Source organism: Synechococcus sp. O70.2 (assembly GCF_047462135.1).
In the GTDB taxonomy this organism is placed as follows: Bacteria; Cyanobacteriota; Cyanobacteriia; order Thermostichales; family Thermostichaceae; genus Thermostichus.
Map to the genome: position 1 here is coordinate 170085 of NZ_JANSIS010000002.1, position 55282 is coordinate 225366.

Annotated in this window: 58 protein-coding genes and 1 pseudogene (2 of these 59 only partly in view); 30 read left to right on the forward strand and 29 right to left on the reverse strand. The window is 61.1% G+C overall.

Annotated features, from left to right (window positions below):
• The 3 genes from NW812_RS03340 to purB form a co-directional block, all read right to left on the reverse strand.
• Positions 1–744: the 5' portion of an FAD-binding oxidoreductase gene (locus NW812_RS03340; RefSeq protein WP_414394049.1), read on the reverse strand. Its footprint begins 624 nt before the window's first position; 744 of the gene's 1368 nt are visible here — the first part of the coding sequence; the start codon lies at positions 742–744; its stop codon lies beyond the left edge, outside the window.
• A gap of 86 nt (positions 745–830) precedes the next feature.
• Complete coding sequence (locus tag NW812_RS03345; RefSeq protein WP_414394051.1) at positions 831–1811, reverse strand: aspartate carbamoyltransferase catalytic subunit; 981 nt, start codon at positions 1809–1811, stop codon at positions 831–833.
• A 9-nt stretch (positions 1812–1820) separates the two neighbouring features.
• Positions 1821–3116 carry an adenylosuccinate lyase gene (purB, locus tag NW812_RS03350; RefSeq protein WP_414394053.1) on the reverse strand — a complete coding sequence of 432 codons (1296 nt, stop codon included), beginning with the start codon at positions 3114–3116 and terminating at the stop codon, positions 1821–1823.
• Positions 3117–3264: 148 nt separating this feature from the next.
• Between purB and NW812_RS03355 the strand changes: the two genes are divergently transcribed.
• Positions 3265–3846: a Uma2 family endonuclease gene (locus NW812_RS03355; protein ID WP_414394055.1), complete on the forward strand. Its 582-nt coding sequence runs from the start codon at positions 3265–3267 to the stop codon at positions 3844–3846.
• Between the two features lie 81 nt (positions 3847–3927).
• Positions 3928–4407, forward strand: a complete 480-nt coding sequence (locus tag NW812_RS03360) for a tetratricopeptide repeat protein (RefSeq protein WP_414394057.1) — start codon at positions 3928–3930, stop codon at positions 4405–4407.
• 14 nt (positions 4408–4421) lie between these two features.
• Here the strand turns inward: NW812_RS03360 and lipB are convergent, their stop codons facing one another.
• A complete protein-coding gene (gene lipB, locus NW812_RS03365; RefSeq protein WP_414394059.1) occupies positions 4422–5138 on the reverse strand; it encodes a lipoyl(octanoyl) transferase LipB in 717 nt (238 codons plus the stop codon).
• 79 nt (positions 5139–5217) lie between these two features.
• Positions 5218–5550 (reverse strand): thioredoxin, encoded by a 333-nt coding sequence (gene trxA, locus NW812_RS03370; RefSeq protein WP_414394061.1) that lies wholly within the window; start codon positions 5548–5550, stop codon positions 5218–5220.
• A gap of 189 nt (positions 5551–5739) precedes the next feature.
• On the opposite strand from trxA, the gene NW812_RS03375 reads away from it, so the two are divergent.
• Positions 5740–6996 carry a hypothetical protein gene (locus NW812_RS03375; RefSeq protein ID WP_414394063.1) on the forward strand — a complete coding sequence of 419 codons (1257 nt, stop codon included), beginning with the start codon at positions 5740–5742 and terminating at the stop codon, positions 6994–6996.
• Here NW812_RS03375 and NW812_RS03380 read toward each other — a convergent pair.
• The 5 genes and pseudogenes from NW812_RS03380 to NW812_RS03400 all read right to left on the reverse strand — a co-directional run bounded on the left by NW812_RS03380 (position 6971) and on the right by NW812_RS03400 (position 10607).
• Complete coding sequence (locus tag NW812_RS03380) at positions 6971–8752, reverse strand: SulP family inorganic anion transporter (protein ID WP_414394065.1); 1782 nt, start codon at positions 8750–8752, stop codon at positions 6971–6973. The genes NW812_RS03375 and NW812_RS03380 overlap by 26 nt on opposite strands.
• Positions 8749–9330, reverse strand: a complete 582-nt coding sequence (locus NW812_RS03385) for a rhodanese-like domain-containing protein (protein ID WP_414394067.1) — start codon at positions 9328–9330, stop codon at positions 8749–8751. Before NW812_RS03385 ends, NW812_RS03380 begins: the two co-directional genes overlap by 4 nt.
• Before the next feature lie 19 nt (positions 9331–9349).
• The gene (locus NW812_RS03390) at positions 9350–9520 is read right to left on the reverse strand and encodes a DUF29 family protein (protein ID WP_414394069.1); all 171 of its coding nucleotides are present in this window, start codon (positions 9518–9520) and stop codon (positions 9350–9352) included.
• A 142-nt stretch (positions 9521–9662) separates the two neighbouring features.
• A pseudogene (locus NW812_RS03395) lies at positions 9663–9818 on the reverse strand (DUF29 family protein); the annotation flags it as partial.
• A gap of 72 nt (positions 9819–9890) precedes the next feature.
• Positions 9891–10607, reverse strand: coding sequence for an MBL fold metallo-hydrolase (locus NW812_RS03400; protein WP_414394071.1), 717 nt, complete (start codon positions 10605–10607; stop codon positions 9891–9893).
• A gap of 108 nt (positions 10608–10715) precedes the next feature.
• Between NW812_RS03400 and NW812_RS03405 the strand changes: the two genes are divergently transcribed.
• Positions 10716–11123 (forward strand): ArsR/SmtB family transcription factor, encoded by a 408-nt coding sequence (locus NW812_RS03405; protein WP_414394072.1) that lies wholly within the window; start codon positions 10716–10718, stop codon positions 11121–11123.
• A 47-nt stretch (positions 11124–11170) separates the two neighbouring features.
• On the opposite strand, the gene ilvD is transcribed toward NW812_RS03405, so the two are convergent.
• Positions 11171–12868, reverse strand: a complete 1698-nt coding sequence (gene ilvD / locus NW812_RS03410; protein ID WP_414394382.1) for a dihydroxy-acid dehydratase — start codon at positions 12866–12868, stop codon at positions 11171–11173.
• A gap of 673 nt (positions 12869–13541) precedes the next feature.
• On the opposite strand from ilvD, the gene fbp reads away from it, so the two are divergent.
• The 3 genes from fbp (at position 13542) to NW812_RS03425 (ending at position 17146) form a co-directional block, all read left to right on the forward strand.
• Positions 13542–14540, forward strand: a complete 999-nt coding sequence (fbp, locus tag NW812_RS03415; protein ID WP_414394385.1) for a class 1 fructose-bisphosphatase — start codon at positions 13542–13544, stop codon at positions 14538–14540.
• Positions 14541–14577: 37 nt separating this feature from the next.
• Positions 14578–16119, forward strand: coding sequence for a glucose-6-phosphate dehydrogenase (zwf, locus tag NW812_RS03420; protein WP_414394074.1), 1542 nt, complete (start codon positions 14578–14580; stop codon positions 16117–16119).
• Between the two features lie 100 nt (positions 16120–16219).
• The gene (locus NW812_RS03425; protein ID WP_414394076.1) at positions 16220–17146 is read left to right on the forward strand and encodes a tetratricopeptide repeat protein; all 927 of its coding nucleotides are present in this window, start codon (positions 16220–16222) and stop codon (positions 17144–17146) included.
• On the opposite strand, the gene dxs is transcribed toward NW812_RS03425, so the two are convergent.
• The gene (dxs, locus tag NW812_RS03430; RefSeq protein WP_414394078.1) at positions 17115–19076 is read right to left on the reverse strand and encodes a 1-deoxy-D-xylulose-5-phosphate synthase; all 1962 of its coding nucleotides are present in this window, start codon (positions 19074–19076) and stop codon (positions 17115–17117) included. The two genes, NW812_RS03425 and dxs, sit on opposite strands and share 32 nt — an antisense overlap.
• Before the next feature lie 146 nt (positions 19077–19222).
• On the opposite strand from dxs, the gene cysK reads away from it, so the two are divergent.
• A complete protein-coding gene (cysK, locus tag NW812_RS03435) occupies positions 19223–20200 on the forward strand; it encodes a cysteine synthase A (RefSeq protein ID WP_414394080.1) in 978 nt (325 codons plus the stop codon).
• Here cysK and ileS read toward each other — a convergent pair whose 3' ends face one another.
• Complete coding sequence (ileS, locus tag NW812_RS03440; protein ID WP_414394388.1) at positions 20201–22966, reverse strand: isoleucine--tRNA ligase; 2766 nt, start codon at positions 22964–22966, stop codon at positions 20201–20203.
• Positions 22967–23168: 202 nt separating this feature from the next.
• On the reverse strand, positions 23169–24008 hold the full coding sequence (locus NW812_RS03445; protein ID WP_414394082.1) for a hypothetical protein: 840 nt from the start codon (positions 24006–24008) through the stop codon (positions 23169–23171).
• A gap of 137 nt (positions 24009–24145) precedes the next feature.
• On the opposite strand from NW812_RS03445, the gene NW812_RS03450 reads away from it, so the two are divergent.
• Both NW812_RS03450 and NW812_RS03455 read left to right on the forward strand, forming a co-directional pair.
• On the forward strand, positions 24146–24520 hold the full coding sequence (locus tag NW812_RS03450; RefSeq protein WP_414394083.1) for a rhodanese-like domain-containing protein: 375 nt from the start codon (positions 24146–24148) through the stop codon (positions 24518–24520).
• Between the two features lie 101 nt (positions 24521–24621).
• On the forward strand, positions 24622–26424 hold the full coding sequence (locus tag NW812_RS03455) for an aminopeptidase P family protein (RefSeq protein ID WP_414394085.1): 1803 nt from the start codon (positions 24622–24624) through the stop codon (positions 26422–26424).
• A gap of 88 nt (positions 26425–26512) precedes the next feature.
• On the opposite strand, the gene NW812_RS03460 is transcribed toward NW812_RS03455, so the two are convergent.
• Positions 26513–27070 (reverse strand): Crp/Fnr family transcriptional regulator, encoded by a 558-nt coding sequence (locus NW812_RS03460; protein ID WP_414394087.1) that lies wholly within the window; start codon positions 27068–27070, stop codon positions 26513–26515.
• Positions 27067–27240 carry a hypothetical protein gene (locus NW812_RS03465; protein ID WP_414394089.1) on the reverse strand — a complete coding sequence of 58 codons (174 nt, stop codon included), beginning with the start codon at positions 27238–27240 and terminating at the stop codon, positions 27067–27069. The genes NW812_RS03460 and NW812_RS03465 overlap by 4 nt, the downstream gene beginning before the upstream one ends.
• A gap of 169 nt (positions 27241–27409) precedes the next feature.
• Between NW812_RS03465 and NW812_RS03470 the strand changes: the two genes are divergently transcribed.
• The 6 genes from NW812_RS03470 to NW812_RS03495 all read left to right on the forward strand — a co-directional run bounded on the left by NW812_RS03470 (position 27410) and on the right by NW812_RS03495 (position 31306).
• The gene (locus NW812_RS03470) at positions 27410–28072 is read left to right on the forward strand and encodes a sigma-70 family RNA polymerase sigma factor (RefSeq protein WP_414394390.1); all 663 of its coding nucleotides are present in this window, start codon (positions 27410–27412) and stop codon (positions 28070–28072) included.
• Complete coding sequence (locus NW812_RS03475) at positions 28069–28647, forward strand: anti-sigma factor family protein (protein WP_414394090.1); 579 nt, start codon at positions 28069–28071, stop codon at positions 28645–28647. The genes NW812_RS03470 and NW812_RS03475 overlap by 4 nt, the downstream gene beginning before the upstream one ends.
• Positions 28648–28686: 39 nt before the next feature.
• Positions 28687–29238 carry a hypothetical protein gene (locus tag NW812_RS03480; RefSeq protein WP_414394092.1) on the forward strand — a complete coding sequence of 184 codons (552 nt, stop codon included), beginning with the start codon at positions 28687–28689 and terminating at the stop codon, positions 29236–29238.
• 51 nt (positions 29239–29289) lie between these two features.
• Positions 29290–29604 (forward strand): DUF3181 family protein, encoded by a 315-nt coding sequence (locus NW812_RS03485; protein ID WP_414394094.1) that lies wholly within the window; start codon positions 29290–29292, stop codon positions 29602–29604.
• A gap of 14 nt (positions 29605–29618) precedes the next feature.
• On the forward strand, positions 29619–30659 hold the full coding sequence (locus tag NW812_RS03490; protein ID WP_414394096.1) for an S-layer homology domain-containing protein: 1041 nt from the start codon (positions 29619–29621) through the stop codon (positions 30657–30659).
• Positions 30660–30736: 77 nt separating this feature from the next.
• Positions 30737–31306 (forward strand): photosystem I assembly protein Ycf4, encoded by a 570-nt coding sequence (locus NW812_RS03495; RefSeq protein WP_414394097.1) that lies wholly within the window; start codon positions 30737–30739, stop codon positions 31304–31306.
• An 83-nt stretch (positions 31307–31389) separates the two neighbouring features.
• Here NW812_RS03495 and NW812_RS03500 read toward each other — a convergent pair whose 3' ends face one another.
• The 7 genes from NW812_RS03500 to NW812_RS03530 form a co-directional block, all read right to left on the reverse strand.
• Positions 31390–32955, reverse strand: coding sequence for an NAD(P)H-quinone oxidoreductase subunit N (locus tag NW812_RS03500; RefSeq protein WP_414394098.1), 1566 nt, complete (start codon positions 32953–32955; stop codon positions 31390–31392).
• Between the two features lie 119 nt (positions 32956–33074).
• A complete protein-coding gene (gvpJ, locus tag NW812_RS03505) occupies positions 33075–34376 on the reverse strand; it encodes a gas vesicle protein GvpJ (protein WP_414394100.1) in 1302 nt (433 codons plus the stop codon).
• Between the two features lie 240 nt (positions 34377–34616).
• The gene (locus NW812_RS03510) at positions 34617–34802 is read right to left on the reverse strand and encodes a peptidylprolyl isomerase (protein WP_414394392.1); all 186 of its coding nucleotides are present in this window, start codon (positions 34800–34802) and stop codon (positions 34617–34619) included.
• Between the two features lie 89 nt (positions 34803–34891).
• Positions 34892–35368 carry a phosphate-starvation-inducible PsiE family protein gene (locus NW812_RS03515; RefSeq protein ID WP_414394394.1) on the reverse strand — a complete coding sequence of 159 codons (477 nt, stop codon included), beginning with the start codon at positions 35366–35368 and terminating at the stop codon, positions 34892–34894.
• Between the two features lie 48 nt (positions 35369–35416).
• Complete coding sequence (locus tag NW812_RS03520; RefSeq protein WP_414394396.1) at positions 35417–35563, reverse strand: DUF2256 domain-containing protein; 147 nt, start codon at positions 35561–35563, stop codon at positions 35417–35419.
• A gap of 67 nt (positions 35564–35630) precedes the next feature.
• The gene (locus NW812_RS03525) at positions 35631–37268 is read right to left on the reverse strand and encodes a CTP synthase (protein WP_414394102.1); all 1638 of its coding nucleotides are present in this window, start codon (positions 37266–37268) and stop codon (positions 35631–35633) included.
• A gap of 50 nt (positions 37269–37318) precedes the next feature.
• The gene (locus tag NW812_RS03530; protein WP_414394104.1) at positions 37319–37819 is read right to left on the reverse strand and encodes a hypothetical protein; all 501 of its coding nucleotides are present in this window, start codon (positions 37817–37819) and stop codon (positions 37319–37321) included.
• Positions 37820–38017: 198 nt separating this feature from the next.
• Here NW812_RS03530 and NW812_RS03535 point away from each other — a divergent pair, with 198 nt between their 5' ends.
• Both NW812_RS03535 and NW812_RS03540 read left to right on the forward strand, forming a co-directional pair.
• The gene (locus NW812_RS03535; protein ID WP_414394106.1) at positions 38018–39025 is read left to right on the forward strand and encodes an aldo/keto reductase; all 1008 of its coding nucleotides are present in this window, start codon (positions 38018–38020) and stop codon (positions 39023–39025) included.
• 32 nt (positions 39026–39057) lie between these two features.
• A complete protein-coding gene (locus NW812_RS03540; RefSeq protein ID WP_414394108.1) occupies positions 39058–39807 on the forward strand; it encodes an HAD family hydrolase in 750 nt (249 codons plus the stop codon).
• Positions 39808–39815: 8 nt separating this feature from the next.
• Here the strand turns inward: NW812_RS03540 and queA are convergent, their stop codons facing one another.
• Positions 39816–41003, reverse strand: coding sequence for a tRNA preQ1(34) S-adenosylmethionine ribosyltransferase-isomerase QueA (gene queA, locus NW812_RS03545; RefSeq protein ID WP_414394110.1), 1188 nt, complete (start codon positions 41001–41003; stop codon positions 39816–39818).
• Between the two features lie 78 nt (positions 41004–41081).
• Between queA and NW812_RS03550 the strand changes: the two genes are divergently transcribed.
• Positions 41082–41759 (forward strand): Mo-dependent nitrogenase C-terminal domain-containing protein, encoded by a 678-nt coding sequence (locus NW812_RS03550; protein ID WP_414394112.1) that lies wholly within the window; start codon positions 41082–41084, stop codon positions 41757–41759.
• A 53-nt stretch (positions 41760–41812) separates the two neighbouring features.
• Here the strand turns inward: NW812_RS03550 and NW812_RS03555 are convergent, their stop codons facing one another.
• Positions 41813–43231 carry a folate/biopterin family MFS transporter gene (locus NW812_RS03555; protein ID WP_414394114.1) on the reverse strand — a complete coding sequence of 473 codons (1419 nt, stop codon included), beginning with the start codon at positions 43229–43231 and terminating at the stop codon, positions 41813–41815.
• 228 nt (positions 43232–43459) lie between these two features.
• Here NW812_RS03555 and rph point away from each other — a divergent pair, with 228 nt between their 5' ends.
• The 7 genes from rph to NW812_RS03590 all read left to right on the forward strand — a co-directional run bounded on the left by rph (position 43460) and on the right by NW812_RS03590 (position 49059).
• The gene (gene rph, locus NW812_RS03560; protein ID WP_414394116.1) at positions 43460–44188 is read left to right on the forward strand and encodes a ribonuclease PH; all 729 of its coding nucleotides are present in this window, start codon (positions 43460–43462) and stop codon (positions 44186–44188) included.
• 199 nt (positions 44189–44387) lie between these two features.
• The gene (locus NW812_RS03565) at positions 44388–44960 is read left to right on the forward strand and encodes a hypothetical protein (protein ID WP_414394118.1); all 573 of its coding nucleotides are present in this window, start codon (positions 44388–44390) and stop codon (positions 44958–44960) included.
• Positions 44961–45138: 178 nt separating this feature from the next.
• Positions 45139–45558: a response regulator gene (locus NW812_RS03570; RefSeq protein WP_414394120.1), complete on the forward strand. Its 420-nt coding sequence runs from the start codon at positions 45139–45141 to the stop codon at positions 45556–45558.
• 24 nt (positions 45559–45582) lie between these two features.
• Positions 45583–46221, forward strand: a complete 639-nt coding sequence (locus tag NW812_RS03575) for a riboflavin synthase (protein WP_414394122.1) — start codon at positions 45583–45585, stop codon at positions 46219–46221.
• A 39-nt stretch (positions 46222–46260) separates the two neighbouring features.
• A complete protein-coding gene (locus NW812_RS03580; RefSeq protein ID WP_414394124.1) occupies positions 46261–46830 on the forward strand; it encodes a shikimate kinase in 570 nt (189 codons plus the stop codon).
• 55 nt (positions 46831–46885) lie between these two features.
• Positions 46886–48415, forward strand: coding sequence for a glycogen synthase GlgA (gene glgA, locus NW812_RS03585; RefSeq protein WP_414394126.1), 1530 nt, complete (start codon positions 46886–46888; stop codon positions 48413–48415).
• A 44-nt stretch (positions 48416–48459) separates the two neighbouring features.
• Positions 48460–49059, forward strand: a complete 600-nt coding sequence (locus tag NW812_RS03590; protein WP_414394128.1) for a hypothetical protein — start codon at positions 48460–48462, stop codon at positions 49057–49059.
• Here NW812_RS03590 and rsmD read toward each other — a convergent pair.
• From rsmD to NW812_RS03610, 4 genes are all read right to left on the reverse strand, one after another.
• Positions 49056–49607, reverse strand: a complete 552-nt coding sequence (gene rsmD / locus NW812_RS03595) for a 16S rRNA (guanine(966)-N(2))-methyltransferase RsmD (RefSeq protein ID WP_414394130.1) — start codon at positions 49605–49607, stop codon at positions 49056–49058. The genes NW812_RS03590 and rsmD overlap by 4 nt on opposite strands.
• Before the next feature lie 4 nt (positions 49608–49611).
• A complete protein-coding gene (locus NW812_RS03600; protein WP_414394132.1) occupies positions 49612–50502 on the reverse strand; it encodes a Sll0314/Alr1548 family TPR repeat-containing protein in 891 nt (296 codons plus the stop codon).
• 36 nt (positions 50503–50538) lie between these two features.
• Positions 50539–51237, reverse strand: coding sequence for a HEAT repeat domain-containing protein (locus tag NW812_RS03605; RefSeq protein ID WP_414394134.1), 699 nt, complete (start codon positions 51235–51237; stop codon positions 50539–50541).
• 338 nt (positions 51238–51575) lie between these two features.
• Complete coding sequence (locus NW812_RS03610) at positions 51576–52355, reverse strand: RNA methyltransferase (protein ID WP_414394135.1); 780 nt, start codon at positions 52353–52355, stop codon at positions 51576–51578.
• 53 nt (positions 52356–52408) lie between these two features.
• On the opposite strand from NW812_RS03610, the gene NW812_RS03615 reads away from it, so the two are divergent.
• From NW812_RS03615 to NW812_RS03630, 4 genes are all read left to right on the forward strand, one after another.
• Positions 52409–52966 (forward strand): hypothetical protein, encoded by a 558-nt coding sequence (locus NW812_RS03615; RefSeq protein ID WP_414394137.1) that lies wholly within the window; start codon positions 52409–52411, stop codon positions 52964–52966.
• Positions 52963–53868 (forward strand): UDP-3-O-acyl-N-acetylglucosamine deacetylase, encoded by a 906-nt coding sequence (lpxC, locus tag NW812_RS03620; protein ID WP_414394139.1) that lies wholly within the window; start codon positions 52963–52965, stop codon positions 53866–53868. The genes NW812_RS03615 and lpxC overlap by 4 nt, the downstream gene beginning before the upstream one ends.
• A gap of 86 nt (positions 53869–53954) precedes the next feature.
• Positions 53955–54455, forward strand: a complete 501-nt coding sequence (gene fabZ / locus NW812_RS03625) for a 3-hydroxyacyl-ACP dehydratase FabZ (protein ID WP_414394140.1) — start codon at positions 53955–53957, stop codon at positions 54453–54455.
• Between the two features lie 38 nt (positions 54456–54493).
• Positions 54494–55282, forward strand: the start of a protein-coding gene (locus NW812_RS03630; protein ID WP_414394142.1) for a CocE/NonD family hydrolase. It continues 840 nt past the right edge of the window; the window shows 789 of its 1629 coding nt (coding positions 1–789); its start codon is at positions 54494–54496; the stop codon falls past the right edge of the window.

The window sequence follows — 55282 nt, forward strand, 5'->3', positions numbered from 1 at the left end:
GGCAGCGGCTAGAGCCTGGCCAAACCGGGCGCAGGGCATAAACCCCCCCTCAGGAGGGAAGGCTACAATCAGCTCTGCCCACGGGTAAGCCGGCGCCAGGGGGATCTCCACCTCGGTGATGATCCCGGTGAGGCCCCAGGCGTGGCTGACTTTGAACACGTCGTCTCCCCGCAGCTCCAGGATCCGCGGCTCTTCCTCCACCGTCACCACCCGCAGTCCTAGAATGTTTCCTCGATCCAGCAGTTGGCCGTAGGTAACGGAGCCAATGCCGCCGCTGCCCCCGGCAATGAAGCCGCCGATGGTGGCTGTGCGGTAGGTGGAAGGAGCCATGCGGATCTCCCAACCCATCTCGCGGGTGTGTTTGTCAATTGCAGCCAGCTTGATCCCTGCCTGCACCCGCGCTAGCCCCGGCTTGGCCCAGATCACCTGATTGAGCTTGCTCATCTCTAGGATCACGCCGCCAGCTAGGGGAATGCACTGGCCGTAGTTGCCAGTGCCCGCGCCCCGTACGGTGAGAGGAAGCCGCCACTTGGCACAGGCTGCTGCCACTCGCTGGACCTCTTGTTCGTTGGCTGGGCGCACCACCACATCCCCTCGCTTGTCGCTCAACTGCCGGCTGAGCACAGGGCTGTAGTGGTAAAAGTCCAGGGACAACTTGGCCACTTCTGACGGATCAGTAATGGTTTCAATGTCGGCCAGCTCCGAGAGCAAGCCCTGCAGCTTTTCAGCGGCGACAATGGTCATAGGAATCCTCTCTAGGGGTAAGGTCTTGATCCCATCATTACCAACAAGGAGCCGCCAGCAAGCCAGACTAGCGGTAGAGCTGGGCTCTAGGCTGGGATCCGCCCGCCCCCCATCAGGTACAGCAGCGCCATGCGCACCGCCACGCCGTGGGCAACCTGCCGCTCGATGAGGTTGAGGTCGGGGTCCTCCATCACCTCAGAACTGAGTTCGACGCCGCGGTTAACCGGACCGGGGTGTAAGACCCTTACTTCTGGGTGGCACAGGCGCAGCCGCTGCCGGGTGAGGCCGAAAAGGTGGTGGTATTCCTGCAAGCTGGGGAGGAGGAATTCGCTCATCCGCTCTTGCTGCAAGCGCAGGGCAATGACAAAGCGGGCTCCTTCCAGGGCTGGCTCCAACTGCCAGTGCACTGGCAGGGTATGGCCGGGCACAAACTGAGCAAAGTCTTTCGGCAGCAGGGTAGGTGGGCCGGCCAGGTGGACGTCTGCGCCAGCAGCCACCAGGGCGTAGATGTTGGAGCGAGCCACCCGCGAGTGGAGGATGTCGCCGACAATGGCCACTTTCACCCCCTGGAGCAGCTCGAGGCGAGGCCGCTGGGGATCCAGATGGCTACAGAGGGTAAACAGATCCAGCAGCCCTTGGGTGGGGTGTTCGTGCAGGCCGTCTCCCGCATTCAACACCCCCGTATGGGATCCGCGCCGGTCGATCTCGGCGGCCAACTGCTGCGGCACCCCGGCCTGGGCGTGGCGGACGATGAGCACGTCGGAGCCCATGGCCAAGAAGGTGCGAACTGTATCCAGAATGGTTTCCCCCTTGGCCAGGGAAGAAGTGCCGGGGGAAAAGTTGAGCACATCGGCTGACAGGCGCTTGGCCGCCAGCTCAAAGCTGCTGCGGGTGCGGGTGGAAGGCTCGAAAAACAGCGTCACTACCACCTTTCCCTGCAGGGTGGGCACCTTGGGCAGCCGCCGGGTCAACACTTCCTGAAAGCTGGCGGCGGTTTGCAAAACGATCTGGTATTCTTCCGGAGTAAAATCCGCCAGGCCCAAAACGTGCTGCCGCTGCCAAACCATAGGGGATCCTCAAATGCCTAGGCGGGCAAAGATCTCGTCTAGGTGGGTAAGGTGCCGCTGCGGGTCGAAGCAGGCCTGCAACTCCGCCTCGCTCAGGTGAGCCATCACCCGGGGATCTGCCAGCAAATTGGCGCGGAAATCCCCGCCAGGCTGGTTCCAGGCGCGGTGAGCATTCTCTTGGACAAGACGGTAGGCTTCCTCACGGCTCAAGCCCTTTTCCACTAAAGCCAAAAGCACCTGCTGGCTGAAGACAACACCGCCGTAGAGGGTGAGGTTGCGCTCCATGTTGGCAGGGTAAACCTGCAGGTGGCGCACCAGATCCGCCATGTTGACCAGCAGATAGTGGCAGAGAATGGAAGCATCGGGCAGGATCACCCGCTCCACCGAGCTGTGGGAGATGTCCCGCTCATGCCAGAGGGGGATGTTTTCCAGGGCCGAGAGGGCGTACCCCCTTAGCAGGCGGGCGATCCCTGTCAATTGTTCCGCTTTGATGGGGTTGCGCTTGTGAGGCATGGCGGAGGAGCCTTTTTGGCCGGGGGCAAAGTACTCTTCGGCCTCCAACACCTCCGTCCGCTGCAGGTGGCGGATCTCGGTGGCAAAGCGCTCCAGGGAAGACCCAATCAAGGCCAAAGTCTGCACATACTCAGCGTGGCGATCCCGAGAAATCACCTGGGTTGAGACCGTATCCGGCTTGAGGCCCAAGCGGGCGCAGGCCAATTGCTCCACCTGGGGAGGCACGTTGGCGTAGGTGCCCACAGCCCCAGAGATCTTGCCCACCGCCACCACCTCCCGCAGGCGCGCCAGGCGCTCCTGGTGGCGTAGGCACTCGGCTAGCCAGCCGGCCAGCTTGAAGCCAAAGGTGATGGGCTCAGCATGGACGCCGTGGGTGCGGCCAATCATGAGGGTGTAGCGGTGTTGCCGAGCTTGCTCACGCAGCGCAGCGATGAGATCCGCTAGGCGAGCTTGCAGGAGCTCCACAGAGGCCACTAGCTGCAGGGCCAGGGCTGTATCCAACACATCCGAGCTGGTCAGGCCTAGGTGGATGTAACGTCCCGCCTCACCCACGTGCTCGTTGAGATTGGTCAAGAAGGCGATGACGTCGTGCTTCACTTCCGCCTCAATTTCCAAAACCCGCGCTGGGTCAAAAGCGGCTTTGGCTTTGATCTCCTGCAGGGCCTCTTGAGGGATCCGCCCCAGCTCCGCCTGGGCTTCACAAACGGCCAGTTCTACCTGCAGCCAGGTTTGGAGCTTGTGGGCGGTGGACCAGATCTGGCCCATTTCCGGCAGAGTGTAGCGCTCGATCAAGGTGCCTTTTCCGTCAGTACGATAGGATAAGCCAAGCTATTCTAGCGTTTGGCCTCCCCGCTTGAGTTATCCCCGCAGCTTTGACCTACGCTGCCGCCAGACTGTTTAAGAGCGGGAAATTGACCTAGAAGCAACAGGGAGTTTGCAGATGACCCTTGGAGCTGCGCTAACCCAGGAAGGAAGATCTTGGACAGCGGAAGCTTTCATGGCGTTGTCCAAAGAGGGGCATCGCTATGAAGTTGTTGATGGAAAGCCAATTGATATGGGAAGCGCAGGGGCACTCCATGGTTATGTCTGCAGTCTCCTATTAGCGGCTTTAGCCTCCTACGTTTTGTCCAAGAAGCTGGGAGTCGTTTTAGATTCCAGCACTGCTTTTAAGATGAAGAGTGGCAATTGGCGCTCCCCTGACATTTCTTTTTTTGCCAAAGAACGCTTGCAGGGCATGACCGAACTGCCCACAGGATTTTTAGAGGGTGCCCCCGATCTGGCTGTTGAAGTGCTCTCTTCCGGCAATACAATCGAAGAAATTCATGACAAGCTGGTGGAGTACTTTGAAAATGGCAGCCGCCTGGTTTGGCTCGTCCACCCCATTGAGCACTACATCCTGGTGTATCGCAGCTCTGAAGAGCCCGATCGTCTCCTCAAATCGGTAGATCTTCTCGAGGGTGAAGAAGTCATTCCAGGATTTGCCCTACCCGTTTCTCATCTATTCCAGAAGCTTTCCTTTTAAGTCCAATTGAGGTTCAAGAGTTGCCCCTCTTGCCGACAGTTTATGCTGGAGTGGCTTGGGATCCTTAGCAGTGCAGAGCCAATGAAGCGTCGATTGGGAAGGGTGGCCCTGATCAGTTTCCTAACAGCATTCTTGGCTGCTGCCCCTGCTCTCTCTTGGCCAACTCCTGCTGAGAGCACTTCAGGCCCAAAAACGGCTTCTGAGTTCAACTGGCAGGGATCCCTCAAGTTGTTGCGGGGGGATCCGGTGGCGGCTTTGGCAGATCTGGATCGAGCAGTGCAGTTGGATCCCACCTATGCGCCGGCCTACGTGAACCGCAGCTACGTTTACAACTCCTTGCGCCAGCCCCAAGAAGCTCTGACCGATGCCGAGCGGGCCATCCAGTTGGATCCGGGGATCCCGGAAGCCTACTTCAGCCGTGGCGTAGCCCACCTGCAAATGGGGAAGCGAGAGGCCGCTATGGCCGACTTTCGCCAGGCGTTGGCTCTCTTTTCCAAAAGCGGCAACTTTGCCGATCAAACCATCATTCAGCAACTGCTGCGCCAATTGGGGGTGGAGTAAGCAACCGGCTAAGTTCAGCTTTCTTCCTTGCCCCCCAGCCACTCCTCTAGGGAAACTGCCTGGGCCTGCAGCCCGAAGACTTCACAAAAAGACTTCACCAGGACTGGGGCCACAGCAGCCATCGTCACCTCCGGACAAAACTGCACCAGGGATCCCACAGGTCGGTCAGGGATCCCACAGGGCACGATGGCCTCGAAGGCAGCTAGATCTGGACAAACGTTGAGGGCAAAGCCGTGGTAGGTGATCCAGCGGGAGACCTTGATGCCAATGGCGGCCACTTTGTGCCCTTCCACCCAAACCCCCGTTAGGCCAGGGATCCGCTCCCCCCTCAAGCCAAAGTAAGCCACAGTCTCGATGACCACCTGCTCCAGTTGGCGTAGGTACCAGTGGATATCCAGACAGTGGCGTTTGAGGTTGAGGATTGCATACCCCACCCACTGCCCTGGCCCGTGGTAGGTCACTTCGCCGCCCCGCTCCACCCGCAGGACCTCCGGCCCTTGTCCAGAAGGGGATTTTGGTTGGACAGCCGGGGATCCTATTGGTTCGGAGAGACTCTTGAGGAATCGGGGATCTGCTCCTGCCCCCAGGGTGTACACCGGCGGGTGGGTAAGCAACAGTAGCCCATCCGGTAGCTGGGGATTGCGGATCATCTGGGTCAGTCTGGTCTGCTGCCAAGCCCAGGCTTTGCGGTAGGGCACCTCTCCCGGCAGGTGGACGTGTAGAACTGGCACACCCAAATAGCCCTCAAGCCCTGGCAAAGACCTAGTGCCGCCTTCGCTGCCTATCCGGGAACTAGCCGTCGGCCGGGACCTAGCCTACCGACAGATTGACCTGCGCCCGCAGCCGCTCCACCAAGGCGCGAGGCTGCAGCAGTCCCTCGATGCGGTCAACCGGCCTCCCGTCCTTGAACAAGATTAGGGTCGGCACGGCGTAGATCCCCCAGCGAGCGGCAATGTTGGGGTACTTGTCTATATCTACCTTCACGAAAGCAATGGCGTCCCCCACCTGGGGCTTCACCTGCTCCAACACCTGCGCCATTACCTGACAGGGACCGCACCAGGTGGCGTAAAAATCCACCAGAATGGGAGTTTTGGATCCCTGGATCATGTCGTCAAAGCTTTTGAACCACTGTTTCTGGGCCATGGCAACCAAAGAATGCAACCTATTTGCAGTCTAAATGTTTGAGATGGAAATGTGGGTAGAGATTCTGCTACAGCTTGCTTTCGGCTTCCCGGTAGGAGGGCTAGGGCTTGGCCGGTACCTGTAGTCTAGGGAGCGAACTTGAAGGAAGGGAGAGGCTTTAGCAGGGCTTAACGAAGGAGTGAGATCCTGATGGCAACAATCCGGATGGTGAGCCGAGGTGTGGTGGCCGGGGTACTGGGTGGGATGCTCTTGAGCCTCTGGGGGATCGGGCGTTGGCTGTGGGATCCCTCGGCCTGGATCCAGGTGGCGGCTGGCCTGCTCTTGAGCGGGGGGACGTTGCTGTACTGGCTAAGAACCCGCCCCGCCGACTGCTTGGTGGTGGAGCCGCAGAGCTGGCGCCTCAACCGCCTCAGCCCCGACCGCTGGCTCATCCAGGCTGACTTCGTGGCCCGCAATCTCAACCCCCTTTTTGAGGTCACCTTGGCCCAGGTGGAGCCGCGACTGCATCTGCTCAGCACCAGCTCTGTCGAGGGGATCCATACCCAAATTCGCCTCCGCTCCCGTCACCCCGACTTGCCTCCTCGCCAAGACAACTACTGGCAGGCTTACATCATCACCCCCCAAAGCCAGACTGGCCTAGAAGTCGAGATTGAACTAGGGGGGGAAGGACTGGCAGATTTGCGCTCGGCCTGGCTGGAGCTGGACTACGTCCAGTACGGGCGGCAGCGGCGTACCCTCAAGACTAGCCACCTCATCTTGCCGCTGCAGGAAGTGGATCCCTTGGCGGAGCTGTGCTGGCAGCAGCAGGGACCGGTGAGTTGGGCTGCCATTCCCACCCATCTGCTCACCCCCAGCGATGACTTAGCCGAGGTGCTGCGTCGCTACGTGGGCCCCCACTTCCAACCCGGCGATGTCGTGGCCCTTTCCGAGAGTGCTGTAGCCATTGTGCAGGGCAACTTTCGCCATCCCCTGCAGGTGCAGCCTGGCTGGCTGGCTCGCACCCTGTGCTACTTCTTCCCCTCCAAGACCAGTCTCTCAAGCTGCTATGGCATGCAGACGCTCATTGACTGTTCGGGGGCCTGGCGAGTACTGGGGGCCTTTGTGGCGGGATCCCTGGCTAAGCTGCTGGGGATCCCAGGGGTGTTCTATGCCCTGGCAGGGGAGCAGGCGGATCTCATCGACGATGTCACCGGCACCTTGCCCCCCTATGACCAGTTCATTGTCTTGGGACCACGGGATCCAGCCAAGCTGGTGGCCGAGCTCCACGCCCAGACCGGCTACGAGGTGGCCATTGTGGATGCCAACGACCTGGGCGAAGTCAACGTCTTGGCGGCCAGCCCAGGTGTGGAGCGGGAGCTGGTGGAGCAGGCTCTGCGCAAGAACCCGGCGGGCAATGCGGCAGAGCAAACGCCGATTGTGCTCATCCGGAAGCGGCTGCCGGCATAGAGGTCACCTGGGATTTGAGAGCCTGCATCGCCTGGTGGGTGGACAAGAAGAAGCGCTCGGCGCCCACTTTCTCCACAAACCCCGCCATTTTGAGGCGATCCATCACCGGCCCCTTCACCTCGGCCAGGGCAAAGCCCACCCCCATTTGGCGCAGACGTTCCACCAACTGAGTCAGCACCTCCAAAGCGCTGCCGTCGATGAAGTTAATGGCGCTGGCCACCAGCAGCACCTGTTCCACTGCTGGCCGCGCTGCCACCTCTTGCAGCAGATACTCCTGCAGGTAGGCGGCGTTGGCAAAAAACAGGCTTTCATCCACCCGCACTGCCAGGATGCGCGGATCGGTAATCACCTCATGGCGCAGCACGTTGCGGTAGTGCTCGGTGCCAGGCACCTGGCCGACAATGGCGATGTGGGGACGGCTGGCCCGCCAGAGGAAGAGGAGGATAGACACCAGCACTCCCAGCCCAATCCCCGGCTCCACCCCGATCCCCAGCACGCTGGCAAAGGTAACCAACCAAACCAAGGCATCGCCGCGGTCGTAGCGCCAGCTCTGCAGCAAGGGGTGAAAATCCACCAGTCCCAGCACTGCCACCAGCACAATAGCTGCTAGGGTCGTCTGGGGCAGGAAGGTAAACAGAGGCATCAGCCAGCTCACTGCCAGGGCTATCAGGGATCCCGTCACCACCGAAGCCAGGCCGCTGTTGGCCCCGGCCTGAAAGTTAACTACTGAGCGGCTGATCCCGCCGGTTACGGGGTAGCCACCACTTGTGGCTGCGGCCAGGTTGGCCACCCCCAGGGCCACTAGATCCTGGTTGGGATCCACTTTCTGCCGCCGCTGGCTGGCCAGCGACTGACCTACCGCATAGCTTTCTGTAAAGCCCACCAAGCTAATGGCCAAGGCTGTGGGCAGCAAAGCTCGCCACTCTGGCCAGCTCAGCCAAGGGAAGGTCAGGGGGGGCAAACCCGCCGGAATGGATCCCACCACCGCCACTCCTGCTCTTTCCGAGAGGTTCAACCCCCACACCAGCAGCGTGGTCAGGAAGACGGCTCCCAGCGGCGCGCCCTTGGTGAGAAGTAGGCCCCAGAGGGGTGGGATCCCCCAGCGGCGCAGTTGAGCGGGGAGCTTCTGCTGGGCGTACACCAAGAGGGTGATGGCCAACAGCCCCAGCCCCAGAGTGACCCAGTTTACCCCCTCCAGGCTCTGCCAAAGCCGTTGCAGCAGCAGCCAGAAGGACTCGGTGTTGGCGATCTTCACCCCCAACAGATGGCGGAGCTGGCTGAAGGCGATGATTAGGGCTGCGGCGCTGCCAAAGGCCGTTACCACCGAGCGGCTCAAGAAATTGGCCAAAAACCCCAGCCGCAGTAGCCCTACCCCTACCTGGATCAGGCCCGCTTCTAGAGCCAAGCCCAGCGCCAACCGGCCATACTCCGGGCTGCTCGGCTCAGCCAGCGGCTCCAAGCCCGATGCCACCAGCAAGGAGATGATGGCCACCGGCCCCACCGACAAAGCCCGGCTGGATCCTAGAAAGCCGTAGGCGATGACCGGCAGGATAGCGGCGTAGAGACCTGTCTGGGGAGGCAGCCCGGCCAGCAGCGCATAGGCCATGCTCTGGGGCACTAGGAGAAGGGCTGTAACCAGTCCGGCCATGAGATCCCCTGGCAGATCCTCTGGCCGATACCGAAGCCACCACAAGGAATCCCTGGTAAAGGGCAGGTAGCGCGCCAGGATTCTCTGGGGGGAAGGGATCCCGCTCATAGGGCCTGACCTCGGTTCCAGGGCATGCGGGCCAAAAGCAGCGCCAGACCACAGGTGTTGGTGATCCCGGCAAACACCAGCCCAGCTCCCACAAAGCCGCTCAACACCAGCCAGGCCGGATGGACAAAGGCTCCCAGCAAGGTTCCGGTGAGCACCAGGGATCCCGCCGCAATTTGCACCTGCCGCATTAGCGAAATGGGCGCGTTGCGGGTGCGGGTGGTGGGCAGCTTGGCAGCCTTCCAAGCCTCAATCCCGCCTTTTAGACTAAGCACCTCCGGCCAGCCGTGGTCTAGCAACTGACAGGCAGCGCGGATGGAGCGACTGCCCATGCGACACTGCAACACTACCGGTTTTTCCGGCGTCGAGGCCGGCACCCTGGCCGGGTCAAAGGTAGAAAGAGGCATGTTGATCGCCCCTGGGATCCGCTCATCGGCATATTCTCCCGGCTCCCGCACATCGATGAGCTGTACCCGCCCTTGATCCAGCCACTGCTTTAAGGTCAGGGCGTCGATCTCCTTGAGACGGGGATCCCGTTCCTGCTGAGCGGAAGGCGTAGGATTTTGTCGGGCTACAGTCATCGGTTTCCTCCCCGGGTAACTAACCTTCTTCCTCAAGCAACCTGCTGGGCTCGCCAGGGTAAAACTGGCTATCCAGGATTTGCTCGGGAGCGTAAGGACACGTCTTGGGAAAAGTCTTTCTGGGCAGCTTGGTCTCTTCCAGGGCTAGCTGGAGCGCCCTCAGGTAAGACTTGGAGATGGCCTCCGGCAAATAGGGCCTCAGGCTTGGGCTTTCCTCCAGCAGATCCAGAACTTCCTACCGCTGCACCTGTAGGGTGAGAAGCCAGCTTACCGAATCTAGCCTGCGGCTGATACTCCCATTTCAGGAGGTGCCCCACCAAAACCCCCAGCTGGTTGCGCAGCTCTTGCCGCTGTTGCCTGCCCAACGATTCCATCTCCTCAATCCAATGGGGCAGGTCTAGCTTCTCCCAAGCCCGCTCCCGCAGAAATTGAGCTTGTTGCTGAGTCCAAGCATAGAAATCCTTCTCATAGAGACTTTCTGGATCCACTCTCAACCCTCCCCCTTCTGACCAGCCGGCTCAGAGAAGTCTAGCTAGCTCAGCAGGCTTTACAGCCTCCAACTAAACCGCTGCTGCCACTTGGCCGCACTGCTCGTTGGCGGGCAGGGCTTCCTGGATCTTTTTGGGCTGAGGCAGGTTGAGGCTATTCATCAAGGCGATGAAGCTCTCCCGCGAACGCAGCTTGCCCGTCTGTAGATCCACAAAGCGGGGGTTCCAGCGCTTCTCTTCGCCAATGGTGGAGACGGTGTGCCCACGGTAGTCGTGGCCGGGATAGACCAGCGTCTCGTCTGGCAGGGTAAACAGGTGCTGCGTAACGTGGTCGTACATCAGGCCGGGATCTCCACTTTGGAAATCCGTGCGCCCACAGCCGCGAATGAGCAAGGAGTCTCCGGTGAGAACGCGATCCCCATGGACGCGGTAGCTCATGTGGCTGTCGGTGTGGCCCAGGGTGGCGATGGCCTCGATGGTGATGGATCCCACCTGCAGCGTTTCCCCGTGGCCAATGAAGCGGTCGGCACATTGGGCTTTGGCCTGGGCTGGCACCACCCCTCGGCAGCCGGTCAACTCGCGCAGCTTGCCCGTGCCGGTGATGTGGTCGGCGTGAACGTGGGTCTCGAGACAGTACTTCAACGTCAGACCCAGCTCTCGAATTAACTTCAAGTCCCGCTCCACCTGCTCCAACACGGGATCCACCAGCGCGGCCTCGCGGGTGTTTGGGTCTGCAACTAAGTAGGTGTAAGTGCTCGTCTCGGCGTCGAACAGTTGGCGAAATAGCATGTTACCCTTCTGTTTGTTGGCAAAGACCTGAACATAGCTTGGGCCTCTAGGAACACTATATAACCATTTAGTGTTAAAATCAAGCCAGCACAGCCCTCAAGACGGTCTATGGATGGGGACGAGCTCGCGAAAGGCGGCAAAGACGAGCGCCAGTTGACCCTGACGCCAGAAGTGCTGACCAGCGTGGCGGAGTACTTCAAGGTTTTGGCGGAGCCCAGCCGCCTGCAGATCCTGTGTCAGTTGCGCTCGGGGCCCAAGAACGTCACCCAAATCCTAGAGGCCACTGGCATGGGCCAGGCCAACGTTTCTAAACATCTCAAGATCCTGGCGCAGGCAGGGATCGTCAGCCGCGAGCCCAAGGGCGTGAGTGTCTACTACCAAATTGCGGATCCCGTCTGTTTTGAGCTGTGCGAGGTGGTGTGCAGGCAGTTGATCAAGCGGCTTAAGCAGCAAGCTCGGCAATGGGAGCCGCTGGCGGCCCTTCACTCCAGCAGGCTGAGCAGCGAGAGCTCTTGAGGGGGTAGTGCCAGGAGAAAGCCCAGCAGCCCGAACTCCCCTCTCGTCTAATCCCACAAGTTCAGATCGGTCACCGCCCCCAGGCTGCTGCTGGAGACCAGCTTGGCATACTTGGCCAGAATACCTCGTTTGTAGCGGGGCTCGGGCGGAACCCAGCGGGCGCGGCGGCTGGCCAGCTCCTCTTCGCTGACATGCAGGTGGAGGAGGCGAGCAGGGGCATCGATAGTGATCAGATCCCCTTCTTCCACAAGGGCAATGGGGCCGCCTACATAGGCCTCAGGAGCCACATGGCCCACCACCATGCCGTAGGTGCCGCCAGAGAAGCGGCCATCGGTAATCAACCCCACGCTATCTCCTAGACCAGCGCCGATGATGGCCGAAGTGGGGGAGAGCATCTCCCGCATGCCAGGGCCGCCCTTAGGGCCCTCGTAGCGGATCACCACTACGTCCCCTGGTCGAATCTGGCCGGCGAGGATAGCCTCCAGACAGGACTCTTCCGAGTTGAAGACCCGCGCTGGCCCCGTGATCTTCGGATTCTTGACGCCGCTGATCTTGGCCACTGCCCCTTCAGGCGCGAGGTTGCCTTTGAGGATGGCTATGTGCCCTTGGGGGTAAAGGGGGCTATGCCAGGGGCGAATCACCTCTTGATCTGGGCTGGGCTCGTCCGGCACGTCCCGCAAGACTTCGGCAATTGTTTGTCCAGAGATGGTGAGGCAGTCGCCGTGCAGCAAGCCGTGGTTGAGCAGGATCTTCATCACTTGCGGGATCCCGCCGGCCCGGTGCAGATCAGTGGTTACAAACCGGCCCGAGGGCTTGAGGTCACAGAGAACAGGCACGCGGGCGCGGATGGTCTCAAAGTCATCCAGCGTCAGGGGCACCTCTGCGGCGTGGGCAATGGCCAGGAAGTGGAGCACGGCGTTGGTGGATCCCCCTACGGCCATGATGACCGAAATGGCGTTCTCGATGCTCTGGCGGGTGATGATGTCCCGCGGCCGGATATTAGCTTTGATGGCCTCGGCTAAGACTTTGGCCGATTGAGCGGCACTTTCGGCCTTCTCTTCGTCCTCTGCCGCCATGGTGGAGGAATAGGGCAGGCTCATGCCCATAGCCTCAAAGGCGCTGGACATGGTGTTGGCCGTGTACATGCCGCCGCAGGATCCGGCACCGGGGCAGGCGTGGCGCTCGACTGCCAGCAGCTCTTCCTCAGAGATGCGGCCAGCACTGTACTCCCCTACCGCTTCAAAGGCGCTGACAATGGTGAGGTCGCGGCCATTGTAGTGGCCGGGCTTGATGGTGCCGCCATAGACGAAGATGGAGGGCACGTTGAGGCGGGCCATGGCGATCATCGCCCCCGGCATGTTCTTGTCGCAGCCGCCGATGGCCAAGAGACCATCCATGCTCTGGCCGTTGACCACCGTCTCGATGGAATCGGCAATCACCTCCCGCGACACCAGGGAGTATTTCATCCCCTCGGTGCCCATGGAAATACCGTCGCTGATGGTGATGGTGCCGAAGACTTGAGGCATGCAGCCGGCCTCCCTCAGGGCAGCTTCAGCCCGCTCGGCCAAGGCTTGGATCCCGATGTTGCAAGGGGTGATGGTGCTGTGGGCGTTGGCGATGCCGACAATGGGCTTGCCGAAATCCTCATCGCGGAAGCCCACTGCCCTGAGCATGGCGCGGTTGGGAGAGCGCTGCACTCCCTGGGTGACGACTTGGCTGCGCAGTGGAGAAGGAGGGTTGGCCATCATGGAACAGAGCGGGACGACAAGCCCCCGCTGGGATAAGTAGAACCCATCCTACCGCTCTGAAAGACTTATACAACGCTGGACAAAAGCGGACTTTTGCTCCAGGTTGACGCTTTCTCCCTGCTTCCACGACCCGTAGCTAGTGGCAGAGTTTACCTCTACTACCCCGCCAGAGGGATCTCCACAGGCGTAACTTCCCCGCGATCGCGATAGCGGGCCGTAGGCCTTGCTGCAGGTAGGTGCTACGAGCCCCCATAAGGCACACCGGCTCATACGGAGCCAACTTTAGCCTAGGCAAAGTGCCTCCCAGAAAAGATGTACTCGCAAGCCTACTCGCTCAGCCCATCTCCGTCAAGGCAGGAGGTTGGTCATGCCACAAAGTGGCTGATTGTCTAGTGAATCAAGGACTAGAGGAGAGCCCTGTTTTTGCCAGCCCAGCCGAAGCAAAAGCCCGGCAGGGCCAGCCAAATCTGAAGCAACTCTGTAAGTTCCCGGCACCTGCCCCGAGAATCGGCCAGCCTACCTAGTAGAAGGGATCCCAGCCTCCATCGGGTCAGCGGGACAGAGTCCTTGCTAGAGGCGAGGGATTCCGGGTTTCGGCGTTTCTTTGGGGAAGCCTCGTATGGTTCTTAGCTCTCCTCCCTCGGTCATGCCCAGCAGCGCCGAACGCGAGATGGCGCGGGATGTGCTCACCCTCTCCCGGCATGTCTTGCAGCAGTTTGGCAGCTTTACCGCCGAGGCCCAGGACTTCAGTGCTCTGATGAACCGCATTGCCCTGGCCGGCAAGATGATTGCCCGCCGCCTCAGCCAGGCAGGACTCATCGAGGGAGCGCTGGGCGTAACCGGCAACGTCAATGTCCAAGGGGAAGAACAGCAGCGGATGGACGAGTACGCCAACCGGGCCTTCATCCGCGCTTTGGAGCAGACAGGGCTAGTCTGTCGGCTGGTCTCAGAAGAGATGAAAACCCCGGCCCGCCTGCCGGAAAACTGCTCCCTCAGCCGCCTGGCGCTGCTTGTCGATCCCCTAGATGGCTCCTCCAATATCGAGGCCAACCTCAGCGTTGGCTCCATTTTCTCTGTCCTTCAGCCCCTGGAGGATCGCCCTGAGGCTGACCACCAAGATCTCCTCCAGCCGGGCCGCCGGCAACTGGCTGCTGGCTATATCCTCTACGGCCCCAGCACCCAACTGGTCTATTCCGTCGGCAAGGGGGTACATAGCTTTACGCTGGATCCCAGCTTGGGCGAGTTCATCCTCTCCCAAAGCGACATCCGCATTCCCGAACGTGGCTCCGTCTACAGCCTCAACGAGGGCTACTTCTGCCAGTGGAGCGAGGGGATCCAAAACTTCATCCGCTACGCCCATCGCCAAGGCAGCTATACCTCCCGCTACAGCGGCGCTCTGGTGGCTGACTTTCACCGCATCCTGCTGCAGGGAGGGGTATACCTCTACCCCGGCACCCGGCAAAAACCCGAGGGCAAGCTGCGGCTGATGTACGAGGCCAACCCGCTGGCGTTTTTGGCCGAGCAGGCAGGAGGCGTGGCTACCACTGGCACCGAGGCCATCCTGGACATCGTGCCCCACTCTCTCCACCAACGGGTGCCCCTCATCATTGGCAGCCGCGAGAACGTGGAAGAGGTGCTGCGCTGTCTGGAAGGTTCTCTGCGGCCCTAGCTCCCCTCTCCCTATCCACCCAAGCTGAGCCGACTCTATGGTGGCCCTGGCGGAAAACCCCTTGCGCGTTGGCCTCAACCAAGAGCGCATTCCGGATCCTTGCATTCTGGTGCAGTTTGGCGCTTCCGGGGATCTGGCGGCCCGCAAGCTGATCCCGGCCTACTACCGGCTCTTTGTTCAGCGACGGCTGCCGCCGGAGTTTACCTTGGTGGGGGTGGCTCGCCGCGACTGGAGCCACGAGGCCTATCGGGACAAGATGCGGGCAGCCCTGAAGGAGTTTGCCCCCCAGGATCTGGGGCCAGAAGCCCTCTGGCAAGACTTTGCCAGCCGCCTGTTTTACTGTCGCTTGGATATTGGCGATGCCGAGGGCTACCTGCGCCTCAAGCAATTTCTCAGCCAACTGGACGAAGAGCGGGGCACCCGTGGCAACCGCGTGTTTTACCTGGCGGTGGCACCGGACTTCTATGCCCAGGCCCTCCAGCAGTTGGGGGCAGCGGGGATGCTGGCGGATCCAACCAGGACGCGGGTGGTGATTGAAAAGCCCTTCGGCCACGACCTCACCTCGGCCCAGGAGCTGAACCGCCTTGTGCAGCGCATCTGTCAGGAAGAGCAGGTCTACCGCATCGACCACTACCTGGGCAAAGAGACGGTGCAAAACCTGCTGGTCTTCCGCTTTGCCAACGCCATCTTTGAGCCTCTCTGGAACCGCAACTACATCGACCATGTGCAGATTACGGTAGCGGAAACGGTAGGGGTGGAGGATCGGGCCGGCTACTACGACGCTGCCGGCGCCCTGCGGGACATGGTGCAGAACCACCTAATGCAGATCTATTGCCTGACGGCCATGGAGCCGCCCGTCTCGTTGCGCGGCGATGGGGTGCGCAATGAAAAGACCAAAGTGCTGCAGGCCACCCGTCTGGCCGACACTCGCAACGTGGCAGCCGCAGCGGTGCGGGCCCAGTATGGTCCCGGCTGGATTGGCGGCAGGCCAGTGCCCGGCTATCGCCAAGAGCCCAATGTCAACCCCAACTCGCAGACCCCCACCTATGCCGCCCTGAAGCTGGAATGCGACACCTGGCGGTGGAAAGGGGTGCCCTTTTACCTGCGCACGGGCAAGCGCCTAGCCAAGAAGGTTTCCGAGGTGGCCATCTACTTTAAGCAGGTGCCCCTATCCCTTTTTCCTTCGGCAACGCGAGAGGTGAGCCCCAACATCCTGGTGCTGCGCATCCAGCCCAACGAGGGCATCTCCTTGCGTTTTGAGGCCAAGATGCCCGGGCCGGAGATCCGCACCCGCTCGGTGGAAATGGATTTTCGCTATGGGACAGCCTTTGGGTCGAGCGCGCCAGATGCCTACGAGCGCCTGCTGTTGGACTGCCTGCTGGGGGATCCCACCCTGTTTACCCGCGCCGACGAGGTGGAAGCTGCCTGGCGGGTGGTAACGCCCGTTTTGTCGGCCTGGGAGACGCCACCTGGCTATGATACCGCGCCGCCGCTGTACACCTATGAGGCCGGCACCTGGGGGCCCAAGGCTGCCGAAGACCTGCTGGCCCAGTCCGGGCGGCGGTGGCGACGTCTCTAGTTTCCTGCAGCAAAACCTGGCTCAGGTAGCGACTGGGGCTGATAAAGCGCCAAGGGGGCGAGAGCAGACATTTCAAACAGCGATTGCGGCTAACATGGGCATGGCCTGGTTTTGCGTGGGTATCATGCCGTCGCTGTCGTTCCGGTTTTGCCTAGCCTTGCCGGTGGGCCTTGCCCTTGTCTTGGGGATAGAGGGAGGGGATCCCGCGCGGGCTCAGGTCTTGCTCCATGTGCCCCTGCCCAATGGGGACTTGATGCAGGCCCAGGGGCTGCAACTAGCCACCAACGCGCTGCGGCTAGCCCAGTTTGGCCAGACCGAAGAGGCGTTGCGCCGCCTGCAACTGGCCGTGGCCATGGTGCCCACCTCTTCCGAGCTGCTCTACGCTTTGGGCAACGTCTATCTGGAGCTGGGGAACTCTGCCCAGGCCGTGCAGGTGCTGCAAAGGGCCCGCGCTCTGGCTCCCCAGGATGGGGATGTCCTCTACTCCCTGGGAGTGGCTTACTTGCGGCAGGGCAGCTACTTTGCCGCCGCCGAGGCCCTGGAACGGGCTGTTGCCTTGCAGCCGGATAACCCCAACGCCCGCTTTCAACTGGGCAATGCCTACCTCATGCTCGACCAATGGGATCCCGCCCGGCGGGAATATGAGAAAACCTTGGAGTTGGATTCCACCTACTGGCCTGCTATGAACAACCTTGGCCTGGTGGACTACGAGCAAGGGGATCTGGAGGCGGCCATCGAGCGCTGGGAACGCACCATCGAGATGAACGAGGCGGTGGCCGAGCCCTACCTGGCCCTGGCTACAGCCCTGTACGTTCGCGGCCAAACCCAGCGGGCGGAAGAACTGGGGGCCAAAGCCGTGCGCTTGGATCCCAGCTATGCCCGGCTAGAGGTGCTGCGGGAGAACCTGTGGCGAAATAACCTGCTGCGAGATGTGCAAGTTCTCCTGCGAACGCGGGCAGTGGTGGAGGCCCTACAGCAGGCTGCTGTGGACCGGTTCAACCGCCAGATGGGTCTTGCAGGAGAGTAGCCCGGGATCCTGCGGCCACTGGCTTCTGCAGCTTCTCAAGCTTGGCTCGGATCCGCTCGGCAATACCGACACTGTTGAGGCCAAGGTCTGCAAGAGACTCTTCACGGGTAGCATGTTCTACCCAAATGTCTGGCACCCCCAGGCGCAAAAGAGGCACCCGGATATCGGCATCCAGGAGGGCTTCCCCCACTGCCGAGCCAAACCCGCCCATGAGGCAGCCTTCTTCCACCGTCACCACCAGGCGGCTTTGTTCGGCTAGGGGCAGGATTAGCTCTGTATCCAGGGGCTTGGCAAAGCGGGCATTGACTACCGTCGTGGAGATGCCGTGCTCTTTGAGGATCTCCGCGGCCTGCAAGCTGGGATAGACCATCGACCCATAGGCCAGGACTAACACATCGCCGCCGCTGCGCAGCACCTCCGCCTTGCCAATGGGAATGGGCTCCCAGCCATCTTCCGCCAAGGGCACCCCAACGCCAGAGTCGCGCGGGTAGCGCATGGCAATGGGTCCTTGGGTGTACTGGATCCCGGTTACCACCATGCGCTGCAGTTCCGCTTCGTCTTTGGGGGCCATCAGCACCATCTCGGGGATGCAGCGCAGATAGGCGATGTCGTACATGCCCTGGTGGGTGGCGCCGTCAGGTCCAACCACGCCTGCCCGATCCAAGCAGAAAAAGACTGGCAGCTTTTGGAGGCAGACATCGTGGATAATCTGGTCGTAGGCCCGCTGCAGGAAGGTGGAGTAAATGGCCACCACCGGGCGCATCCCCTCACAGGCCATGCCAGCAGCCAAGGTGACCGCGTGCTGCTCCGCGATCCCCACATCCACAAACTGATCCGGCAGTTTTTCCTTGAGCTTGTCTAGGCCAGTGCCGGTGTCCATAGCTGCCGTGATGCCAATGATGCGGGGATCCCGCTCCGCCAGTTTGCAAAGGGTATGGCCGAAGACCTTGCTGTAGCTGGGGGGAGTGGGTTTGGTGGGGGGATAGGGTTTGCCGGTGGCCAGGTCGAAGCGGGATTGGGCGTGATAGCTTACCTGCTCAGCCTCTGCCGGTGGGTAGCCTTTGCCCTTGACGGTGGCCACATGCACCAGCACGGGCCCAGAGAGGCCATGGGCCAACTCAAAAGCATCCAACAACTCTGCCAGGTTGTGCCCGTCCACCGGTCCCACGTAGGTAAAGCCCAGCTCCTCGAAGATGATGCCGGCCTTGTTGTTCTGCACAGCAGTAACCAGCTTCACCGTCTCCTTCATGCGCTCAATTTCGGGGCTGAGACTGGAGCCAACTAGAGGCAGGTTCTTCAGTTGCTCCTCCAGGCTGTCGGCCAAAAATTGCACTGGCGGGCTGAGGCGCAGGCGGTTTAAATAGCGCGGGATCGCCCCCACATTGGGGGAAATCGACATGCCGTTGTCGTTGAGAACCACCATCAGGTTGGTCTTGGGCAAATGGCCGGCGTGGTTGATGGCCTCATAGGCCATGCCCCCGGTCAGGGCGCCGTCCCCGATGATGGCCACCACCTTGAAGTTTTCCCCCCGCCGGTCGCGGGCAATGGCCATACCCAAGGCTGCCGAGATGCTGGTGGAGGCGTGGCCGGCCCCAAAGTGGTCGAAGCGGCTTTCGCTGCGCTTCAGGTAGCCGGAGATCCCCCCCTTTTGGCGAATGGTGTGGAAGTTGTGATACCTGCCGGTGAGCATTTTGTGGGCATAGGCTTGGTGCCCCACATCCCAAATAACCTTGTCGCGATCCAGGTCAAGGGTTTTGTAGAGCGCCAAGGTCAGCTCCACCACCCCCAACCCTGGCCCTAGGTGACAGCCGACGGGAGAGTTGGCAGCCGTTTGCAAGTGTTTTTCGCGGATCTGGCGAGCTAAGCTGCGCAACTGGCTGAGGCTTAGGTTGCGGAGCTGGTTGGGATGAGTGATTTCACTCAGGTGCATAGGGGATCTGTCCTTCCGGTGTGATCTCACTCTAGATCATGGCTTTCCCAGAGGGCTTGGCTGGAGTCTTTTCAAAACTTCGCTGGATGTCTCCCGCTGCAGGGTTAGCATCGGACAAAGGCCCCGCTTTTCGAGGTTGCCTGCCCATGAGGATTGCCGACAACATCACCCAACTCATCGGTCGCACGCCGTTGGTGCGGCTCAACCGGATCCCGCAGGCGGAGGGATGCCTGGCGGAGATTGTGGTTAAACTGGAGAGCTTCAACCCGGCAGCCTCGGTAAAAGACCGCATTGCCGTCAGCATGATCGAGGCAGCTGAGCAAGCTGGCCTAATTGCCCCCGGCAAGACCATTTTGGTGGAACCCACCTCCGGCAACACGGGCATTGGCTTAGCTATGGCGGCAGCGGCCAAGGGCTACCGGCTCATCATTGTCATGCCTGAGAGCATGAGCCTGGAGCGGCGGCTGCTGTTGAAGGCCTACGGGGCAGAGGTGCATCTAGCCAGCAGCGCCGGTGGCATGGGAGAGGCCATTTGGAAGGCGGAAGAGATCGTGCGCCGCACCCCCAATGCCTACATGCTGGGCCAATTCACCAATCCGGCCAACCCCCAAATCCACGCCCGCACCACCGGCCCCGAGATCTGGGAGGACACCGATGGCCAGGTGGACATCCTGGTAGCGGGGGTGGGCACTGGCGGCACCATTACCGGGGCGGGCGAGTTTCTCAAGAGTAAGAAACCTTCCATTCGGCTAGTGGCCGTCGAGCCCAAGGCAAGCGCGGTTCTAAGCGGGGGACGGCCCGGCTTTCACCGCATCGAGGGCATCGGGGCAGGGTTTGTGCCGGAGGTGTTGCGGCGGGATCTCCTGGATGAGGTGATTGCCGTAGACGACGAAGAAAGCATGGTCTACAGCCGCCGCCTGGCCAGAGAAGAAGGGATCCTCTCCGGCATTTCCACTGGGGCAGCCCTGGCTGCCGCTATCCAGGTGGGGCGGCGACCGGAAAACGCCGGCAAGCTGATTGTGATGATCCAGCCCAGCTTTGGCGAGCGCTACCTCAGTACGCCTCTCTTCCGCGACCTGGAGCGAGAGTCGGACTCGCGGCTGCCGCAGTCTTTGGTTAGGTAGTCAAAACTCGCCAGCTAGGGCCGCTACGCAGCGCTCACACAGCTCTGGATGTTCGGCAAATTCCCCCACCCGAGGAGAGTAGTTCCAGCAGCGCACGCACTTTTTGCCCTCTGCCCGCTGAACGAGAACCTGCAGCTCCGCCGCCTCAGTCTCTGCCTTGATGAGCTCCACCTGGGAAGTGATAAACAGGTAGCGCAGCTCGGCGGCCCGCTCTTCCAGAAGAGCGTACAGGTGGGGATCCGCCACCTTGAGGATGAGCTTGGCTTCGGTGGAAGCGCCGATGAGCTTGTCGGTGCGCGCTTGTTCCAGCGCCTTGTTCACCTCCTGCCGCACTGCCCGCAGCTTTTCCCAAGTGGCAGCTAGCTGGGGATCCCGCCACTGCTCTGGCAGTCGCATCCAGCCCCCTTCAAACACCGAACGGGTGGGCTTGGGGTAGGGCAGGTAACTCCAGATCTCTTCTGCGAGGTGGGAAAGCACTGGGGCGATGGCCTTGGCCAAGTTCTCCAGCACCAGGGACAGCACCGTCTGACATTGCCGCCGCCGCAGGCTGCGGGCGTGACTGATGTAGAGGCGATCCTTGCCAATGTCCAAGTAGAAGTTGGAGAGATCCACCACGCAGAAGTTCTGAACTGCTTGGAAAAAGCGGTAGAACTGATAGCTGTCAAAAGCTTCGGTGATCTCCTCTCCCACCTCCTTTAGGCGGTGCAGGAGGTAGCGATCCAACTCGGTCAACGCTTCAAAGGGAACGGCATCCTGGGCCGGGTTAAAGTCATAGAGGTTGCCTAGCAGAAAGCGGGCTGTGTTGCGGATCTTGCGGTACACATCTGCCATCTGCCCCAGAATGGTCTTGCCCAGGGGCACGTCGCCAGAGTAGTCCACGCTGGAAACCCACAGTCGCAGCACATCGGCCCCGTAGGCGGGATCCGTCTGAGGGTCGCTGCCGCCGTTGATGAGCACCAGGGGATCGATGACGTTGCCCAAGGACTTGCTCATCTTCTGGCCCTTTTCGTCCAGCACAAAGCCGTGGGTGAGCACCGCCTTGTAGGGGGCACAGCCATTGACGGCCACTGAGGTCAGCAAGCTGGACTGGAACCAACCTCGGTGCTGATCCGAACCCTCCAGGTAGAGATCCACGGGGTAGCCTAACCCGCGCGCCTGGGCCACCGCCGCCCAGGAAGAGCCGGAGTCAAACCAAACATCCATGGTGTCCGTGCCCTTGCGGTAGGTGCGGCCATTGCGGCGGTACTGCTCCGGCAGCAATTCTTCTACTGGGCGCTTCCACCAAGCGTCAGATCCCTCTTGGGCAAAGATGGCCTTGATGTGGTCAATGGTTTCGGCAGTCAGCAGAGCCTCGCCAGTCTCCTCGTCATAGAAAACAGGGATGGGCACCCCCCAGGCCCGCTGGCGGGAGATGCACCAGTCGGAGCGCTCCTTGACCATGGCGGTGATGCGGTTTTCCCCTTCCGGCGGGATCCACTTCACGGTTTTGATGGCCTGCAGGGCCAGCTCCCGGAAGCCGGCTACGGACGCAAACCACTGCTCGGTGGCCCGGAAGATGGTGGGTTCTTTGGTGCGCCAGTCATAGGGGTATTTGTGGCTGTAGGGCTCCTCCTTGAGCAGGGCGCCGGCAGCCTGCAAAGCCTTAATCACAGCCAGGTTGCCGCTGGTCTCCGGTTCTTTGGAGAGGACATCTAGCCCGGCAAACTGGGGGCCGGCTTCTGCGGTAAACTTCCCCTGCTCGTCCACGGGGCTGAGGATGGGCAGGCCGTACTTTTGGCCAGTCTTGAAGTCTTCTTCCCCATGCCCCGGCGCCGTGTGGACAATGCCGGTGCCGGACTCGGTGGTCACATAGTCTCCCAAAACACAGAGGCTAGTGCGGTCAAAGAGGGGGTGGCGTCCCTGGCAGTATTCCAAAGCGGATCCCGGCAGGGTGGCCTTGACCTCTAAGGGAGTCTCCAGGACTTTTTCCAGCCGCTGCCGCAAAGCGGCGGCAATGAGCAGCAGGCCAAAGCGGGGAGACTCCACCACCGCATAGGTAAGCTTGGGGTTAAAGCAGAGAGCCAGGTTGGCCGGGATCGTCCAAGGGGTAGTCGTCCAGATGGCCGCCCGCAGGCCTGGCAGGAAGGGCTCTAAAACCGGCCGTGCCGCCGGGCTGAGGCTTTGCAGGGGAAAAGCCACGTAGATGCTGGGGGAGATGTGGTTGTCGGGATATTCCAGCTCCGCTTCTGCCAGGGCCGTCTGGGAGCTGGGGCTCCAGTGGACGGGCTTGAGGCCGCGGTAGATGTAGCCTTTGAGAACCATCTGGCCAAACACCTCGATCTGGGCCGCCTCGTACTCCGGCGATAGGGTCAGGTAGGGCCGATCCCAATCTCCCCATACCCCCAGCCGCTGAAAACTGGCCCGCTGCACGTCGACGTAGTGCAGGGCGTACTCTCTGGCCTTTTGCCGCAGTTGCAGGGGGGTGAGGCTCTGCCGCTCCTGGGGGGAGAGGCTTTGCAGCACTTTCAGCTCGATGGGCAGGCCGTGGCAGTCCCAGCCAGGTACATAGCGCACCTTGCGTCCTCGCAGGAGGTGGTACTTGTTGACGATGTCCTTGAGGATCTTGTTGAGGGTGGTGCCCATGTGGATGTCGCCATTGGCATAGGGTGGCCCATCGTGCAGGACAAAGGGATCCCCCGGATTGGTTTCCGACAGACGCTGGTAGATCTGTTCTTCCTGCCAAAAAGCCTGGATGGCGGGCTCTCTCTTAGCGGCCTCCGCCCGCATGGGAAACTGAGTCTGCGGCAGGTTGAGGGTACTCTTGTAGTCCACGGCAACTTGAGCAGGCTAAAGGGCGTTTTTCTATCCTACGCCGTTGCCTGGTTCTCAGTCGTGTTCTAGGCTTCCTCTCCCTAGCCTGAGGGAAAGGGATCCAGACGGCCACCTCGGCTTTCTGCCAGGAGTCCGGCTTGCTTGGGGTTCCTTTCTCTTAGGGTTGAACGGTAAGGCGCCGGCTCTCGACAACCAGGCCACTTTGGTTAACCAGCATCACCGAGATCCACTCAGCACCCGCTTCTGGGGGGGCATCCGCCTGCAGGAAGATCCCGCCCGCCTGCAGAGGTTCGAGGGCAAACGAAGTGACATCCAGGTAGCTTGCTCCGGCAACGGGCCGCTCCGCCACAGCGCCCAACAGCAAAGATTGGGTGAGGGGCTCGGCCACAATGGCCTGCAGCGAGTAGGTGGATCCCGGCTTGACCACCTCCGGCAGCTTGAAAGTAACGGTGGGGGGTGCTGAGCCGGAGGTGAGCGTGCTCGACTCCCGCAGCACTTCTTGCTCTACCAGCAGCAGTTGTCCTGGATTGGCGGCATCCGGGCGGTAGCGGTTGCGCACCAGGACGGAAGCCTTTACCTGAAACTCCCCCCGCCCCGAAGCCTGGGATCCCTGCACTTGGCTAGCAATCTCAGCTACAATCTCAGGGCCTATCTGCCGCCAGGAGACAATTTGGGCGGAGTAGGTCAGCTCAGGATGCGCGTCCCACAGCTTGCGAATGGCCTCTTCCACCCCCTGCCGATCCAACCCGTCGCGGTGGCGGAAGTCGGGGCTGTAGCCGGCCATCACCTTCGGCAAATCCCGTCGGTTAGCCGCGGCTATTTGCTCGTTCAGCCACTCGACCAGAGCCGCTGGCGCGGGGGCAGAAACCTGCCTTTGCAGCCCGCTTTCTAGCAGCGGGGGAGTCTGGGCCAGCACTTTGCCTGCAAGCGGGATCCCCCAGCTCAAACTCAAGGCAAGGGGCCAGAGCAGTTGGGAAAAGGCGGATCGAGAGCTCAAACTTTGGGCCTCCGGCGGGCAGGTCTGCGCTTAGTTTAGCCTGTCCGGGTAGGGATCCGGCCCAACTTGGCCGAGCGGCTATCCACACCCCTGAAGCCCGGTTTATTCTGGAGATTGGGTTGCATCGGCGAGGTTCCATGGCGTCCCCTCACTCCCCTGCTTTCTTGGCTTTGGTCAACGAGGCCAAAAGCCGCATCCAAGAGCTGACCGTCGAGCAAGTCAGGCAGAAACAACGGCAAGGAGATCCCTTCTACCTAGTCGACGTGCGGGAAGAATCGGAGTGGCAGGCAGGTCGCATTGCTGGCGCCATTCACTTGAGCAAAGGCATTATTGAGCGGGACATCGAGAAGGTGATCCCAGACAAAGAGGCGGAGATTGTCCTCTATTGTGCTGGTGGGTTTCGTTCAGCCCTGGCAGCTGATAACCTGCAGAAGATGGGCTACCGCCGCGTGTTCTCGATGGACGGCGGCATCCGCGCCTGGCGAGAGGCTGGCTTTCCCGAAGAGCGCTAGAAATTCTCGCTCAGCTTTCCCAAGGAGAAAGGGAGCGTTTGTAACAATTCTGCAACTATATTGGTAGCTAGGGCCAATAGCTTTTTTCCGTTGCCTCTGCCATGCCTCAAACCTTGCCCCGCCTGGAGATTGCCGCCCGTTTGCAGCAGTTGCGCCAGCTTTTACAGGAACAGAATTTGGATGGGTTTTGGGTACCCTCCGCCGATGAGCACCTCAACGAGTACCTGCTGGAGTATCGCAAGCGGCGGCAGTGGATTACGGGCTTTACCGGCTCGGTGGGCGATGCTTTGATCAGCCGGGACAGGGCTTGGCTGTGGGTGGATCCCCGCTACCACGAGCAGGCGGAGCGGGAGGTGGATCCCAACCTGTTTACGGTGATCAAAGGCGGTCTGCCGGATCAGCCCAGCCTGATGGAGATTGTAGAGGAGTTGGGATCTGGGTTTCGCCTGGGGGTGGATCCCTTTACGGTGTCCGTAGCCACCTACCGCCAGTTACAAGCCCACGCCCAAGCCGGGGGAGTGCTGCTGGTGCCGGTTCGCGAAAACCCGCTAGATAAGCTGGCCAAGGAATCTAGCCAACCTCTTTTGAAACAACCCATCTATCCTGTCCCTGCCCAGCTCTGCGGGGCCACCCCCAGCGACAAACTGGCCCAGGTGCGCCAAGAGATGCGCCGCAAGCGGGTAGGCCTGTTGCCCTTAACCAAGTTGGACCAGGTAGCCTGGCTATTGAACCTGCGTGGCTCTGACATCCCCTACAACCCGGTGTTCCGCGCCTACGCGCTGGTTGCCCTGGAGAGGGTTGCCCTCTTCACAGATCTGGAGCGCCTTACTCCCTCGGCTCGGCAAGTGCTGGCCGAAGCGGAGGTAGAGCTCTGGCCCTACGAGGCTTACCCGGAACAACTGCCCCAGTGGGCCGAGCGCTACGGGCCGGTGGGATTGGATCCCAAGCAGACCACTCAGGGCACGCAAGAGCTGCTGCACGGGATCCCCTGTCGCGAGCTGGATCACCCCGTGGATGTCCTCAAGGCGGTCAAAAACCCCACCGAGCTGGAGCAGATGCGGCTAGCCAACCGCAAAGCCAGCCGGGCCAAGATCCGCACGCTCGCCTGGATCGACCGGCAGATCCAAGCAGGGATCCCCATCAGCGAAGCCGATGTGGCAGCCACCCTGGAGGCCCACTACCGCGAGGAAGGGGATTGGGTGGGCCTGAGCTTTAACACCATCGCTGGGGCCGGGGCCAATAGCTCTATCGTTCACTACGGCACCCCGGATCCTCAGAAGCTGCTGCAGCCAGGCGAGTTGTTTTTGTTGGACTCGGGATCCCACTACCTGGGGGGCACTACCGACGCTACCCGCACCCTCTGGATTGGCTCGCAACCCGCGGATCCCTTGTGCAAGCGGCGCTACACCGAGGTGCTCAAAGCCCACATCCAGTGCGCCCGCCAGATCTTCCCCCCCGATACCTACGGCCTCTCTTTGGATGGCATTGCCCGCTCCAGCCTCTGGCAGGCAGGGCTAGACTATGGCCACGGCACTGGCCACGGCGTCGGCGCTTTTTTGAACGTCCACGAGGGGCCCAATGGGATCCACCGCCGCGCCAGCACCCCCTTCAAGGTAGGCATGATCACCAGCATCGAGCCAGGTTACTACCAGCCAGGCTGGGGCGGGATTCGCCTGGAGAACCTCTACGAGGTGGTTGCCCTCCCCGAGCCAGAGGGCTGGATGGGCTTTCGCTCTCTGACGTGGATCCCTTTTGACAGGCGTTTGATCGATTGGGATCTCCTAGACGCGGCACAGCGGGCTTGGCTGGATGAGTATCACCGCCAGGTTTACGCCCTGCACCAGGCCAGTCTCTCAGAAGAGGATGCCTCTTGGCTAGAGTGGGCCTGCGGTCTTGCCAGCTAGCCGTTATGCCACGGGTCTTGCCGCTAGCGCAAGCTCTCGCAAACCACAGCTTGCAAGGAGCAAGTTTCCTGGATGCAGCCCCAGCTAACTAGAGCAGGCGGGCTGCTTTTACGAGTTTGGGGTACTGGATTAGGAGCAGAGACTGTTGGTCTGGCAGGGGCTGAATGATCCCCTGCTGCTGCAAGCGGTTCAGCACTGCCGCCACTGTTTCCTGGTTAACCTGGCTGAGGTCGGCCAAATCCTGGAGGGGCGGGTAGATGATGCGCACTCCCTGCTCAGTCTTCTCGCCAAAGGCTTCCGCCAGTTGCACCAGCGCATGCACCACCCGCACAGGAGGGCTCTGTTGCTCCAGGTCGGCCTGCAAATTCGCTAGGCGCAGACGGCGGGAGAGGCTGCGAGCCAGTTGGTAGCACAGGCGCGGCTCCTGCAGCATCAGCGTCTTGAAAGTTGCCGCTGGGATCCCGGCAGCCCGCACCGAGGTTAAGGCCAGCACATCCCGCGAGCGGGGCGCTTCGTCCAACACCGCCATTTCCCCTACCCAGGCGCCGGGCCCGAGTAGAGCTATGGTTTGGGCGCTGTCCCAGGTTCCTTCGGCGGTGTGGATCCGCAGAGCTCGCCGCACCTTGACCCAGCCAGATAGGATCAAATCAAATAAACAACGCTGCCCCAGGCATCCTGCATCAAGAGCGCCTGCCCTGGTGGGATGTCCCGCAGCTTTACCTGGGATCCCAGCCACTGCAAAGACGTGGCCGAAAGTTCCGCCAGCGTCGGCACTGCCTTGAGCTCAGAAAGAACAGCAGCGGCGTCGGAAGTCATGCCAGATCGGGCGTCTACTCTACCGCAAGCTCACTGTAGCCCAGTTGCCAGCCCAAGAGCTATCCTGCAAGGGTACTCTCGCCAAAGATAGGAAGGGAACCCGGTTGTCCTGAATTCGTCTCTCAAGTAGAGGTTCCGGTTGGGAGGGGATCTCTTTCTGGGGATGCTTATGGATGCTGCCCTCAGCAACATCAGCGGCCAGTGCTGGTCAGCCTCACTGAGGAAGGAGCCTGTGCTGCCAGAAAAGCTTGCCGATCGGGAGCTGGTACTGCTGTGTCAGCAGGGATCCCGGCCCCACCGCGAGGCCTTTGCCGAGCTCATACGCCGCTATCAGGCCTACGTAGATAAGGTTCTCTACCATCTTGCGCCCAACTGGCCGGATCGCCAGGACTTGGCCCAGGAAGTTTGGATCCGGGCCTACCGCAACCTCAAACATCTGCAGGAGCCAGCAAAGTTTCGCAGTTGGCTGGGGCGGATTGCCACCAACCTGGTTTACGACGAGCTGCGCAAGCGCAGGCGCCAGCAGCAACCCCTCTCTTTGGATGCCTCGATTTCCACGCAAGAGAGTGAGATGGAATGGGAGCTGCCCAGCAGTAGCCCAAGCCCCCACGACCACCTCGCCACCTGCGAGTTTTACGAGCGATTGCACCAAGCCGTCCACGACCTGCCTGAGGCCTTTCGCCAAGCCATCCTGCTGCGAGAAATTCAGGGGATGGCCTATGAGGAAATTGCGGAGATTACGGGGGTATCTCTGGGTACTGTTAAATCCCGCATTGCCCGGGCCCGCGCCCGCTTGCAGTCCATCCTGAAGCCCTACCTCAATGGCGAATGACTATGTTTTGCCCCAACCTCAACCCTGACCGCGAGGATGCCGCCTCCCCTCCCCCCGCGGAGCTGCCGCCAGTGGAGGAGCGCTTTGAGCAGCTAAGCGCCTACCTGGATGGAGAACTGTCCCCCCAGGAGGCGCGACAAGTGGAGGACTGGCTAGCCAGCGATCCCCAGGCGCAGCAGCTGTACAGCCAACTGTCGGCTTTACAGGCCGGTTTGGCTAACCTCAAGGTGCCAACCCTGGATCCCGTTCAGACGGAGCTGCTGATTAGCCGTGTGTTCGAGAAGCTGGATCGAAGGCCAGAGGTTGCTCTGGGCTGGCGGCGGTGCAGCGGCTTTCCTTGGCGACAAGTGGCAGCAGCCGTGGTAGCCCTGGCGGGAGCGGGCTGGGCGGGCTGGCGCTGGCTGCACCCTCAGCCGTTGGTGTCTCTGGAGGATCCGCCAGTGCGGGTGGCAATTGTGCCCGCCTCTGCTTGGGTTGCCCAACGCTATCTATTCGAGCCAGGACAGAAGCAGGACGCCTACTCAATTTTATTCGAGTCGCTGCCCAACTCCCCAACCGACTTGAGCTGGGAGTGAGCTAATTGGCTTGAGCTAGCTTGAAGTGAGGAACACAGGGTGAGAACAGCGGTTTGCCAAGCTTGGGGGCTAGCAGTTTGTCTTTGGCTGGGCAGTCTGGGATCCTGGCCAGCCCAGGCAAACCCCAGCGCCTTGAAGTCCGCTTCCCAGCCCACTCCGCCGCCGGCCAGCTTTCAGGCGCCCGCTCGAAAAAACCAGCCGCCCTCTGGTGAGATAGAGCTTTCCCCTTTCCCCAACTTCCCCCTTCTCAAAGAGGTAGAAACGCCTCCACCACCCTCGACTAAGCTGGGCATCGATTGGGCTCAGCTGCCCCTCCTTCCCGATCCCGAGCTGGCGGCAGAAATGGATAGGGAGTTTAGCCGCCGCCTAGCCCGCTTGAACCAGCAGATTGCCAGCCAACAAGACCGCCTCTACCGCCTTTTGCAAACCTGGGACGCCAACGTAGAGGACATTCGCCAGACCCAGGCCCAACTCAGCCAGTTGCGCCTCGAACGGGATCGCTTGGCTCTGGAGCACCTGTTGCTGCTGCGGCAGTTGCAAGAGAACTTCGCCCTGCCTCTACCGCGCCGCTCTGCCGCCAGCTCTCCCTAAAGTGGGGCCAGGCTATGATCAACGCAGGGCAACCAGTAGCGAAGCTGAGCCATGGCCCAAGTGCCGAGCAACCCCGAGATCGAGCAATTGGCCGCTGCCATTGGCAAGGAAGTTTACATCGATGTAGCCCGGTGGCACCTCTACCTGCGGGATGCCCACCTGCATACCGTTTTGGCGGAGCGGCTGGCCCCTCAGGTGATGGCAGGCAAGGTGGATGAGGATGCCGTCACGGAGATCCTGCAAGGGATCCCAGTGAAGGTGGGGGGCGGGCGCAAAGAGCTGCCTCTGGTGGATCTGCTGCCCATGCAAAGCCTGCTGAACCTGCTGGATGTGCTGGAGGAGTTCAGTCGCAAATGGGCGCAGTAGAGGGAGAGAAAGCATTGCACCAGCAACACCACTCCAAGCGGCCTAAGCAATCGCTGTCCCCGGCTATCACCTGGCTCTTGCTGCTGGGACTGCTGTCAGCTTGTCAGGGAACGGAGTGGGGAGAACGACTGGAACGGGCGGTGCGACCGGTGGATCTGTCTGTTCCTCCCTCTGCAGAGCAGCCGGCGACGCCAAGGGCTCTCTCAGAGTCCCCCTCACCCTCTGCCCCTCCCCCTGTTGCCTTGACACCTCTGCCAAGCCAAGTCAGCAGCCGCTTCACGGATCTGGAGCCCGGATCCCTGGTGGCCCAATCGGTCTATTACCTGGATCGGCTGGGGATCTTTGCCGATATTGCTGGCAGCGAATTTCAGCCGCAGCGCAGCGTGCGTCGAGGAGAGTTTGCCCGCTGGCTGGTGCTAGCCAACAACGCCATTCACGCTGACGAGCCCAGCCGCCAAATCCGCATAGGATCCCCCTCGGAGCGCCCTCTTTTTTTGGATGTACCGGAGGAGGATCCCAACTTTCGCTACATCCAGGCCCTGGGAGCTGCCGGCATCGCTACTGGGGATGCCAATCGCGAGTTTCGCCCCAATAGCCTGCTGTCGCGAGCCGAGTTAATTCGCATGAAGGTGCCTTTGGATTTGCCGCCCGGCCAGATCAAGGGATCTCGGGCAGAGCTGGAGGGGCGCTGGGGCTTTACCGATGCGGCGCAGATCCCCGACGAGGCTGTTGCTCCCCTAGTGGCAGATCGCAGCCTAGAGAATGCCTCCACCGTGTTGCGCACCTTCGGCCCCATCCGCACCTTTAACCCCCTCCAGCCAGTTAGCCGTGGGGAAGTGGCAATTGCCCTGTCTGCCTTTGGAGAGCGGACGGCTCAAGAGGCCGTAGCCCAGCTCTCGGCTCTCCCAAGTCCAACTCCTGCCGTCGAATCCTCTCCCCTGCCAGCCGAGCCGGAACCGACCTCCTCCCCCACTTCCGAACCCTCCCCTGCTGAACCTCCGGCAGTTACCCCAGGGGTAGGGAAAATCGTTACGCCCCGCGAGTCTCAACCCTGAAGTAGCGGGATCCCAGCAAGAGGTCGAGCCGCCCAATAGAATGGGAGAAGCCAGCTTTGGAAAAAGGGATTCCGGCGGTGTCTGCAACTGTTCCCGAAATTCGCTCTGAAGACCTGCTGCGCTACACCGTCATTGGGTCGCGGCGGCCCAGCGTTTACTTTTGGGCAGTGGTTCTGACGGCAGGGGGTCTGGGCTTTACCCTGGCTGGTCTTTCCAGCTATTTCCACCGCAATTTGCTTCCCTTTTCCGACCCCGCCAGCCTGGTGTTCATTCCCCAGGGCATTGCCATGCTCTTCTACGGCGTGCTCGGCTTCCTGGCAGGGTTGTACCAATGGCTGAGCCTGTACTGGAACTTGGGGGGCGGCTACAACGAGTTCAACCGCCGTACCCAAAAGATAACGCTGGTGCGGCAGGGCTTTCCGGGCAAAAACCGCGAAGTTCGTCTGGAGTATGACTTTGCCGAGGTACAAAGCCTGCGGGTGGAGCTGCGAGAAGGCCTCAACCCCCGCCGAGCTATCTACTTGCGAGTGAAAGGACGCGGTGACATCCCCCTCACCGGCGTTGGGCAGCCGCCTTCTTTGGCCGAGATTGAAAACCAAGCCGCCGAGATTGCCCGCTTTCTTAATGTCAGCCTAGAGGGTATTTGAGGTTCGACTCAGTTGCAGACGGTGGCGGGGCAAGGCTGAAACGCTTAATTCCCCCTCCTACAGGGAGAGGGGTGGGGGCATTTTTAGGAATTGCGGCCCGAGTAGCTAGGCAAAGCTGCAGGGCTGGCTGCCTCGGGAGCAAAAGCCTGGGCTGTCGGGAACCCCAAAAACGGGCTACGCTCCACTGCCTGAACAGAGAGGGTAAACAGGGGATTGGAGAGGATGCCAGCAAAGATGGTGGCCACTAGGGTCAACACCATGCCCACTCGCAGAGCCGGCATGCCCTCTGCCTGCCAGTCGGTCTCGGCGTAGTTTTGCACCGAAAGCGACATCTCCTGCGGCTCTTTCACCACCATGGTTTTCACCACTCGCACGTAGTAGTAGATGGAGATGACGCTAGTAACCAGGCCCACCAGCACCAGGGTGTATTCTCCTGCCTGCCAGCCAGCCCAGAAGAGATAGAGCTTGCCGAAAAAGCCGGCCAGTGGCGGCAACCCGCCCAGGGAGAGAAGACAAATGCTAAGGCAAAGGGTGAGGAAAGGATCCTTCTGGTAAAGGCCACTGTACTCGTTGATTTCGTCAGTGCCGGTCTTAAGGCTAAACAGGGTGACGCACAGAAAGGCGCCCAGGTTCATGGCTAGATAAACCATCAGGTAAAAAATCAAGCTGGCGTAGCCCGCTTCCGTGCCTGCCACCAAACCAATCAAAACAAAGCCCGCCTGCCCAATAGAGGAATAGGCCAGCAGGCGCTTAAGGCGGGTTTGGGCAATGGCCACCACATTGCCCAGCACCATGGTCAAGATAGCCAGCACTGAGAGCACCGCCCGCCACTCTTCCGTCATGGCTGGGAAGACGGTAGCCAGAAAGCGAATGGCCAGGGCAAAGCCTGCCGCTTTGGATCCCACCGACAAAAAGGCCACCACCGGCGTCGGGGATCCCTCGTAGACGTCGGGAGTCCACTGGTGGAAGGGCACCGCCGCCAGCTTAAAGCCAATGCCCCCAAGGCAGAACACCAAGGCCAGGATCCCTGCTAGGCCAGCATTGGCCAGGTGGGGCGCGATGGCCGACAGTTGGGTTTGCCCCCCCGACAGGCCATAGAGCAGCGACATGCCGTAGAGGAAGATGGCCGTGCTGCTAGCGCCGGTCAGCAGGTACTTCAGGGCAGCCTCAGAGGAGCGCGGATCTCGCTTCGTGTAGCCAGCCATGAGGTAGCTGGCAATGCTCAGCGTTTCCAGCGAGACAAACACCATGATTAAATCCATCGCTCCCGCGAGGAACATTCCCCCCAAGGTGGCCGTGAGGAGCAGCACATAGAACTCGCCCGTGGGCGTGCCTGCCTGGCTGAGGTAGCGCTCCGCCATCATCACCGTCAGGGCTGCTGTCACCACCACCAGGCCACGGAAGAGAATGCTCACGGGATCCGCGGCAAAGCTGCCCAAGAAGCTCTCCAACTGGGGCTGCTGCCACTGCAGCACCAGGGGCACCAGGGCTCCCATCAACCCCAAGAGGGAAAGAGTTGGCAAACTTCTGCGCGCTGCCGACCCGCCCACCAGATCCACTGCCAGGACGAGCAACAGCGTGAGGGTGACCACCACCTCCGGCCAAATCGCGCCGGCATGCAGGTTTCCGGTTGGGGCGAAAACATCCATAGGAGAAAACTGTGAAGAGAGATTAATGGGATCCAAAGCCAGCATACCGCGATTTCCGGCCTTCCCATCTTGCTTCTGGCATCTCTTCTCCCAATCGTCTCCATCGACACTCCCTGGGTCTAAGAAAGCTTGGCGCTGGAGGTAAGCACCAATTGCAGGCGGGCGTGGATAAGACTCAAGTCCGCCAAGCCCAGGTCGAGCTCGCCGTCGACGACGATCCCGGTGTTGATCAGCCGATCCAAGAGTTCCAAGAGGGATCCCTCGCCGTCGGGCTGGCCGGGGTAGTAGTCTCCCTGGCGGGGCAGAAGCGTGCCCAGATCCCCTAAATCCAGATTGAGATCTGCCGGGTCAATCTCCAGCAGGGCGCAGAGTTGCCGAATTTGCTGCCGCAGGGCTTGCAGGCTGCTGCCGGCCCGCTCGATCTGCTCCGGCGAAAGGCGATTGGCCTCCATCTGCCGCACCACCTGAGCTTCCATCAACTGGCGCAGCAGCTCCACCAAGGTCAGCACCAGGGAGGCAAGGCCAGCTTCCGGGCGTTTCCGGTCAGGGCTAGCTTGAACCCGACTCAAGTCTTGCGGGCCGGCTGGGCTGATGGCAAGACCAGAGGAAGGGGGAGGCGGGATCAACCACTGCTCAAAAGGCTGGGAGAGCTGTTCCAAGCTAAGGAGATGCAGGCGGGGATCCCGGGCGGCCTCTTCTCGCTCCTCCGGCAGGTTGTAGCCCCAGGCAGCCAAAAACAGGAGCACTGGCTCTAGCTCCGGTACGCTCTGCACCTGGCGCAGCGTCTGCAGGCGATCCTCGACAAACCAGAGTTCCTCTGGCGCTACCTGAGCTGCAGTTAGCAGCCGCTGGAGAGTGGCGGCCTTGGGAGCGCGCACCTCCTTGCCCAGGATGCGGTGGCGCGGCAGTTGGATCCCTTCGCGGAGCAAAAGCTGCTGGATAAAGCGCCCCTCTTTGGTACTGAGAATGGCTAGGCGCGGCTCGCCGGCAGCCTGTACTTGGCGCATCCAGGCTGTCACCCCCGGATAGAAGCGGTGCAGCTCCAGCCACCCCTGCCGATCCTCTGCAAGCCAGCGATCTCGCACCTCATCCAGCGCTTGGGCCAAAGCCCTCTCGGAAACCCCCGCCTGCTGCAACAACCGCTGTCGCCAGCCGGGCCAGTCTTGGCGCAAAGCGTCTTCCGGGATCCCTTGCTGCAGCCCCCAGAGCAACAGGGGCATCTCCCAACCCGTCTCGATTAGCGGGCGCAACTGGTTAAAGGCTGGCTGCAACGGCTGCAATTGCGCAGGAGCCAGGCCCCACACCTGGGCACAGACACGACAGGAGGAGGCAAAGTACTCTGCCCGCCCATCGCAGAGCACGCCATCAAAATCCAGAACCAAAATGCGGGGGGACATTCGCCGGGGGCTAGCGAACTCCATACGGGATCCCCCTCAGGGCAAGTTGCAAAAACGCAGCTAAGGATCAATCAAACTGTTCCACGAGATTAGCTCAAGCTAATGGGATTCCGAATCTCCACCGGGTTTAGCGGGCAATCCTGCGGGCCAGTTGGCCAAAGATGGTGGAGTTGGGAGGTAGGGAATAGTCACTGACTGCCCTTGGCGTTAGGGCCGGCATTGGCCATCGCCAAGATCGCCCGGGGGTAGGGACGTTGCAACGGCTCATTGGGAAAGCGGTAGCCTCCTACCCCGCTTTGTGCCTGTGGGATCCCCGCCTTGGGCCATGAAGCCCCGAATCCCGCGCTGGAAGATGAAGCCATCGTAGAAGTGAGCGTTGGCCCAAAAAGACGAAGCTGACAGTAAGGGAAGCTTCTTGCAGGAAAAGCTCCAGAACCATCGTGCCGGCAGTGGCTCCCCTCATAGCCGTGTAGGATTTGGCCGAGCCAAGCACCACTGGCGCGGGCTGTTGCAGGTTTTTTGCCAAACTATTGGGAAGCTTAGTCTTGACCGGACTTGGATGGGGGCTTAGCGCGTCGCACCAGCCAGTAACTTACCGACAGAGCCAGAGTTGCTGCCCCCAGGCCAATCAAATCCAACCCCCCCAGCTTCTCGAAATCAAAAATGATGATCTTGCGCGCCACCGCAATCAAAGAGGTAACAATGACCAGCTCCACTTGCACAACCTGCTTTTGCAGGTAAGCAGTAATGTTCTCCAAAATCTCCAGGGCAATCAAGATATTCAAAAAGAGGCCGAAGATCTCAATCAAAGTGGTGGAGAAAAACCCGGTTGGCTCCCGTAGCAGATCAGCCACCAAGAAGCGGGCCAAATCGACAACTGCTACTATAACTAGCCCAATCAGGAGGATTGAAAGCAGCTTCGAGATCAAGCTTTCTATGCGGGTAATACCTCTAAGGAAGGGATCCTCCTCCTCCGTCTCATGAGGATTGTGCAACAGCCACTTGAGAAACCGCATGTCGATGCCACCGGGTTTGAGACCCATGTCCTAGCCTCAACGACTACATTATCCATCCCGAGTGTCTCCAGGGGGAGAAGAGTGGGAGCCTTTAGGGCGATGGTTGCGGCAACGCTCGGAACAGTATTTCACCTCTGGCCAACAATCAGCCCATTTCTTGCGCCAAGTAAAGGGCCGGCCGCAGGTGAGGCAGATTTTGCTGGGCAGATCCGACTTTTTCCGGTGGCGGGGCATAGCGCGCTAGAGACGACAACCCTTAGGATCAACTTGTACTTTGCAACTGCAGCAGCGGTTGAAGCTGGGAACGGCGGCGCAGAGCAGCCTCGATCAGCCCCAAAAAGAGGGGGTGCGGGCGGTTGGGGCGGGAGCGAAACTCGGGATGGAATTGGGTGGCGATGAAAAAGGGGTGGCTGGGCAGCTCGATGATCTCCACTAGACGGTTGTCGGGCGAAACACCGCTAATCACGTAGCCAGACTCGAGGAACAGGCTGCGGTAGGCGTTGTTGAACTCGTAGCGATGGCGGTGGCGCTCATAGACAATTGTCTCACCATAGAGCTTGGCTGCCAGGGTGTCGGGCAGAATGCGGCAGGGGTAGAGGCCCAGGCGCAGGGTTCCCCCCAAGTGCTCCACATCTTTCTGCTCCGGCAGCAAGCTGATGACGGGATGAGGAGTGTCGGGATCGAACTCATAGCTGTTGGCCCGCTCCAGGCCGGCAATATGGCATCCCCAGTCGATCACCGCACACTGCATGCCCAAACACAGCCCCAGAAAGGGAATGCCCCGCTCCCGCGCGTGGCGGATGGTGACCACCTTGCCCTCGATGCCGCGGTTGCCAAACCCCCCTGGCACCACGACGCCATCTACCCCCGCTAGCAGAGTTTCTGGTCCCCGCTCCTCGACTTCCTCGGAAGAGATCCAGCGCAAGGTAACGCCAGCATTGAGGGCCAGCCCGGCATGGCGCAGGGCTTCCGCCACCGAGAGGTAGGCGTCTGTCAGGCGCACGTATTTGCCGACAATGGCGATCTCCACCTGCTCTTGCGGGTGGTGCAGCCGCTGTACCAGGAGCTCCCACTCGCGCAGATCCGGCTGCTGTGGATCCAGGTTGAGAATCTCCAAAACTCGCTGGGCCAGGCCCTCCTGCTCCAGAATCAGGGGCACGTCGTAGATGCTGGGAGCATCCTGCGCCTGGATGACACATTCCACCGGCACGTCACAGAACTCGGAGATCTTCTCCTTGATGGCGCGCGGCAGGGGTTGTTCACAGCGGCACACCAGCACGTCCGGCTGAATGCCAATCGAGCGCAGCTCCTTGACCGAGTGCTGGGTAGGCTTAGTTTTCATCTCTCCCGATGCCTTGATTAGAGGCACCAGGGTGACATGCACATAGGCCACGTTGGCGCGGCCCACGTCCTTGCGGAACTGGCGGATGGCTTCCAAGAAGGGCAAAGACTCGATATCCCCCACCGTGCCCCCCACTTCTACCAGCACCACGTCGGGGTTGGTCTCGCGGGCCACCCGCCGAATCCGCTCCTTGATCTCTTGGGTTACATGGGGGATTACCTGCACCGTGCTGCCCTGGTAGTCGCCCCGCCGCTCTTTGGAGATCACCGCCTGGTAGATGGCGCCGGTGGTGACGTTGTTGAGCTTAGACATGTTGGTGTCGGTGAAGCGCTCATAGTGGCCCAAGTCCAGGTCGGTCTCGGCACCATCGTCGGTAACAAACACCTCCCCGTGCTGGTAGGGGCTCATCGTGCCGGGATCCACGTTGATGTAGGGATCCAGCTTCAAAATCGACACGGTGTAGTTGCGGGACTTGAGCAGACGGCCCAGGCTAGCCGCTACAATGCCTTTGCCAATGCTGGAGACGACTCCGCCAGTGATGAAGACAAACTTGGCCATAGCCCCGACCCTTGCCCTTTCTTGATTATGCCAGGGATCCCAGGGCTTCCTCAGCGCCGGGAGCGAATGGGGCCATTGTAGAGGATGGTGGTTTGAAAGGTGCGCCGATCCACCCGCACCTGGGTTTCAATGCTGGGTTGGACAAAGCCGGGCTCGCCGCCGCGGAAGGTAAAGACCCAGGCGTCTTCAAACTCTTCAAACGGCGCGTCGATGGCCGCCCCGTGCATGGAAGCCTCGGCGCGGTAGCGCTGCAAGCCCCCGTTGGCAATCTCGGCCGCTTGGCGGGCCAGGTTCTTAGCTCGGTTGAGATCGCGGAAGTATCGACTAATTTCCTCAAAGCTCCCCCTGGGCAGCGGTCGTCGCGGGGCAGGTGTGGGCGGCACAGGCCGGGGATCCGGCACGATGGGCAAGGTGGGAATATCTTGGCTGGGGGGCAGTGGAGTTTCTGGGAAAAGCGGGGTGACCCCCTGCGCCTGAACGGGCAGCAAGGATCCCCAGAACAAAATGCCGCCCAGGGAGCCGGCCAGACAAAGAGGGAAAATGGACTTCATGGAACCATTCCTCAAAAGTTTTGGGGTGTGAATTTTTCAATCCTCACTCTACTAGGCCGCTAGTCGGGAAAGCAGAGGCAAAAGCCCGCCCTCTTTTTCCACCAGCAGCTAGGCGCGTGGGTTGTCTGCGCAAGGGGCTTTGTCCTCCCCCGGCGCCTGTTAGCATCCTGAAACGGGATCCTGTTTGCAGACGTTGCCATGGAGTTTGTTACGCTTGCCGAGACGGGGCTAAAACTTAGCCGCGTGGGGCTGGGCACCTGGAGCATGACCGGGGATTGGTGGGGGCCAGCGGATCCCCAGGAGGCCTATGCCACCCTCCGCAAGGCTATTGACCTGGGCATTACGCTCTTTGACACGGCTCCGGCCTATGGCCGCGGCCTTTCGGAGGAGCTATTGGGGCGGGCTATCCGGGATGCCGGCTGTCGGGATCGCGTAGTCATTGCCACCAAGGCCGGCCTGCAGTGGACTAATGGCAAGGTGGTGCGCAACTGCAGCCTCAGTTGGCTGGCTCAGGATCTGGAAAACTCCCTCCGCCGCCTGCAGACGGATGTGATCGACATCTACCAGGTGCATTGGCCGGATCCCTTGGAGCCGCTGGAGGAGACCGCTGCCTTTTTCGGCCGCCTACTCCAGGAAGGAAAGATCCGCGCCATTGGGGTGAGCAACTTTTCTCCGGAGCAGATGGAGCGCTTCCGCCAGGTGGCTCCCCTGCACACGGCCCAGCCGCCCTATAACCTGTTTGAGCGCCAGATCGAAGCAGATGTCCTGCCCTACTGCCAGGCCAACGGCATTGCCACGCTAATCTACAGTCCCCTCTGCCGGGGGCTGTTGGGGGGAAGGCTGACTCCGCAAACCAAGTTTCCGCCTGGAGATCTGCGCAGCGGCATCGATCCCAAGTTTGGAGAGCCTCGCTACTCCCAGTACCTGCAAGCGGCAGAAGAGCTGAGCCGACTGGCGCGGGAGCGCTACGGCAAAACCTTGCCCCAGTTGGCGGTGCGCTGGCTCTTGGATCAGCCGGGGGTGAGTGCAATCCTATGGGGAGCGCGCAAGCGCCAGCAGCTGGATGACCTAGCCGGAGTTTGGGGCTGGTCGCTGGAGGCGGAGGCAATGCAGGCCATCGACGAGATCCTGCAAAGGCACGTCCCCGAATCCCTTCCCCCCAGCTTTATGGCTCCTCCTACCCGCCCAGGGATCCCAGCTTCCTAGAATTGTCCGGAGAATCTGAAATAGGACCTCGCATGGCGCTGCAAGGGGTAATCCTAACCTGGAGCGGCGTGGTGGCTGACGACGAGGAGCTGCACCTCTACGCCATCAACCAAGTGTTGCTGGAGGAGAACCTGCGCCCCTGGGATCTGGGATCCCCGGCGCAAAAAGAGCTCTATCGGCTACACCATCTGGGCCAACCGGATCGGGAGAGTCTGCTCGCCCTCTGGCAAGCCCAGGGACGGGTGCTCAGCCCCAGGCAGCAAGAAGGACTTTTGCAGCGCAAGGCCCTTTACTACCGGCAGGCGTTGCAGGAGCAAAAGGGATCCCTTCTGGTTCCCGGCTTGGCAGAGGCCTTGGAGAAGCTGGAGCAGCTACGGCTCAAGGTGGGCCTCTTGAGTGGTCACGCCGCTATCGAGGTGGAGGCTTTTTTGGAACGCTTCCCCTGTCCAGCCCTGGCGCGGCTGACTCAGAACTTCCGCTACCGCGTAACCGGCGAGGCAGGGGATCCTCAGTTGCACCGTCTGCTCCTAGAGCGGATGGGGCTCTCCCCTCAGGAGTGCCTGAGTTTTGAAGCCACCTACGCCGGCATTCAAGCGGCTCGCTCGCAAGGGATCCCGGTGTTGGCTTTGGCCACTTTCTTTCCTCTGCACATGCTGCAGCGGCGGGCCGATTGGGCAGTGGATGGCTACCCCCACGTGGAATGGGAGCGCCTCCAAACTTGGTTTGCCACTGGCCAAGACCGTCCTGCTGACCTTCCTACCAAGCCCTTGGCAAAAGGGTAAGAATCCCCCTAGGGCAGGATCAGCATGCCGTCCCCAAAGGAATAGAACCGATAGCCCTGCTCGATGGCCTCCTGGTAGAGATCCAGCAAGCGCTGTCGCCCGATCAAGGCTGCCACCAGCATCATCAGGCTGGAGCGGGGCAGATGAAAGTTGGTGATCAGCCCCTGCACCACCCGCCAGGAGTAGCCGGGGTAGATGAAGAGGTCGCTTTTTCCCTGCCAGGGTTCCAGGGCGCCGGAGAGGGCTGCCGTCTCTAGGGCCCGCACCACCGTTGTTCCCACCGCAATCACCCGCCTTCCCTGGGCTTGGGTTTCGCGAATAGTGTCCACCGTTTCTGCCGGCACCTTGAGCCACTCGCTGTGCAAGCGGTAGTCGGTTACTCGCTCTGCCTCTACCGGGCGGAAGGTACCCAGCCCAATGTTCAAGGTGATGTAGGCAGTTTGGACCCCCTTCTGGGCCAACCGCTCCAAAAGCTGAGGGGTAAAATGCAGGCCTGCGGTGGGGGCAGCCACCGAGCCGGGGTGTCTGGCCCAGACGGTTTGATAGTCTTCAGGTCGGACTCCCGCACTTGTCGGGTCAAGGGCACGGGCAGCTTCCAGATAGGGAGGAAGCGGGATCCGCCCCACCCGCTCCAGGATCTGCTCAAAGGCATCCGCCCCTTCCCATGCAAACTGCACCACCCGTCCGCCGGTCTCCGCGTCCACCGCCAGCACTGTGGCCGTCAGCTCAGCCAGCAAGCCCTGGTGATCCCAAAACCGGATTTGATCCCCCACCTTGACCCGTTTGCCCGGCCTGACCAAGACCCGCCAGATCGGCTGCTGAGGGGAGGTGTTGCCTGGGATCCCGGGCTGCTCTGGCTCGAGCAGCAAAACCTCTACCCGCGCCCCAAAAGCGTCCTTTCCCGGCAAGATCTTGGCTCCCCACAGCCGGGCCGGGATGACCTTGGTGTCGTTGAGAACCAGCAGATCCCCGCTCTGCAGGTAGTCGGGGAGGTCGCAGAAGCGGCGGTGCTCGTGCCTATCTGGGTACACCACCAGCATTCGCGCCTGATCCCGGGGCTCCACCGGCCTCTGCGCGATCCGCTCAGGCGGTAGGAAGTAGTCATAGGCAGCAGTTAGGAGATCCGGGTTGGGCTCTTCAGCGCTCCCTGGGCTGGGTTCAACCTGGGCAGCTAGGGGTGGAAGAGGATCCGTCATGAACAAAAAGAGGTTGCCCAGACTTCAACCTCCAGCCTAGCTCTTTAAAATGGCGGTGGCTTCTTGTGGAGCTCTGCCATGTCTAGCGATTCCACGCCTACTTCTGCTAGGGAGTGCTCACCCCAGCAGGCGGAACTATGGCTACGAGGGCTGCTTGGCATTGCCTGGGCTGATGGAGAATACAGCCCCGAAGAGCAACGACTCATCGAAGATCTCATCCGCTCCGACTGGCCCGAAGAAGAGGGGAAAGATCTCGCTCCCCTCTCCCCCGAAGAGCTGGCGGCCCAGTTGCAGCCGGAGTTGCGGGAAGATTTCCTGCGCACGGCAGTGATGACAGCCGTTGCCGATGGGGTATATTCCGAGCCGGAAGATCGCCTGTTGCACCAATTGGCCACTGCCTTTGGGCTGGAGCTTCCCCAGCTCCATCTGCTCAAGGCTACGCTGGTCGACAAGAGGGCCACCTCGCCATCGCCGGCAAAAGCCCAGCCTGAAAGCGGCTATACCGACCTTTTGGCTCCCTTGCGCAAGTGGCTGGACGGCATCCAAGTCCGCGACGTGAGGGTAGCCCGCTTCTTATGCCGTATGATCCCTGCCCACTGCCCCTTTGAGCGGGATGTAGTGTTGTTTGGCCGCAAGGTACTGCACATTCCCCCCATGTGCAAGCTTAACCCCCTCTACGACCAGGTGGTGGCCTTGCGCTGCCGCGCCCTCTCCTTCCTGGCAGAAGCTGGGGAAGACATTAGCCAATACACTTGATAGCCTGCGCTCAAGCAGGAGGAAGCCAACGCTATCTACTGGCCGCCGGCCCCTTAGGAGTAGGTTATGTCCGTCTCTCCCAAAGGGATTGCCTCTCCCCTAGCGGCTGCTTCTGCTCCCTGCAAGAAGGACTGTAGCGAAGCCTGAGCTTCCGCCTCCAACTCTGCTGGGCTGGGAGTTATCCTCTCGGCGGGCAGCCAACCCAACAAGGGCAAGGGCAAGAGGGTGGAGAGGTTGGTGATCACCAAAAGCAGCCCCAGGTGGCTGAAATTACTTTCGGTTACTCCTAGAGCGTGCATAAGCAGGGATCCCAGCTCCTGCGAGAGGAACCCCGCCAAATTAAAGGCCGACATGAGCAGGGCAAAAAAGGTGGCCTCGATCCCTGGCGGGCAAAGGCGGGCGGCCAGAACCAGCACCGGCATAAAGGCAATTTGCCCCGCTACTGTCAGCACCAGGCTATCCCCGAGGCTAAACCAGTGGTCGTCGAGGCCCCAAGCGCGGTTGAGGTGATAGACCAAGATCAGGCTGGTCAGGCCTAGAGCTGCGGAAATGACCGTCATCCAGCCAAAGAGGGGGCGCAGGGGGATGTGCCGCAGATACACCTGAAAGATTCCCACCCCCACCAAGCTGGCAACGCTAGTCACTAGCCGCACCTGGCCCAAAAACTCCGGACCAAAGCCGAGATCGTTGGTAACAAAGTAAAACAGCGCTACGTCGGCACTGGGAGTTGCCTGCCAGACAAACACAAACAGCAGCGGCAGGAAAACGCTGGGCTGCCGCAGGGCTTGCCACACCCGAGCTACCTGTTGCTGCAGGGGATCCCAGCCCAAGGCGCTAGCCACGGGCTGATCCTCAATGACCCAAGCAGCCAGGGCAATCAGCATGGGCAGCAGGGCTGTTAGCCCAAACACCACCTGGGGAGGATAGTGAGCCAAGAGCGCCCCCCCGGCATAGGCCGTGAGCAGGGATCCCAGAGCTGTGGCCCCCCACGTTAGAGACTGCAGCGTGCCCGTTCCCGCCCAGTCACTGCCCTGCACCCGCTCCACCACCAGCGAATCGACAATGACATCCCCCACGGCTACCGCCAGGGATGCCAAAACCATCCAAAGCAGGGCCAGCTCAGCCGTCGGCGCCCCCAGAGCCATCCCCAGCCAGGCCCCACATCCCAACAGCCCTGCCAGCAGGAGGTAAGGGCGGCGCCGGTAGCCTGCTAGCGGCAGCGTATCCGACAGGAGTCCATAAAGAGGCTTAACAGTCCAGGGGATTACAGCCAGGCCCATCAACGCCGCTGCCTGCGTTGGGCCGAGGCCCAGGTTATCCTTCAAGTAAAAGCTGGTGGCTAGCCGTGCCAGCCCCACTGCCCCCTGCACAAAATACACCAGCAGGATCCCAAACAGTTCCGGCGTCCAGCGGATCTCCTGGAGGGGGTCGAGCGCCGACTGACGTAAACGCTGCAGGAAGAGGAGGATCATGACGTCTGTGTCTTCTTGCTGGCTGGGTCCTGCCCTGCAGGACACCTTTTGTTCCAGAACTTGCTGCAACAGTAGGAAAAGTTGGCTAAGAGCTTCTTTACACTGTAACCTGCCTATTGGCCTACAACAGCAGCTCTCCCGCTGCCTGTCTTCCAAGGCGCTGGCAGCCCTTTTGGAGAAGCTGCCGTGGGTGAACCTGAACGACAATGCGAGGGATTTGAATGGCCCATGAGCTGGCAACGCCCTGATGGCCGCACACCTACCCAATTGCGCCCGGTTTCCTTCCAGCGCCACTTCACCCGCTACGCCCACGGCTCGGTGTTGGTTAAGCTTGGCGATACCCATGTTCTCTGCACCGCCACCGTGGCCGAAGAAGTCCCCCCTTTTTTACAAAACACCGGCCAAGGCTGGCTGACCGCAGAGTACCGCATGCTGCCCACCGCCACCCAACAGCGCCAGCCGCGGGAGACGCTCAAGGTCTCCGGCCGCACCGCTGAGATCCAGCGGCTAATTGGGCGCAGTCTGCGCGCGGCTTTGGATCTCCGGAAGCTGGGATCCCGCACCATCACCATCGATGCCGATGTGTTGCAAGCCGATGGCAGCACCCGCACCGCCGCAATTACCGGTGGATACGTGGCCCTGCACGATGCCATCACCTGGCTCTACAAGCAGGGACTGCTGGATCCGGCGCAGGGATCCCCTTTGCAACAGCAAGTGGCAGCCCTTTCGGTGGGAATTGTGCAAGGCGAGGTGCTGCTGGATCTCTGCTACGAGGAGGACAGCCAAGCCGAAGTGGACCTGAACGTGGTCATGAACGAGCAGGGATCCTTAATTGAGATTCAGGGTACCGCCGAAGCCGGATGCTTTGACCGCTCGCAACTGTTGCAAATGTTAGACCTGGCCCAGGCCGGCATCCAGAAATTGATCCAGGCCCAGCGAGAGGCTCTAGACTTGTAGCCAAGGCAAGCTTAGCCCGGGCCCCGAAAGGGGGAACTGCTGTCCCGGCAGGGGGAGGGTGTGGCCAGGTTAATGGTTTGATGAAGGGGAGATAATGGGATAAAGCAGCCGCAAACTAAGGCTCTCTCTTCAACTGAGGTGAGTAGCTGATGTAGTCGCTGCTTAGGTAGCCTGAAGAGGCTAGGCCGGAGGGTTTCCCATGTCCCATTTTCTCTTGGCAGCGGCGGAACTGGCGCCTCTGCTCCGGCAGCAAGGTCGGCGGTTTACCACTGGCTATTTCCACCTTCACCTTAGGGGCGAGGATCCCGCCGAGGGCACAGAGCCTTGGGTGCTGACCTACTACCACGGCCGGCTGCTTTTTTCCGCCGATCAGCCCCTCAATGCCCCGATCCTGCTGCGACGGCTATCGCGCTTTATCCCCCGTCTCAACCTGGACTGGCCCCAGCGGGTTATCCGTGTGCTGCAGCAGCGGCTGCTCCCAGACAACTCCCTGCCGGAGTTACTGGAGATGATGACCGAGCTGGGCTTGATAAAGCCAGGCGAGCTGGAAGACGCCCTCTGGCTGAACCTGCTTACCGATTTTGACCGCTACCTGTTCGAATGTGCTCCGCACCGCTCACGCGAACGGGTCAACCGCTATCGCCTTAGCGACGAACAGCGCCAGAAGCTCCATGCTCTCACCAAAGATGGCCAGTCGCTGGAGGCCATTGCCCAAAAGCTCTGTCGGGAAATGTGCTCCGCACCGCTCACGCGATCGGCTGGAGGTAGCTAGCCTCTTTGCCGCTTGGGCCAAAAAAGGTCTGGTGAGCCTGCAAACGCCTCCAGACTTGCTGCAACCCCAGCGCCGCACTTCCATAACCCTCTTGGCCGTAGACGACAGCGTCGTGATGCAGGAGATCCTGCGGCAGTACCTATCCCAGTAATGTGCTCCGCACCGCTAACGCGAACGCGTGATTACAACGGGCAACCCCGCCGAGGTGCTCCCCCTCCTGTTCCAGCACCGGCCTCACCTGCTATTGATGGACAATGTGCTCCGCACCGCTAACGCGATCGCCATGCCCGGGAATGTGCTCCGCACCGCTAACGCGAACGACGGCATAGAGCTCTGCCGCATCGTGCGCAGCCTGGAAGCGTTCAAGTCTCTCCCTATCCTGATGGTTACCTCGCGGGACAGCTTGCTGGATCGCATCCGCGGCAAGTGGTCGGGCGCAACCGGCTACCTGACCAAGCCTTTTAGCGAAAGCCAGCTCACTGCCGAGGTGGAGCGGCTCCTGGCCCAGGCCCAAGATCCCACCTCCCGCTCTCTCCGAGGAGCCCAAACCGACTCGCCCAGCTTATGGCTGGGATCCCTTGATCAGGCCAAGGCTTAGCAAGCAGGCCAAGGAAGCCGAAGCATGTTTACGGGTCTGGTGCGCAGTTTGGGTACAGCTCAGTTGATCTCCTCTTCGCAGGTACGGGTTACCTGCCCAAAGCTGCAGCCGCAGTTAGCCTGTGGGGATAGCGTGGCGGTGGATGGCCTCTGCCTGACAGTGGTAGAGATCCTGCCCGATGGCTTTTTGGCAGATGTCTCGCCGGAAACCCTGCGCCGCTCGACCTGGGGCTGCGGATCCCCTGGCCCGCGCCCAGTCAACCTGGAACCGGCGCTGCGGGTGGGGGACAAGTTAGGGGGGCATTTCGTCAGCGGCCATATCGACGGAGTGGGGCACCTCTGCGAACAAGCAGCCACCGGCAACGCCTGGGAGCTGAGCTTCGAGGTGCCGGCGAGCATCGGCCGCTACATCGTGCCCAAGGGCAGTGTGGCGGTGAACGGTGTCAGCCTGACCATTGCCGAGATCCGCCAAGGGGGGTGTTGGTTTAAGGTGGCGGTGATCCCGCACACCTACCGCCAGACCAACCTTTCCCTGCTGCAAGTAGGGGATCCGGTAAACGTGGAGGCAGATCTCCTGGGCAAATATGTGGAAAAATTCTTGGGCCTGGCCCCGCCGGAGAGCAGCCTCTCCCTGGAGTTTCTAGCCGAGCACGGCTACGTCTAATCCCAGCCGTTCGCGTAGCGGGACGGAGTCCTTGCCCCCATGATCCCTCCCCAAGAAGCCGAACGCCTGCGCGGCGTCACTGTCTATTTGATTGGCATGATGGGCAGCGGCAAGTCCACCCTGGGAGCTGAGCTGGCAGCCCAGTTGCGCCGCCCCTTCTTTGATACCGATGCTCTGGTGGAGCAGGTAGCCGGCTGTTCGATTGCCCAGATCTTTGCCGAGCAGGGAGAAGCCCACTTCCGGGAGCTGGAGACCCAGGTGTTGGCGCAACTGAGCGGCTACACTCGCCTGGTTATTGCCACCGGCGGCGGCATTGTGCTGCGGCCCAAAAATTGGAGCTACCTGCACCACGGCCTCACCGTCTGGCTGGATGTGGCCCCTGAGCTCATTTGGCAGCGGCTGAGCCGGGATCCTGGCCAACGCCCCCTCCTGCAAACTCCCGATCCCCAGGCTGCTCTGCAGAGGCTCATGCGGGAACGAGAACCCTTCTACGCCCAGGCTGATGTGCGGGTGCCCATCCAGTCAGAAACCAGCCTGTCCCAGCTGGTCCAGCAGGTCTGGCAGGCCATTTGCGCCCGCCTGCGAGAGCAGCCGCCCTGCAACCCGTAGCAAAACCCCCAAAAATAGGAGGGGGAGGGTCTGGTATTGCAGCAGGGAGGGCAGGGTGGTACAGGCCAGGATTTTGTTTGCAGCAGCGGAAGCAGCGCCCTTGGCAAAGGTGGGGGGGATGGGGGATGTGGTGGGATCCCTGCCTGTTGTTTTGCGCAAGCTGGGGCAGGACGTGCGCATCATCATGCCCCTGTACGGATTTTTGTGGGACCAATTTGGCCCAGAGCCGGGGCAATACCCCCGCTCCAAAGACCCCATTTGGTCGAAGCAGGTCATGGGCCAGGTGGCCGATATCTACGAAAGCGTTTTACCCGGCACCGATGTCCCCCTTTACCTGGTCAGCCACTACTGCTTTGCCCCCCACCGCATCTACGACGGCGAGGACGAGTTTTGGCGCTTTACGTTTTTTGCCAATGCCGTGGCCGAATTTGCCTGGACCTATTACCCCTGGAGGCCCAACATCATCCACTGCCACGATTGGCACACCGGCATGATCCCGGCCTGGATGCACCAGGCTCCCGATATCGGCACCGTCTTTACCATTCACAACCTGGCCTATCAGGGACCGTGGCGCTGGCAACTGGAACGCATGACCTGGCTGCCCTGGTATTTTTCCGCCCACAACACTATGGCCGCCGGGATCCTCTACGCCGACCAGGTAACCACCGTTTCGCCCACCTACGCCCTGGAGATCCGCACCAGTCTCTATGGAGAAGGCCTCCAGGATCTGCTGGCTTGGAAAGGAGAACGCCTGTGGGGGATCTTAAACGGAATCGACACCGAGAAGTTCGATCCCCGCACGGATCCCCATCTAGCCGCCAACTTCAGCATCGACGACCTCAGCGGTCGAGCGGTGAACAAGGCCGTGCTGCAGACCCGCCTGGGTTTGACCGTCAACCCCGACGTCTTTCTCATGGGCATGGTGACCCGTTTGGTGGAACAAAAGGGGATTGACTTGGTCATTCAAACCGTGGAGCGCTTTCTGGCCTACAGTGACTCGCAATTTGTCTTGCTGGGCAGCGGCGAAGCCCACTACGAAGAGCGGCTCCGGGAAATGGCCCAGCGGCACCCAGGCCGAATGTCCTATCAGCAGGGCTATCAGCCGCAACTGGCCCAGTTAATCTATGGGGGGGCAGATGTTTTCTTAATGCCCAGCCGCTTTGAGCCCTGCGGCATTAGCCAGATGATTGCCATGCGCTACGGCTGTGTGCCCATTGTCCGCCGTACAGGGGGACTGGTGGATACGGTCAGCCACCATATTCCCAGCAAAGGGATCGGCACCGGCTACTGCTTTGACCGCTACGAGGCTCTGGACTTCTACACTTGTCTAGCGCGGGCTTGGGAGGCGTTTCAGCACAAGGAGACTTGGCAAGCGCTGCAAAAGCGAGGCATGGCCAGCGATTTCAGTTGGCACCGCTCGGCTTTGCAGTACCTGCGCCTGTACGAGCGGATTATGAACTTGCCCCTGCTGCCAGAAAAAGTTCCCTCCCAGGCTCAACCGGCTTCCCCGCCGTCTGAACAGTTGCCTCCTCAGCAACCGCTAGGGGAGGGGATCCCTGAGCTGCAGCAAAGCCCCGCGGAGTGAGGTAGAGTGGAACGGGTTAGCAAGGTTTTGAGGGTTACTTGCCAATGTTTCGACGGCCTCCTGCTGGTGGTCGAGCTGCTGCTCGTGGTCTTGCCTTCCTGCCCCGTTCTTGGGTACAGCTGGCCTTTGGCTTGTTGCTTGGCCTAGTGCTGGGTGTCGGTTCAGGTCTTTGGGCTACGGCTCAAGAACTGCCCGCCCGCCAGCAGCTCATTCCCAATCCCCAGCAGTTTCGGGCCCTAGAACAACCCAGCAGCGCTCTCAGCGCGTTGCGAGCTGAACAGTTGGCTGCTGAGGCCAACGCTGCCATTCAGGCCCAAAACTACGACCGAGCCATCGAGCTCCTGCAGCAGGTGTTTAACGCCTACAACCAGCGCTCCAACTACCACCAGGATCTCTCCCGCGCTTTTGCTGGGATCCAAAACCGCATCTCCGAAGAGCAGCGGGAGCTGGCCCGCGTTGCCGCCCAGGCTCGGGATCAGGCCGCCTACGACCTGGCCGTGGTTTATCGGGCTGCTGGGCGCCCTGAGGAGGCCGTGGGCTGGTTGATCCAGGTCATCAAAAGCCAAACCCCAACCCGGGAGCTAGGCACCCAGGCCTACCAGCAGCTGCTGGAAATTGGCTTTGTTAGCACTCCTTTTCCCTAGAGCTTTTCTTCCAGATTGCGGTAGAAAGCCAGCGCCGTTTGCCCATAAGCCCGCTGGTCGACGCGCAGCAGGGATCCCACCTGCTCTGGCAGCTTTTGGCCGCTGCGATGCTCGACAATCAAGGTTCCACCTGGCTTGAGCAAGGGCGGGATCAGCGGCAGAAGCGGGGCGTACAGACCGGCGTCATGGGGGGGATCAAAATAGACGTAATCGAAAGGATCCAAACCCAGGCCGCGGCTGAGCAGCTTGCGGGCATCCCCCTGAATCACCTGGAAAGATTGTCCCGGCTGAGCTACCTTTGCCCAGTTGGCCTGGATGAGGCGACAGGCCGGCGCAGCGATCTCAATGCCGGCCACAAAGGCTGCCCCATAGCACAAGGCTTCTGCCCCTACCGTGCCGGCTCCACAGCAGAGATCCAGCCAGCGACAGTCCTTCACCTGCCCCTGCAAAATGTTGAACAGGGCTTGCCTCACCCGCCCAGGGGTGGGCCGAGTTCCCCGGCCAGCAGGGGTTTGCAGCGTCCGTTTGCCACTGATGCGCAGGCCCATCGGTTTAGGGAGAGGGAGTCGGTGTAGGCAACTGGACAGTCAGCCCACTGCGCTGGGCGGCGCGATCCCGCTCCATCTGGATCTGCTCCACCAAGGCTTTCGGCAACTGGCTAGAGGCCTGCAAAGCCTGGTCGAAAAGGGGAACCGCCTCCCGGTCTTGACCCTTGGCAACCAGGATTTGCGCCTTGAGGTAGTAAAGTTCGGGGTTGTTGCAGGAAACAGCAATTGCCCGCTCCACTGCCGCCAGCGCTTCGTCATGGCGCTGCATATCCCGGTAGGCCAGCGCTTGGCCGCGGTAGGACAAATACTCAGGCGCTGCTAGGCGAAATTGGTTCAAAGCCTTCTCCCGATAGGTTAGCAGCAAGTCGATATAGCCGTTGAGAAGATTGAGCTCCGGGTCGCTGCTGTCTACTGCCTGGGCGGCGCGAATGGACGCAAACAATTGGTTGAGAGTGGGCAACGCCTTAGGCAAGCCGAGCACTACCCCTTCCCGCACCACAATGTTGGCCGCTTCCAACCCATAGCCCACGCCCTCGTACAGGTTGCCGCGCAAGGGATCCGTCTTCTTCAGCTCGGCGGCCACCTGGCGGGTTTGGGTGGCTAACTGGGCAAAAGCATCCAGATCCCCCTCCTGGTAGGCCAGCGCCGCCAGCAGGGCGTAGACCATCGGCTCCTGGGGAGAAGCTTGTCTAGCCTTCTCTAGCTTCTCCCGGCTCTGCGTGTAGCGGCCTGCGCAGAAGAACTCCTCAAAGGCACTAGCCACCTCTGGCTTGATGGGGCGGGCATTGGCCCCACTGCGGAAGGGATCCTGCGCCCAAACTGGCCCAGCCGCTGCCCATACCCAACACAGGATCCCTACCAGCGTGCTTACTCTGCTAAACCTGCGGCTTTTCATCCCCACGCCCGGATCAATGCCAGTTTGACCTGCTTTTTACCGCAGCAGTTGGGCAATGGAGGCAATGGCTGCCTCCTGGACCAGCTCATCCGTCTCATGGGCCAGGAGCTCGTGCAAAGGCCGAAGGGCGCGCGGATCCCCAATCTGACCAAGGGCACGAGCTGCCGCCTCCCGCACTGCCGGCTCCCTATCCGCAAGCTTGGTCAGCAAAGCCGGCACCGCCTCAACCGCCCGCATCTGCCCTAGACGGTAGATTGTTTGCACTTGGGCCTCCAGAGGAGTTGCCGCCAAGCTAGGCTCGTATCCAGAACCCTGATCTACCGGGGCAATAGCCGAGAGAGCCTGCAGAGCCTCCAGGGCACGATACCGCTCCACCCCGTTCAGGTGCGGCAGTTGAGCCAACAGGTTGTCAAAAGCCTGCTGCACCGGATCGGCAGCTGACGCCTGCTCAACGATGCGGGCAAGGTTTTGGTTGGCCTGCAGCTGTTGCCAAGACTGGAACAGGGTTAGGCCGGCAACCACCAAGGCAGCATCGGCCAAAATCGCCAGCAGCGCCAGGCCACCCCAGATTTTGCTGCGACGGCTGAGCTTGCGGATCTGCTTATCTACGTAGACAAAAGCCTGGTGCTGCCGCTCCCAAAAATCGGGGGCTACCTGCAGGGTTTGGGCGCTGAGATCAGGGGACAGAAGGTTTTCCTCACGGGCCACCTCCAAGCTTTGCAGCCTCTGGTTCAACCGAGAAAAGTGCCTTGTCCAGAGCCACGTAAACATTGGATCCCACCCTCTCTCCGATCCTGCCACTAGAAGCACGCCCGCCTGACACGGCAAGCTAGAGACCCTGCTCGCATCCCGTGTCAGGAAAAGTTTGCCGCCTTCCCCCTGCCGACGGGAGAACCTAAGCGCCAGGATAACAAAAGCTTCTGCCCCTCACCAGCCAGTCTTTGCAAGTTGCAACCCTGGCGGTTCAGGATGCTAGCGAATGGTCTGGGGTTGGGGCTGCGTACGGCTTTGCAACCGGGAGGAGCCGCCAGAGTGTACTGCCTGCCCGCCCCTACGGGATCCAAACCCCCGCATTAATCGTCTTGGGGGAGGTTTCGACGCCAGGCCGTTTGGCTCCATTGCAGTTGTCGCAAGATCCCGCGCAGCAGGGCCACCTCGGACACGGTCAAGCCGGCGCGGTGAAAGAGGGCGCGCAGCTTGAGCATCTTGCGGCGGGCCGTGTGGGGATACAGGTAGCCAATTTGCAATAGCAGCGCCTCCAGCTGGCCGAAAAAGCCCTCCAGCAATTCGAAGGGAGCTGGCTTGGAGAGGCCAGGGCTAGGCGGAAGCGGCGGATCTGGGCAAAGGAGGGTGCGCAGCTCGTAGCAGCAGATGCCCACCGCCTGAGCCAGGTTGAGGGAAGGGTAGGCCGGATCGGTGGGGATCTGGATTTGGCGATGGCAGAGGGCCAGCTCTTCGTTGCTCAAGCCCTGATCTTCAGGGCCAAACACCAAAGCCACAGGACCGGCGGCCAGTAGCTCGGGAAAGGCTTGGCGGGGAGATTGAACTTGCCACTCGGGGGGGTAGGGCTCGCGGCGGCCTGCAGTCCCGAAGACCTGGACACATCCCTGGAGGGCCTCCGCCAGAGTTGGCACTTGCCGGGCTTGGCGGAGCAAGTCGGCGCCATGCACAGCCATGGTAACTGCTTCGGGATCAAGGGGATCGCAGCGGGGATCCACCAAGACCCACTGTCGCAGACCCATGTTTTTCATCACGCGGGCAATGGCGCCCAGGTTGCGCGGCCCCACTGGTCGCACCAGGACAATCCGCACCTGGGCCAATTGTTCCTGAACCCTGGGGGAGGGTGTCTGCATCGCCTGGGGTTACGGATAGAGTAGAGGAACTAGATCCTGCCACAACTAGCCCTATGGGATCTGCTTACCGCTGCTGGCTAGGCCTGCTGTGTTTTGTGCTGCTGGGGCTTTGCTGGGGATCGGCGGCGCTGGCTGCGCAGGAAAGACTGTCCTCCACCTTAGAGCCGGCCCAGGGGGTTTCTCTAGCGGAGGCGCGACAGCGGTTGGAAGCCATTGCCGAGGCGATGCGCTCAATTCGCCTTTGCAACCGTCCCAATTGCCGCTACCGCGATATTTCCGTCGAGGTACATCCCATAGCAGGAGCCGAGCCCCCGGAGTACGAGGGCAGGATCGACGCCACTATCGACCGTCCCTCTGGCAGCTTCGACAGGGCCCGCTACCGGCTGCGATTCCAGGGAGGGCGTTGGCAGTTGCTGGGAGGCGAAGAGGTGTCCGATGTCTCCTCCTTCTTCTTCGAGGGAGATAGCTACGAGGTGTTCAGCGCCTACGGCACTCGCAGTCGCAAAGCCAGATTGGCAGACGCCAGCAGCAGCCTGCGCGTGGGCTACCGGGAGCTGTACTACCGGGTTTTCGACCAGGGCCAAGAGCGTCTTGCGGCAGGAGCCCCATGAGAAGTCAACAGCGCACCTTGGCCAGCTCTATTTCCCTAGAAGGCGTCGGCCTACACACCGGCCTGCCGGTCCGCTGCAGTCTCCACCCGGCCCCCGCTGGCAGCGGTCGGGTCTTCGTGCGGGTGGATCAGCCGGGCTCCCCTCCTATCCCTGCCCAGGTGGGATCCCTAGCTCCTGCTGCCCTCTGCACCCGCCTGCAGCAGGGATCTGCTCAGGTGCAGACGGTGGAACACCTCCTAGCTGCCCTTTACGTTCTGGGCATCGACAACTGCCGCATTGAGGTAGAAGGGCCAGAGCTGCCGATCCTCGATGGCTCGGCCCTGCCCTTTGTGGAGGCCATTGTCCAGGCCGGGATCTTGGCCCAGGAGCAACCCGCCCTGGTGGGCGTGGTTCAAGAGCCGGTTACCGTCTGGGCAGGGGAGGCTTTTGTCAGTGCCCTGCCCCACCCCGAGGCCCGCTTTACCTATGGCATCGAGTTTGCCGACTCTCCCATTGGCCAACAGTGGCTAAGCTGGAGAGAAGATAGGCCGGATTTTGTCTGCTCCATCGCAGCGGCGCGTACTTTTTCCCGCCAGCAAGATGCGGAGCTAGCCCGCCAACAGGGGCTAATCCAAGGGGGCAGCCTGGAAAACGCCATTGTCTGTACTGCAACCGCGTGGCTGGGACCCCTGCGCTACCCCGATGAGCCGGTGCGCCATAAGCTGATAGATTTACTAGGAGATCTCAGCCTGTTGGGCTGCCGCCTCCAGGGGCACATCGTGGCCTACAAGGCGGGGCATGCTCTGCACCACCGTCTGGCCAAACAGTTGCTAAGGAGCGGATCCCTCCAGATTCAAGCGGAGGCAACACCAGAAAGGGATCCTGGCTGCCACGGCAAGCTGGCCTCTCTCCTGCAGTCTTGACAGGATGCACTGCTCGCTATCGTGGGACTAGGCTGTTTCCCCTCTAGGCTTTGAGGTTGGTCTTCCAGCTCTTTTTTGGGTTTGCCATGTCCTCCGACGTCTGTCCTCCTCCCCCTCTCTCGGCTGAAGCAGCGGCTCAGTTGGCAGCTGCTCCCCCCGTTTTCACTACAGACCAAATCCTGGAGATTCTGCCCCACCGCTATCCCTTTTTGCTGGTGGACCGCGTGGTGGAGTATCTCCCAGGGCAGCGGGCAGTGGGCCTCAAAAACGTCACCTTCAATGAGCCTTTTTTCCAGGGACATTTTCCCAACCGCCCCATTATGCCCGGTGTCCTCATTGTTGAGGCCATGGCTCAGGTGGGAGGGATCGTCCTGACCAAGCTGCCGGATGCAGCCGGGCGCCTAGCTCTTTTTGCCGGCATCGATGGGGTACGCTTTCGCCGCCCCGTCCTGCCTGGAGATCAACTGCTGCTGTCAGCTGACCTGCTCACCATCCGGCAAAAGCGCATCGGCAAGATGTTCTGCCGGGCTCAGGTGGGGGGGCAATTGGTTACTGAAGGCGAGCTGATGTTTTCCTTGGTGGACTGAGTAACCTGTAGGAAAGCCTCACCGCGCCCCTCCAAACCATGCTGCCTGTACGTCCCCGGGAAACGGTTTCCATGTTAACCCGCGATGGGATCCAACTGGACGCGGATATCTATCGCCCCGAGGGGGAAGGGAGCTATCCGGTTTTGCTCATGCGGCAGCCCTATGGCCGGGCCATTGCTTCGACAGTGGTGTACGCCCATCCGCGCTGGTACGCAGCCCATGGCTATATTGTGGTCATCCAGGATGTGCGTGGGCGAGGCACTTCCAAAGGCTCCTTCTACCCCTTCCGCCACGAAGTTGAAGATGGGTTCGACGCCGTCAGCTGGGCGGCTGCTTTGCCAGGGAGCAACGGCGTGGTGGGTATGTACGGCTTTTCTTACCAGGGCATGACCCAGCTGTATGCCGCCTCCGCCCGTCCCAGCGCTTTGAAAACCATCTGCCCGGCAATGCTGCCCTACGACCTTTACGCGGATGCCGCCTACCCTGGGGGAGCCTTTGCCTTCTACAACAACCTCAGTTGGGCCCTGCAACTGGAAGCCGAGGGAGCACGCCGGCGGGGAGATGCCAGTGCCTATCAGGCCCTCTTCAAGGCGTCGCGCAACCTGCCCCTCCACGACCCTATCCCCCTCAAGCCGGGCGTGCTGCAGCAATATGCGCCCCAGTCTTATTACTTCGACTGGCTGGATCACAGCGAGCCGGACGACTACTGGCGCCAGCTCTCCCCTCGGGTGGAGGCGGTGGACCTGCCAATGCTGCACATTGCCGGCTGGTTTGACAGCTACCTGAGTGGCAGCCTACGCCTCTACAAGGAGATGAGTGCCCGCAGC

Bases quoted from the DNA above. Each gene is read 5' to 3' on its own strand.
- ileS (WP_414394388.1), bottom strand. From the start codon at position 22,966: ATGCGGGCGGAGGCCGCTAAGAGAGAGCCCGCCATCCAGGCTTTTTGG.
- NW812_RS03375 (WP_414394063.1), top strand. From the start codon at position 5,740: ATGGCAACAATCCGGATGGTGAGCCGAGGTGTGGTGGCCGGGGTACTG.
- NW812_RS03600 (WP_414394132.1), bottom strand. From the start codon at position 50,502: ATGAAAAGCCGCAGGTTTAGCAGAGTAAGCACGCTGGTAGGGATCCTG.
- NW812_RS03565 (WP_414394118.1), top strand. From the start codon at position 44,388: ATGTCCCATTTTCTCTTGGCAGCGGCGGAACTGGCGCCTCTGCTCCGG.
- NW812_RS03385 (WP_414394067.1), bottom strand. From the start codon at position 9,330: ATGACTGTAGCCCGACAAAATCCTACGCCTTCCGCTCAGCAGGAACGG.
- zwf (WP_414394074.1), top strand. From the start codon at position 14,578: ATGGTGGCCCTGGCGGAAAACCCCTTGCGCGTTGGCCTCAACCAAGAG.
- NW812_RS03355 (WP_414394055.1), top strand. From the start codon at position 3,265: ATGACCCTTGGAGCTGCGCTAACCCAGGAAGGAAGATCTTGGACAGCG.
- queA (WP_414394110.1), bottom strand. From the start codon at position 41,003: ATGACGGATCCTCTTCCACCCCTAGCTGCCCAGGTTGAACCCAGCCCA.
- trxA (WP_414394061.1), bottom strand. From the start codon at position 5,550: ATGGCCCAGAAACAGTGGTTCAAAAGCTTTGACGACATGATCCAGGGA.
- NW812_RS03500 (WP_414394098.1), bottom strand. From the start codon at position 32,955: ATGGATGTTTTCGCCCCAACCGGAAACCTGCATGCCGGCGCGATTTGG.
- NW812_RS03345 (WP_414394051.1), bottom strand. From the start codon at position 1,811: ATGGTTTGGCAGCGGCAGCACGTTTTGGGCCTGGCGGATTTTACTCCG.
- ilvD (WP_414394382.1), bottom strand. From the start codon at position 12,868: ATGGCCAACCCTCCTTCTCCACTGCGCAGCCAAGTCGTCACCCAGGGA.
- NW812_RS03465 (WP_414394089.1), bottom strand. From the start codon at position 27,240: ATGACTTCCGACGCCGCTGCTGTTCTTTCTGAGCTCAAGGCAGTGCCG.
- fabZ (WP_414394140.1), top strand. From the start codon at position 53,955: ATGTCCTCCGACGTCTGTCCTCCTCCCCCTCTCTCGGCTGAAGCAGCG.
- NW812_RS03540 (WP_414394108.1), top strand. From the start codon at position 39,058: ATGGCGCTGCAAGGGGTAATCCTAACCTGGAGCGGCGTGGTGGCTGAC.
- NW812_RS03405 (WP_414394072.1), top strand. From the start codon at position 10,716: ATGGATGGGGACGAGCTCGCGAAAGGCGGCAAAGACGAGCGCCAGTTG.
- NW812_RS03550 (WP_414394112.1), top strand. From the start codon at position 41,082: ATGTCTAGCGATTCCACGCCTACTTCTGCTAGGGAGTGCTCACCCCAG.
- gvpJ (WP_414394100.1), bottom strand. From the start codon at position 34,376: ATGGAGTTCGCTAGCCCCCGGCGAATGTCCCCCCGCATTTTGGTTCTG.
- rsmD (WP_414394130.1), bottom strand. From the start codon at position 49,607: ATGGGCCTGCGCATCAGTGGCAAACGGACGCTGCAAACCCCTGCTGGC.
- lpxC (WP_414394139.1), top strand. From the start codon at position 52,963: ATGAGAAGTCAACAGCGCACCTTGGCCAGCTCTATTTCCCTAGAAGGC.
- NW812_RS03610 (WP_414394135.1), bottom strand. From the start codon at position 52,355: ATGCAGACACCCTCCCCCAGGGTTCAGGAACAATTGGCCCAGGTGCGG.
- NW812_RS03360 (WP_414394057.1), top strand. From the start codon at position 3,928: ATGAAGCGTCGATTGGGAAGGGTGGCCCTGATCAGTTTCCTAACAGCA.
- NW812_RS03400 (WP_414394071.1), bottom strand. From the start codon at position 10,607: ATGCTATTTCGCCAACTGTTCGACGCCGAGACGAGCACTTACACCTAC.
- NW812_RS03575 (WP_414394122.1), top strand. From the start codon at position 45,583: ATGTTTACGGGTCTGGTGCGCAGTTTGGGTACAGCTCAGTTGATCTCC.
- dxs (WP_414394078.1), bottom strand. From the start codon at position 19,076: ATGCACCTGAGTGAAATCACTCATCCCAACCAGCTCCGCAACCTAAGC.
- NW812_RS03485 (WP_414394094.1), top strand. From the start codon at position 29,290: ATGGCCCAAGTGCCGAGCAACCCCGAGATCGAGCAATTGGCCGCTGCC.
- NW812_RS03525 (WP_414394102.1), bottom strand. From the start codon at position 37,268: ATGGCCAAGTTTGTCTTCATCACTGGCGGAGTCGTCTCCAGCATTGGC.
- NW812_RS03590 (WP_414394128.1), top strand. From the start codon at position 48,460: ATGTTTCGACGGCCTCCTGCTGGTGGTCGAGCTGCTGCTCGTGGTCTT.
- NW812_RS03380 (WP_414394065.1), bottom strand. From the start codon at position 8,752: ATGAGCGGGATCCCTTCCCCCCAGAGAATCCTGGCGCGCTACCTGCCC.
- NW812_RS03535 (WP_414394106.1), top strand. From the start codon at position 38,018: ATGGAGTTTGTTACGCTTGCCGAGACGGGGCTAAAACTTAGCCGCGTG.
- fbp (WP_414394385.1), top strand. From the start codon at position 13,542: ATGGCGCGGGATGTGCTCACCCTCTCCCGGCATGTCTTGCAGCAGTTT.
- NW812_RS03470 (WP_414394390.1), top strand. From the start codon at position 27,410: ATGGATGCTGCCCTCAGCAACATCAGCGGCCAGTGCTGGTCAGCCTCA.
- NW812_RS03555 (WP_414394114.1), bottom strand. From the start codon at position 43,231: ATGATCCTCCTCTTCCTGCAGCGTTTACGTCAGTCGGCGCTCGACCCC.
- cysK (WP_414394080.1), top strand. From the start codon at position 19,223: ATGAGGATTGCCGACAACATCACCCAACTCATCGGTCGCACGCCGTTG.
- NW812_RS03615 (WP_414394137.1), top strand. From the start codon at position 52,409: ATGGGATCTGCTTACCGCTGCTGGCTAGGCCTGCTGTGTTTTGTGCTG.
- NW812_RS03515 (WP_414394394.1), bottom strand. From the start codon at position 35,368: ATGCGGTTTCTCAAGTGGCTGTTGCACAATCCTCATGAGACGGAGGAG.
- NW812_RS03455 (WP_414394085.1), top strand. From the start codon at position 24,622: ATGCCTCAAACCTTGCCCCGCCTGGAGATTGCCGCCCGTTTGCAGCAG.
- NW812_RS03475 (WP_414394090.1), top strand. From the start codon at position 28,069: ATGACTATGTTTTGCCCCAACCTCAACCCTGACCGCGAGGATGCCGCC.
- NW812_RS03450 (WP_414394083.1), top strand. From the start codon at position 24,146: ATGGCGTCCCCTCACTCCCCTGCTTTCTTGGCTTTGGTCAACGAGGCC.
- NW812_RS03580 (WP_414394124.1), top strand. From the start codon at position 46,261: ATGATCCCTCCCCAAGAAGCCGAACGCCTGCGCGGCGTCACTGTCTAT.
- rph (WP_414394116.1), top strand. From the start codon at position 43,460: ATGAGCTGGCAACGCCCTGATGGCCGCACACCTACCCAATTGCGCCCG.
- NW812_RS03425 (WP_414394076.1), top strand. From the start codon at position 16,220: ATGGCCTGGTTTTGCGTGGGTATCATGCCGTCGCTGTCGTTCCGGTTT.
- NW812_RS03530 (WP_414394104.1), bottom strand. From the start codon at position 37,819: ATGAAGTCCATTTTCCCTCTTTGTCTGGCCGGCTCCCTGGGCGGCATT.